The sequence below is a fragment of the Micromonospora sp. NPDC005215 genome (assembly GCF_040607915.1).
GTDB lineage: Bacteria > Actinomycetota > Actinomycetes > Mycobacteriales > Micromonosporaceae > Micromonospora.
The window spans coordinates 55,517-109,901 of record NZ_JBEXHQ010000010.1 but is presented as its reverse complement, the minus strand read 5'-3'; the positions used below and the strand labels follow the sequence as shown (position 1 = coordinate 109,901).

General features: G+C 72.9%; 60 protein-coding genes (2 of these 60 cut by a window edge). 37 read left to right on the top strand and 23 right to left on the bottom strand.

Features of this window, described 5'->3' with window-relative positions:
• Positions 1 to 173 carry the 5' portion of a CDGSH iron-sulfur domain-containing protein gene (locus ABZU25_RS11000; protein WP_355029154.1) on the bottom strand. 58 nt of this gene lie to the left of the window's left edge, so 173 of the gene's 231 nt are visible here — the first part of the coding sequence; the start codon lies at positions 171 to 173; the stop codon falls past the left edge of the window.
• A gap of 145 nt (positions 174 to 318) precedes the next feature.
• Here ABZU25_RS11000 and ABZU25_RS10995 point away from each other — a divergent pair, with 145 nt between their 5' ends.
• Together ABZU25_RS10995 and ABZU25_RS10990 are read left to right on the top strand one after the other, a co-directional pair.
• Positions 319 to 1,761 carry a hypothetical protein gene (locus ABZU25_RS10995; RefSeq protein ID WP_355029153.1) on the top strand — a complete coding sequence of 481 codons (1,443 nt, stop codon included), beginning with the start codon at positions 319 to 321 and terminating at the stop codon, positions 1,759 to 1,761.
• A gap of 223 nt (positions 1,762 to 1,984) precedes the next feature.
• Positions 1,985 to 3,127 (top strand): SigB/SigF/SigG family RNA polymerase sigma factor, encoded by a 1,143-nt coding sequence (locus ABZU25_RS10990; protein WP_355029152.1) that lies wholly within the window; start codon positions 1,985 to 1,987, stop codon positions 3,125 to 3,127.
• 168 nt (positions 3,128 to 3,295) lie between these two features.
• On the opposite strand, the gene ctaD is transcribed toward ABZU25_RS10990, so the two are convergent.
• From ctaD to ABZU25_RS10965, 5 genes are all read right to left on the bottom strand, one after another.
• Positions 3,296 to 5,287 (bottom strand): cytochrome c oxidase subunit I, encoded by a 1,992-nt coding sequence (gene ctaD, locus ABZU25_RS10985; RefSeq protein WP_355029151.1) that lies wholly within the window; start codon positions 5,285 to 5,287, stop codon positions 3,296 to 3,298.
• 124 nt (positions 5,288 to 5,411) lie between these two features.
• Positions 5,412 to 6,140, bottom strand: coding sequence for an STAS domain-containing protein (locus ABZU25_RS10980; protein WP_355029150.1), 729 nt, complete (start codon positions 6,138 to 6,140; stop codon positions 5,412 to 5,414).
• Between the two features lie 109 nt (positions 6,141 to 6,249).
• Positions 6,250 to 6,696, bottom strand: coding sequence for a DUF4383 domain-containing protein (locus ABZU25_RS10975; RefSeq protein ID WP_355029193.1), 447 nt, complete (start codon positions 6,694 to 6,696; stop codon positions 6,250 to 6,252).
• A gap of 154 nt (positions 6,697 to 6,850) precedes the next feature.
• Positions 6,851 to 8,008: a glycosyltransferase gene (locus ABZU25_RS10970; RefSeq protein ID WP_355029149.1), complete on the bottom strand. Its 1,158-nt coding sequence runs from the start codon at positions 8,006 to 8,008 to the stop codon at positions 6,851 to 6,853.
• A gap of 79 nt (positions 8,009 to 8,087) precedes the next feature.
• Positions 8,088 to 9,104, bottom strand: a complete 1,017-nt coding sequence (locus ABZU25_RS10965; RefSeq protein ID WP_355029148.1) for a glucosyl-3-phosphoglycerate synthase — start codon at positions 9,102 to 9,104, stop codon at positions 8,088 to 8,090.
• Positions 9,105 to 9,297: 193 nt separating this feature from the next.
• On the opposite strand from ABZU25_RS10965, the gene ABZU25_RS10960 reads away from it, so the two are divergent.
• The 8 genes from ABZU25_RS10960 (at position 9,298) to ABZU25_RS10925 (ending at position 18,328) form a co-directional block, all read left to right on the top strand.
• The gene (locus tag ABZU25_RS10960; protein ID WP_355029147.1) at positions 9,298 to 10,308 is read left to right on the top strand and encodes a Gfo/Idh/MocA family oxidoreductase; all 1,011 of its coding nucleotides are present in this window, start codon (positions 9,298 to 9,300) and stop codon (positions 10,306 to 10,308) included.
• On the top strand, positions 10,301 to 11,389 hold the full coding sequence (locus ABZU25_RS10955) for a zinc-binding alcohol dehydrogenase (protein WP_355029146.1): 1,089 nt from the start codon (positions 10,301 to 10,303) through the stop codon (positions 11,387 to 11,389). The genes ABZU25_RS10960 and ABZU25_RS10955 overlap by 8 nt, the downstream gene beginning before the upstream one ends.
• A gap of 52 nt (positions 11,390 to 11,441) precedes the next feature.
• A complete protein-coding gene (locus ABZU25_RS10950) occupies positions 11,442 to 13,250 on the top strand; it encodes an ABC transporter ATP-binding protein (RefSeq protein WP_355029145.1) in 1,809 nt (602 codons plus the stop codon).
• 74 nt (positions 13,251 to 13,324) lie between these two features.
• Positions 13,325 to 15,616, top strand: coding sequence for an accessory Sec system translocase SecA2 (gene secA2, locus ABZU25_RS10945; protein ID WP_355029144.1), 2,292 nt, complete (start codon positions 13,325 to 13,327; stop codon positions 15,614 to 15,616).
• A gap of 180 nt (positions 15,617 to 15,796) precedes the next feature.
• Positions 15,797 to 16,537: a GAF and ANTAR domain-containing protein gene (locus tag ABZU25_RS10940; RefSeq protein ID WP_355029143.1), complete on the top strand. Its 741-nt coding sequence runs from the start codon at positions 15,797 to 15,799 to the stop codon at positions 16,535 to 16,537.
• 137 nt (positions 16,538 to 16,674) lie between these two features.
• The gene (locus tag ABZU25_RS10935; protein ID WP_355029142.1) at positions 16,675 to 17,166 is read left to right on the top strand and encodes a DUF2231 domain-containing protein; all 492 of its coding nucleotides are present in this window, start codon (positions 16,675 to 16,677) and stop codon (positions 17,164 to 17,166) included.
• Between the two features lie 89 nt (positions 17,167 to 17,255).
• Positions 17,256 to 17,450, top strand: a complete 195-nt coding sequence (locus ABZU25_RS10930; RefSeq protein ID WP_355029141.1) for a helix-hairpin-helix domain-containing protein — start codon at positions 17,256 to 17,258, stop codon at positions 17,448 to 17,450.
• Between the two features lie 116 nt (positions 17,451 to 17,566).
• Positions 17,567 to 18,328, top strand: a complete 762-nt coding sequence (locus ABZU25_RS10925; protein ID WP_355029140.1) for a class I SAM-dependent methyltransferase — start codon at positions 17,567 to 17,569, stop codon at positions 18,326 to 18,328.
• A gap of 20 nt (positions 18,329 to 18,348) precedes the next feature.
• Here the strand turns inward: ABZU25_RS10925 and ABZU25_RS10920 are convergent, their stop codons facing one another.
• Positions 18,349 to 19,299: a DUF3500 domain-containing protein gene (locus tag ABZU25_RS10920; protein WP_355029139.1), complete on the bottom strand. Its 951-nt coding sequence runs from the start codon at positions 19,297 to 19,299 to the stop codon at positions 18,349 to 18,351.
• A 32-nt stretch (positions 19,300 to 19,331) separates the two neighbouring features.
• Positions 19,332 to 19,724: an ankyrin repeat domain-containing protein gene (locus tag ABZU25_RS10915; RefSeq protein WP_355029138.1), complete on the bottom strand. Its 393-nt coding sequence runs from the start codon at positions 19,722 to 19,724 to the stop codon at positions 19,332 to 19,334.
• 63 nt (positions 19,725 to 19,787) lie between these two features.
• Here ABZU25_RS10915 and ABZU25_RS10910 point away from each other — a divergent pair, with 63 nt between their 5' ends.
• The 10 genes from ABZU25_RS10910 to ABZU25_RS10865 all read left to right on the top strand — a co-directional run bounded on the left by ABZU25_RS10910 (position 19,788) and on the right by ABZU25_RS10865 (position 25,635).
• Positions 19,788 to 20,165, top strand: a complete 378-nt coding sequence (locus ABZU25_RS10910) for a signal peptidase I (RefSeq protein WP_355029137.1) — start codon at positions 19,788 to 19,790, stop codon at positions 20,163 to 20,165.
• A 110-nt stretch (positions 20,166 to 20,275) separates the two neighbouring features.
• On the top strand, positions 20,276 to 20,731 hold the full coding sequence (locus ABZU25_RS10905) for a cysteine dioxygenase family protein (protein WP_355029136.1): 456 nt from the start codon (positions 20,276 to 20,278) through the stop codon (positions 20,729 to 20,731).
• Between the two features lie 43 nt (positions 20,732 to 20,774).
• Positions 20,775 to 21,266 carry a rhodanese-like domain-containing protein gene (locus ABZU25_RS10900; RefSeq protein WP_355029135.1) on the top strand — a complete coding sequence of 164 codons (492 nt, stop codon included), beginning with the start codon at positions 20,775 to 20,777 and terminating at the stop codon, positions 21,264 to 21,266.
• Between the two features lie 50 nt (positions 21,267 to 21,316).
• On the top strand, positions 21,317 to 21,853 hold the full coding sequence (locus tag ABZU25_RS10895; RefSeq protein ID WP_355029134.1) for a winged helix-turn-helix domain-containing protein: 537 nt from the start codon (positions 21,317 to 21,319) through the stop codon (positions 21,851 to 21,853).
• A 248-nt stretch (positions 21,854 to 22,101) separates the two neighbouring features.
• On the top strand, positions 22,102 to 22,707 hold the full coding sequence (locus tag ABZU25_RS10890) for a winged helix-turn-helix domain-containing protein (protein ID WP_355029133.1): 606 nt from the start codon (positions 22,102 to 22,104) through the stop codon (positions 22,705 to 22,707).
• 41 nt (positions 22,708 to 22,748) lie between these two features.
• Positions 22,749 to 23,411 carry a uridine kinase gene (locus ABZU25_RS10885; protein ID WP_355029132.1) on the top strand — a complete coding sequence of 221 codons (663 nt, stop codon included), beginning with the start codon at positions 22,749 to 22,751 and terminating at the stop codon, positions 23,409 to 23,411.
• A gap of 166 nt (positions 23,412 to 23,577) precedes the next feature.
• Positions 23,578 to 23,976: a TraR/DksA C4-type zinc finger protein gene (locus ABZU25_RS10880; protein ID WP_355029131.1), complete on the top strand. Its 399-nt coding sequence runs from the start codon at positions 23,578 to 23,580 to the stop codon at positions 23,974 to 23,976.
• 48 nt (positions 23,977 to 24,024) lie between these two features.
• Complete coding sequence (locus ABZU25_RS10875; RefSeq protein WP_355029130.1) at positions 24,025 to 24,897, top strand: DUF72 domain-containing protein; 873 nt, start codon at positions 24,025 to 24,027, stop codon at positions 24,895 to 24,897.
• Between the two features lie 131 nt (positions 24,898 to 25,028).
• Positions 25,029 to 25,214, top strand: coding sequence for a hypothetical protein (locus ABZU25_RS10870; protein WP_355029129.1), 186 nt, complete (start codon positions 25,029 to 25,031; stop codon positions 25,212 to 25,214).
• A complete protein-coding gene (locus ABZU25_RS10865; protein WP_355029128.1) occupies positions 25,207 to 25,635 on the top strand; it encodes a DUF2267 domain-containing protein in 429 nt (142 codons plus the stop codon). The genes ABZU25_RS10870 and ABZU25_RS10865 overlap by 8 nt, the downstream gene beginning before the upstream one ends.
• A 44-nt stretch (positions 25,636 to 25,679) precedes the next feature.
• On the opposite strand, the gene ABZU25_RS10860 is transcribed toward ABZU25_RS10865, so the two are convergent.
• Positions 25,680 to 26,459 (bottom strand): DUF72 domain-containing protein, encoded by a 780-nt coding sequence (locus ABZU25_RS10860; protein ID WP_355029127.1) that lies wholly within the window; start codon positions 26,457 to 26,459, stop codon positions 25,680 to 25,682.
• A gap of 157 nt (positions 26,460 to 26,616) precedes the next feature.
• Between ABZU25_RS10860 and ABZU25_RS10855 the strand changes: the two genes are divergently transcribed.
• Positions 26,617 to 26,922 (top strand): hypothetical protein, encoded by a 306-nt coding sequence (locus ABZU25_RS10855; RefSeq protein WP_355029126.1) that lies wholly within the window; start codon positions 26,617 to 26,619, stop codon positions 26,920 to 26,922.
• Positions 26,923 to 26,931: 9 nt separating this feature from the next.
• Positions 26,932 to 28,206, top strand: a complete 1,275-nt coding sequence (locus tag ABZU25_RS10850) for a cupin domain-containing protein (protein WP_355029125.1) — start codon at positions 26,932 to 26,934, stop codon at positions 28,204 to 28,206.
• Position 28,207: 1 nt separating this feature from the next.
• Here ABZU25_RS10850 and ABZU25_RS10845 read toward each other — a convergent pair whose 3' ends face one another.
• The 7 genes from ABZU25_RS10845 to ABZU25_RS10815 form a co-directional block, all read right to left on the bottom strand.
• Positions 28,208 to 28,723: a trypco2 family protein gene (locus ABZU25_RS10845; protein WP_355029124.1), complete on the bottom strand. Its 516-nt coding sequence runs from the start codon at positions 28,721 to 28,723 to the stop codon at positions 28,208 to 28,210.
• Between the two features lie 37 nt (positions 28,724 to 28,760).
• Positions 28,761 to 31,391 (bottom strand): CHAT domain-containing protein, encoded by a 2,631-nt coding sequence (locus tag ABZU25_RS10840; RefSeq protein WP_355029123.1) that lies wholly within the window; start codon positions 31,389 to 31,391, stop codon positions 28,761 to 28,763.
• 71 nt (positions 31,392 to 31,462) lie between these two features.
• On the bottom strand, positions 31,463 to 32,125 hold the full coding sequence (locus tag ABZU25_RS10835; RefSeq protein WP_355029122.1) for a hypothetical protein: 663 nt from the start codon (positions 32,123 to 32,125) through the stop codon (positions 31,463 to 31,465).
• Positions 32,122 to 34,797 carry an FtsK/SpoIIIE domain-containing protein gene (locus ABZU25_RS10830; protein ID WP_355029121.1) on the bottom strand — a complete coding sequence of 892 codons (2,676 nt, stop codon included), beginning with the start codon at positions 34,795 to 34,797 and terminating at the stop codon, positions 32,122 to 32,124. Before ABZU25_RS10830 ends, ABZU25_RS10835 begins: the two co-directional genes overlap by 4 nt.
• Positions 34,790 to 35,848, bottom strand: a complete 1,059-nt coding sequence (locus tag ABZU25_RS10825; RefSeq protein ID WP_355029120.1) for a hypothetical protein — start codon at positions 35,846 to 35,848, stop codon at positions 34,790 to 34,792. The genes ABZU25_RS10830 and ABZU25_RS10825 overlap by 8 nt, the downstream gene beginning before the upstream one ends.
• 6 nt (positions 35,849 to 35,854) lie before the next feature.
• Positions 35,855 to 36,115, bottom strand: a complete 261-nt coding sequence (locus ABZU25_RS10820) for a hypothetical protein (RefSeq protein ID WP_030504016.1) — start codon at positions 36,113 to 36,115, stop codon at positions 35,855 to 35,857.
• Positions 36,116 to 36,267: 152 nt separating this feature from the next.
• Positions 36,268 to 36,648 (bottom strand): hypothetical protein, encoded by a 381-nt coding sequence (locus ABZU25_RS10815; RefSeq protein ID WP_355029119.1) that lies wholly within the window; start codon positions 36,646 to 36,648, stop codon positions 36,268 to 36,270.
• 139 nt (positions 36,649 to 36,787) lie between these two features.
• On the opposite strand from ABZU25_RS10815, the gene ABZU25_RS10810 reads away from it, so the two are divergent.
• Genes ABZU25_RS10810 through ABZU25_RS10800 form a run of 3 tightly spaced genes read left to right on the top strand, consistent with a single transcriptional unit; the run spans position 36,788 to position 39,896 of the window.
• Positions 36,788 to 39,346, top strand: coding sequence for an ATP-dependent Clp protease ATP-binding subunit (locus ABZU25_RS10810; protein ID WP_355029118.1), 2,559 nt, complete (start codon positions 36,788 to 36,790; stop codon positions 39,344 to 39,346).
• On the top strand, positions 39,343 to 39,546 hold the full coding sequence (locus tag ABZU25_RS10805; protein WP_355029117.1) for a hypothetical protein: 204 nt from the start codon (positions 39,343 to 39,345) through the stop codon (positions 39,544 to 39,546). The genes ABZU25_RS10810 and ABZU25_RS10805 overlap by 4 nt, the downstream gene beginning before the upstream one ends.
• Positions 39,546 to 39,896: a DUF3140 domain-containing protein gene (locus ABZU25_RS10800; RefSeq protein WP_355029116.1), complete on the top strand. Its 351-nt coding sequence runs from the start codon at positions 39,546 to 39,548 to the stop codon at positions 39,894 to 39,896. Before ABZU25_RS10805 ends, ABZU25_RS10800 begins: the two co-directional genes overlap by 1 nt.
• Positions 39,897 to 39,952: 56 nt before the next feature.
• Here ABZU25_RS10800 and ABZU25_RS10795 read toward each other — a convergent pair whose 3' ends face one another.
• The 3 genes from ABZU25_RS10795 to ABZU25_RS10785 form a co-directional block, all read right to left on the bottom strand.
• Positions 39,953 to 40,198, bottom strand: coding sequence for a hypothetical protein (locus ABZU25_RS10795; protein WP_355029115.1), 246 nt, complete (start codon positions 40,196 to 40,198; stop codon positions 39,953 to 39,955).
• Positions 40,199 to 40,256: 58 nt separating this feature from the next.
• Positions 40,257 to 41,237 carry a LysR family transcriptional regulator gene (locus ABZU25_RS10790; protein WP_355029114.1) on the bottom strand — a complete coding sequence of 327 codons (981 nt, stop codon included), beginning with the start codon at positions 41,235 to 41,237 and terminating at the stop codon, positions 40,257 to 40,259.
• Positions 41,238 to 41,323: 86 nt separating this feature from the next.
• A complete protein-coding gene (locus ABZU25_RS10785; RefSeq protein ID WP_355029113.1) occupies positions 41,324 to 41,932 on the bottom strand; it encodes a hemerythrin domain-containing protein in 609 nt (202 codons plus the stop codon).
• Between the two features lie 183 nt (positions 41,933 to 42,115).
• Between ABZU25_RS10785 and ABZU25_RS10780 the strand changes: the two genes are divergently transcribed.
• The gene (locus ABZU25_RS10780; RefSeq protein ID WP_355029112.1) at positions 42,116 to 43,444 is read left to right on the top strand and encodes a M20/M25/M40 family metallo-hydrolase; all 1,329 of its coding nucleotides are present in this window, start codon (positions 42,116 to 42,118) and stop codon (positions 43,442 to 43,444) included.
• A gap of 57 nt (positions 43,445 to 43,501) precedes the next feature.
• Entirely contained in the window at positions 43,502 to 44,164 is a 663-nt protein-coding gene (locus ABZU25_RS10775; RefSeq protein ID WP_355029111.1) for a hypothetical protein, read from the top strand.
• A 337-nt stretch (positions 44,165 to 44,501) separates the two neighbouring features.
• On the opposite strand, the gene ABZU25_RS10770 is transcribed toward ABZU25_RS10775, so the two are convergent.
• Complete coding sequence (locus tag ABZU25_RS10770; protein ID WP_238685861.1) at positions 44,502 to 44,693, bottom strand: DUF5703 family protein; 192 nt, start codon at positions 44,691 to 44,693, stop codon at positions 44,502 to 44,504.
• Between the two features lie 202 nt (positions 44,694 to 44,895).
• Between ABZU25_RS10770 and ABZU25_RS10765 the strand changes: the two genes are divergently transcribed.
• Genes ABZU25_RS10765 through ABZU25_RS10755 form a run of 3 tightly spaced genes read left to right on the top strand, consistent with a single transcriptional unit; the run spans position 44,896 to position 46,482 of the window.
• A complete protein-coding gene (locus tag ABZU25_RS10765) occupies positions 44,896 to 45,135 on the top strand; it encodes a hypothetical protein (RefSeq protein WP_355029110.1) in 240 nt (79 codons plus the stop codon).
• Positions 45,128 to 45,748 (top strand): sigma-70 family RNA polymerase sigma factor, encoded by a 621-nt coding sequence (locus tag ABZU25_RS10760; RefSeq protein ID WP_355029109.1) that lies wholly within the window; start codon positions 45,128 to 45,130, stop codon positions 45,746 to 45,748. Before ABZU25_RS10765 ends, ABZU25_RS10760 begins: the two co-directional genes overlap by 8 nt.
• A 14-nt stretch (positions 45,749 to 45,762) precedes the next feature.
• Complete coding sequence (locus tag ABZU25_RS10755; RefSeq protein ID WP_355029108.1) at positions 45,763 to 46,482, top strand: hypothetical protein; 720 nt, start codon at positions 45,763 to 45,765, stop codon at positions 46,480 to 46,482.
• Here the strand turns inward: ABZU25_RS10755 and ABZU25_RS10750 are convergent.
• Together ABZU25_RS10750 and ABZU25_RS10745 are read right to left on the bottom strand one after the other, a co-directional pair.
• Positions 46,433 to 47,311, bottom strand: a complete 879-nt coding sequence (locus ABZU25_RS10750) for an SseB family protein (protein ID WP_355029107.1) — start codon at positions 47,309 to 47,311, stop codon at positions 46,433 to 46,435. The two genes, ABZU25_RS10755 and ABZU25_RS10750, sit on opposite strands and share 50 nt — an antisense overlap.
• Positions 47,308 to 47,721 (bottom strand): YbaB/EbfC family nucleoid-associated protein, encoded by a 414-nt coding sequence (locus ABZU25_RS10745; RefSeq protein WP_355029106.1) that lies wholly within the window; start codon positions 47,719 to 47,721, stop codon positions 47,308 to 47,310. The genes ABZU25_RS10750 and ABZU25_RS10745 overlap by 4 nt, the downstream gene beginning before the upstream one ends.
• Before the next feature lie 93 nt (positions 47,722 to 47,814).
• Here ABZU25_RS10745 and ABZU25_RS10740 point away from each other — a divergent pair, with 93 nt between their 5' ends.
• Genes ABZU25_RS10740 through ABZU25_RS10730 form a run of 3 tightly spaced genes read left to right on the top strand, consistent with a single transcriptional unit; the run spans position 47,815 to position 50,124 of the window.
• Positions 47,815 to 48,147: a hypothetical protein gene (locus tag ABZU25_RS10740; protein WP_355029105.1), complete on the top strand. Its 333-nt coding sequence runs from the start codon at positions 47,815 to 47,817 to the stop codon at positions 48,145 to 48,147.
• Positions 48,144 to 49,205: a hypothetical protein gene (locus tag ABZU25_RS10735; protein WP_355029104.1), complete on the top strand. Its 1,062-nt coding sequence runs from the start codon at positions 48,144 to 48,146 to the stop codon at positions 49,203 to 49,205. The genes ABZU25_RS10740 and ABZU25_RS10735 overlap by 4 nt, the downstream gene beginning before the upstream one ends.
• 13 nt (positions 49,206 to 49,218) lie before the next feature.
• Positions 49,219 to 50,124: a hypothetical protein gene (locus ABZU25_RS10730; protein ID WP_355029103.1), complete on the top strand. Its 906-nt coding sequence runs from the start codon at positions 49,219 to 49,221 to the stop codon at positions 50,122 to 50,124.
• An 8-nt stretch (positions 50,125 to 50,132) separates the two neighbouring features.
• Here ABZU25_RS10730 and ABZU25_RS10725 read toward each other — a convergent pair whose 3' ends face one another.
• Positions 50,133 to 51,104 carry an aldo/keto reductase gene (locus ABZU25_RS10725; protein ID WP_355029102.1) on the bottom strand — a complete coding sequence of 324 codons (972 nt, stop codon included), beginning with the start codon at positions 51,102 to 51,104 and terminating at the stop codon, positions 50,133 to 50,135.
• A 186-nt stretch (positions 51,105 to 51,290) separates the two neighbouring features.
• On the opposite strand from ABZU25_RS10725, the gene ABZU25_RS10720 reads away from it, so the two are divergent.
• The 4 genes from ABZU25_RS10720 to ABZU25_RS10705 all read left to right on the top strand — a co-directional run.
• Positions 51,291 to 52,343 (top strand): LLM class F420-dependent oxidoreductase, encoded by a 1,053-nt coding sequence (locus ABZU25_RS10720; protein ID WP_355029101.1) that lies wholly within the window; start codon positions 51,291 to 51,293, stop codon positions 52,341 to 52,343.
• Positions 52,340 to 53,176, top strand: coding sequence for an undecaprenyl-diphosphate phosphatase (locus tag ABZU25_RS10715; RefSeq protein WP_355029100.1), 837 nt, complete (start codon positions 52,340 to 52,342; stop codon positions 53,174 to 53,176). Before ABZU25_RS10720 ends, ABZU25_RS10715 begins: the two co-directional genes overlap by 4 nt.
• 228 nt (positions 53,177 to 53,404) lie before the next feature.
• Complete coding sequence (locus tag ABZU25_RS10710; RefSeq protein ID WP_355029099.1) at positions 53,405 to 54,109, top strand: MSMEG_4193 family putative phosphomutase; 705 nt, start codon at positions 53,405 to 53,407, stop codon at positions 54,107 to 54,109.
• A gap of 184 nt (positions 54,110 to 54,293) precedes the next feature.
• A protein-coding gene (locus tag ABZU25_RS10705) for a DUF3090 domain-containing protein (RefSeq protein ID WP_355029098.1) crosses the window boundary here: on the top strand, positions 54,294 to 54,385 show its 5' portion. Its footprint extends 493 nt past the window's final position; the window shows 92 of its 585 coding nt (coding positions 1-92); its start codon is at positions 54,294 to 54,296; the stop codon falls past the right edge of the window.

Here is a 54,385-nt window from a genome sequence, read left to right as displayed (position 1 = left end):
AACGGCTTGAGCGCCGACTTGCCGCACCGGCACAGTGCCACCGTGCCCCGGCGCGCGTCGATCAGCTCGCCGTCCGGCGTGACCAACGCGAAGTCACCGCGGACCAGCAGCGGTCCGTCCTCGTACGGGGTGATCGTGGCGGCGGCTGGCTCACTGGTGTCGTCGGTGCCCATGGACCCGGAAGTGCCCGCCCTGGCCCCACCGAAACCCGAGCGACCGAACGCTATTGATGACCGGCGCACCCCGCTGACCAGCGGAATGTGCTGCCGAGTGGGTGATGCCCCGTTTGAACCCCATCGGGACGGGAAGCCGGGCCGCGTGGTGAGCGAACGAGGCAAGGTGGGGCCGGTGCACAAGGTGCACAAGGGGCTCACGGCCGATGGCGCCGGTCTCGCCGGCGACCGGGTCGTGGCTGCGGGCAGCGCCGCCCGGGTGTTGGTCGCCGCCACCGCCCGGGCGCTGCGCGGGGAGGACTGCGCCGACCTCGGGCACACCGGGCCGACGTCGCGCTTTCCGGGCGCCCCGGAGCCGGTACGCCGCGCCGCTGTCACCCGCGCCGCCGGTCGCGTCGCGCTCACCGTGGCCCAGGTCGACGAGGTGGACGCCGCCCGGGTGGCCCGCTGGTTCGTCGACCAGTATCCCCGCCGGCGCTATCCCGGGGTGCTGATCGGCTCGCCGCACGGCGCGGCGGCACACCTCGCGGTGGCCCTCGGCGTGCCGTGGTTGCCGGCCGCCTTCGAGATGAGCGTGCACTGGTCCGACGGCGCGGTGGACCGCCCGGCGGACGCGCTGGAGCACGGCGCGGCACTCGCCGCCGGGCTGCTCGCCGGCAACGCCGACCTGCACCTGCGCCAGGTGCACTGCCCGGCCAGCCGGGGACCGCTGACCGGGGCCACGGTGTCGCTGGTCGCCGCGTGGAGGGCCCTGCCGGCCGCGTACGCGCAGTTTCTGACCGACCGGCTGCTCCCGGGCGCCCCGGTGCTGCTGGTCCGCGACGCGCGCACCTGGCCGGTGCTGGAGCGCGGTCCCGGCCACAGCTTCCAGGTCGGCTGCCCGGCCAGCGGGCTGGACCCGGTCGACTTCCACCCGGACAGCCACGCGCTGCGGCAGGTGCTGCGCTCCGTCGGCGGTGACGCGGCCCGCTGGGAGCCACCGGCGGTCTCCGTTCCGTCGGGCTACGCCGAGCACGACGTCGACCCGGGCTTCGAACCGGCCGTGCGGGACTGGTCAGCCCGGCGCCAGCACCCGCTGCACCGGGTGCTGGTGCCGCGGCCGGCGGCACTGAGCGCGGGCGTGGCCGACCTGTACCGGCGATGGTTGCGCGGCGCCGGCAAGACCGGTGACCGATTGGTGGTGGAGTGCGGCCGGCTGCTCGACCCGTGGCAGGTGGTGCGGGCGGGACTGGTGCCGTACTGGTGTGAGAACGCCACCCGGCGCAGCGTCGACGAGGCCGAGTGGTGGCTGGCCGGCAGCGAGACGTTCAGCTCGGTGGACGTGCTGCCCGAGCCGCCCGGGATGCGCTCACCGGCGCTGGCCGGGCTGCCGCAGTGGCTGGCGGTGGCCGGTTTCGGGCGGCGCCGTCGGGCGTTGGACCGGACCACCGCCCGGGGCTACCCGGTCACCTCGGTGCCCACCCGCCGGGCCACCGAGGTGCTGCGGGCCCAGCCGTACGACCTGCCCGTGCCGCCCCCGCTGGGGGCCGCCGAGGCCCTCGCCGTGCTCCGCGACAGCGGCGGCCACCAGGGGTTACTGGTCTCCTGAGGCGGAGCACGCCGAAACTTCCTCGCGAACCCGGGGTCCCGTGATTGAGTACCTACGGAGCGGGAACATCGCTGGCTGCGACGGCCTGATTGCGCCGCGTGGAGGCGGTGTCGCCCGCTGGCATCCCAGTCACTGACCCACTTTTCCGGCCCGGTGCGTGGCTCGACCACGCGCACGACCGGTTTCCCGATCCGGGCGGGGGACCTTCCTGAGGGAGGCGCGGATGTTCGGACAGACGAGCACGACCACGACCACACCACCACCCACCGACCGGGGTCTGGAGGACCTCGACGCGGCGGCACTGGCGTACGCGGCCCGGATCGCCGGGCTTCCGCCGGAGCGGCGCGGGGAGGCCCGCGAGGACCTGGTGCGCTTCGCGCTGCCGTTCGCCGGGCGGCTGGCCCGCCGGTACCGGGGGCGTGGGGAGCCACTGGAGGACCTGGAGCAGGTCGCCCGGCTGGGGCTGGTCAACGCCGTCGACCGGTATGACCCGGAACGGGGCTCGTTCACGGCGTACGCCGCGATCACCATCGTGGGGGAGATCAAACGGCATTTCCGGGACCGCACCTGGGGCGTCCACGTGCCCCGCCGGCTGCGTGACCTGATCCTTGAGGTCGGACAGGCCACCGCCGCGCTGACCAGCGAACTGTCCCGGGCCCCGTCGGTGGCCGAGCTGTCGGCCCGACTGGAGACGCCGGAGGAGGAGATTCTCGCCGCGCTGGAGTCGGCGGCGGGCTACAGCCCGGCCTCGCTCAACGCCCCGGTCGGTGGTGAGAGCTCCGCGGAGTTCGGCGACCTGGTCGGCGAGTCGGACAACGCCCTGGAGTCGGTCGACGACCGGGTCACGGTGAGCGGCCTGCTGCACCGATTGCCCTGGCGCGAGCGGCGAATCCTGGCGATGCGCTTCTACGGTAACCAGACCCAGGCCGAGATCGCCGCCCGGTTCGGCATCTCGCAGATGCACGTGTCCCGGCTGCTGTCCCGGGCGCTGACCTGGCTGCGTCAGGCGATGCTCGCCGACGCGCCGCCGCCGTGGCAGAACGGCGCCGCCGAACCCGACCCGGGCAAGACCCGGATCTCGGTGAAGCAGAACGGCGACCGCGTGGTGGTCGAGGTCGGCGGTGAGATCGACCGCGACGGCGCGGACCAGTTGCGCCGGGCCATGTTGGAGGCGGTCACCGGCCAGCCCAGCGAGGTGGTCGTCGACCTGGTCGGCGCCGGTGGGTTCGACGCCGGGGGGATCGCCGCGCTGATGGCGGGGCGGGACGCCGCGGAGCGGACCGGCGTGCCGCTGCGGCTGACCCGGGTGCAGCCTGCGGTACGTCGCTCGCTCACCGCCGCCGGTCTGGCTCCCGTCCGGGACTGAGCCAGCGCCGCCAGGTTCCCGTCCGGCACTGAGCCGGGCGGGCCAGGTGGGTGCGGTCGGGGCGACACGCACGCACCGACCGACGCGACGAGGGCCGACACCACCACGCACCAACCGATGCGACGAGGGCCGACACCACCAGGTGCCGGCCCTCTGCGCGTACGCCGCTCAGGGCTGCTCGGGGTTGTCGTCGCTGTGCGGGTGCCGCCAGCGTTCGTGCGGCTTCGGCGGGTCCTCGGCGTCCTTGGGCGCGTCGCTCTGCTCGAAGCTCGGCCGGCGGACGCCCTCGGGCTCCGGCACGTCCACCGGCCGGGCACCGGAGCGCGGCGCCGGCTGGAAGTCGGTCGCGTCGCGGGCGCCGTGCGCGCCCTCGGCGGCCGGCGACTCCGGCGTGTGGTGTTCCAACCGCAGCTCCTCGGCGAACTGCTGCGGCGGCTTCGTGGTGCGCTGCGGCAGGTCCCGCCCCAGGTCGGCGACGAGCGGGCCGTACTTCAGGTCGAACGCGGGGCGCTCGGAGCGGATCCGGGGCATCCGGTCGAAGTTGCGCAGTGGCGGTGGGCAGCTGGTGGCCCACTCCAACGAGTTGCCGAAGCCCCACGGGTCGTCCACCGTCACCACCGCCCCGTACCGCCAGGACTTCCAGGCGTTGTAGATGAAGAACAACGTGGACAGGCCGAGGATGAACGCGAAGATGCTGGAGATCGTGTTCAGGGTGGTGAAGCCGTCGCTGGGCAGGTAGTCGGCGTACCGGCGCGGCATGCCCTCGCTGCCCAGCCAGTGGTGCACCAGGAAGGTGCCGTGGAAGCCGATGAACATGGTCCAGAAGTGCGCCTTGCCGAGCCGCTCGTCGAGCAGTCGCCCGGTCATCTTGGGCCACCAGAAGTAGTAGCCGCCGAAGAGGGCGAAGACCACGGTGCCGAACACCACGTAGTGGAAGTGCGCCACCACGAAGTAGGTGTCGTGGGTGTGGAAGTCGACCGGCGGGCTGGCCAGCAGCACCCCGGTGAGGCCGCCGAGCAGGAAGGTGACCAGGAAGCCGATGGCGAACAGCATCGGCGTCTCGAAGGTGAGTTGCCCCTTCCACATGGTGCCGATCCAGTTGAAGAACTTCACGCCGGTGGGCACCGCGATCAGGTAACTCAGGATGCTGAAGAACGGCAGCAGCACCTGGCCGGTGGCGAACATGTGGTGCGCCCAGACCGTCATGGACAGCACGGTGATCGCGATGGTGGCGAGCACGATCCCGGTGTAGCCGAAGAGCGGCTTGCGGGAGAAGACCGGGATGATCTCGGTGATGATGCCGAAGAACGGCAACGCGATGATGTAGACCTCGGGATGGCCGAAGAACCAGAACAGGTGCTGCCAGAGCATCGGGCCGCCGGTGGCCGGGTCGTACACGTGCGCGTTGAGCAGCCGGTCGGCGGAGAGCGCCAGCAGCGCGGCGGCCAGCAGCGGGAAGACGAGGATCACCAGCACGCTGGTGAACAGCATGTTCCAGGTGAAGATCGGCATCCGGAACATGGTCATGCCGGGGGCGCGCAGGGTGAGGATCGTGGTGATCAGGTTGACCGCGCCGAGGATGGTGCCGAGCCCGGAGACGACCAGGCCGACCACCCACATGTTCGCGCCCACGCCGGGGGAGTGCTCGTAACTGCTGAGCGGGCTGTATGCCGTCCAGCCGAAGTCCGCCGAGCCGCCCGGCGCGAGAAACCCGCCGACCACCATGAGCCCGCCGAACAGGTACAACCAGTAGGCCAGCGCGTTGAGCCGGGGGAACGACACGTCCGGCGCGCCGATCTGGATCGGCACGATGAAGTTGCCGAACCCGAACGCCGCGGGCGTGGCGAACAGCAGCAGCATCACCGCGCCGTGCGAGGTGAAGAGCTGGTTGTACTGCTCGGAGGAGAGGAACTGCAACCCCGGGCGGGCCAGTTCGGCGCGCATCAGCATCGCCTGTAGCCCGGCCAGCAGGAAGAACCCGAAGGAGGTCAGCAGGTACAGCAGGCCGATCTGTTTGTGGTCGGTGGTCGCGAGAAATTTGATCAACGAGCTGCCGGGTACCGGTGCTCGTACCGCTCCTGGGAACCCCCCGAAGCGGGCCGGTGCCAGGATCGCCGGGCCCCGATCGCGACCGGGTTCCGTGGTTACCCGCTTGGGCATGGCTGCTCACCCCGTCGTGACGGCAGAAAGGACGGGCGTGCCTACCCCACCCTTGCACCATGTAACCAGCCCAGAGCGGGAATTTCGGTCAGATCGCCAGTACCGGCGCGAGCACCTCGAACGCTCAGGTCGCCGGCAGCATCGCCCAGACGGCCTTGCCCGGACCGGCCGGCACACTGCCCCACCGCTGGGTCAGCTCCCGCACCAGCAGCAGGCCCCGCCCACCCTCGGCGTGCAGATCCGTCCCGCCCGGCCGGGCCTGGGCGCTGCTGCCGTCCACGACGGCGAGGTGCAGGTACGGCCGGCGCAGGGTCACCGTCACCTGCATCGGCGTGCCGGCGTGCCGGACCACGTTGCCGACCAGTTCGCTGAGCACCAACGCGGCCGGGCCGGCCGCGTCGGGCAGGTTCCACCGCGCGCACGCGTCGGTGACCAGGTCCCGGGCCCGCCGGCAGGCCCCGGCCACCGGCTCCAGCCGGGCGCGCATCCGCAACGCGGACGTCGCGCCGGCCACCCGGGTCGCCTCGGCGCAGTCCGGCGACACCGGGACCACCCGGCAGGTGGTCGACTCGGCCAGCCACCGCGCGGCCACCGGCGACGGGGCGCAGAGCACGACCGGCACGGACGGCCACTCCTCGGCCCGGCGGGCGGTCGCGGCGAAGACCGACAGCGCCAGCCGGTCGCGAACGTCGACCTCGGCCATGTCGACCACCAGCGCCTCCGGCTGTTCGACGAGAGCGCCGCTGAGCGCCTGGTGCACCGACCGCATGGTGCCCAGGTCCAGTGCGCCGCTGAGCCGGACGACCGCCACCGGTGCCGCGGTGCGCACGTCGCAGGTGATCCGGCTGGACATCGGCGCCCTCCATTCGCTGCTGGGTCGGGATCTGCCAGTTACCCGAGGCCCCGCCGCGTCAAACTGGATCGGCGGCGAGGCGAGCCAGGTCACGCACCGCAACGGAAGGTCACGGCCGGCGCCGGCCGGTGCCGACACCCAGCGCGACCATGCCGACGCCGAGCCCCAGGTGCAGCCAGCCGTCGGCGTCGTTGACCGGCAGGACGTTCGCCCCGGTGTCGTGGTCCACCGCCAGCCCGTACAGCCACAACACCAGGTAGACGGCGCCGCCGCCGATCAGGAACGTCCGGGCGCCGCTGACCGTCCGGGCCAGCGCCAGACCGGCCACCCCGAACGCCAGGTGTACCAGGTTGTGCAGCACCGACACCTGGAAGACGCCGAACAGGTACGCGCCCGAGCCGTGGCCGGCGAAGCGCAGGGCGTCCATGCCGCTGGTGATCCCCGGTACGAAGCCGAGCGCGCCGACCAGCAGGAACAGCACCCCCACCGATGCCGCCGCGCGACGCACCAGCGGCCTGCCGTCGGCCGGGTTGGGGCGCGCCCGGGAGTGCGCCATCGGTCCGACCATCACCGGCTCCTCGCTGCGCGGCGGGCATGAGGCTGCGGGGCTACCCGCTGCCGCCACCGCCAAACCGCGCCGCCGGTCCGGCGGCACGTCGGTCCGGCCGTGTCGCCGGTCAGCCGTGTCGCCGGTCCGGCCGTGTCGTCGGTCAGGCCGGGAGCAGCCTCGGCGCGCTGGCCAGCTGGCGGACCCGCTCGTACAGCTCGACGTAGCGCTGCGCCATCACCGCGGGGGTGAACCGCTGCGCGGCGACCCGCCGGCACTCGTCGGGGTCGAGCAACTCGGCGGAGAGTACGAGATCGCCCAGCTCCTCCTCGTCGGTGGTGAGCAGCCCGGTGCGGCCGTGCTCGATCAGCTCCGGCAGGCAGCCCCGGGCGGTGGCCACCACCGGCGTGCCCAGGGCCAGTGACTCGACGACCGCCGTGCCGCCCGGCTCCTCCCAGCGCAGCGGAAACAACGACGCGCGGGCGCTGGCGAGCAGGTCGTCCCGCTCCTGACCGGCCACGGTGCCGATCCAGCGGACCAGGTCGCCGTCGACGTGGGGCGCCACCTCGTCGAGGAAGAACCGCACGTCCGGGTTCTGCCGGGCGTCGTCGCCGGCCGCGGCGAGATCGGCGGGCCGGTGGTACGGGCCGACCGGCCCCGCCAGGACCAGCGGGAAACCGACGCGATGCGCGAGCCGGGCGCCCACGTCCTGCCCCTTGCCCGGGTTGATCCGGCCCAGGATGAGCAGGTGCTCGCCCTTCTCCGGTCGGGGCCGCCGGTCGGCGTCGACGGCGAGCGGGGTGGACAGGTGCACGTGTCCCACCGAGTGCTCCCGCAACGCCAGCGGTGCGCGGGCCAGCTGCGACGCGGAGACGCCGTTGACCCGGACCCGGTCGCCGCCGTCCAGACCGCCGTAGAGCGCCGGATGCTTGGCCAGGTCCCAGTGCAGGGTGTGCAGGGTCGGCGGGCCGGCCGGTCCCATCGCGGTCAGAGTGGCCAGCCCGACCGCCTCCACGTGGTCGTGCACCAGGTCGATGTCGTCGCGGGAGTGCAGCTCCCGCACCACCCCGGCCAGGTGCGCCTGGGCGATCCCGCAGACCTGGTTGTACGGCCGCTGCAACGCGGCGAACTGCCCGTCCGGGAAGATCGACACCTGTTCGTCCACCGGCAGGGTGCTGCTGCCCACCGAGGCGAGCACCACTCGTACGCCGAGTCGCCGCAGCTCCGGCACCAGCGTGGCGATCACGTTCTCGATGCCGCCGTAACCCGGCGGCGGCACGGACAGCCACGGGCCGGCGTTCATCAGCACGGTCAGGCTCATCGTGCCCGTCCCTCTCTGCCGCTCACGGGGCATTCGGTTCGCGACTGCGGGGCTCGCAGGAGCGGCTCACTCCTCGCGCTCACGCGGCGGCCACCCGGCGACGGGGCACCCGGTGGCGCAGCTCGGCCAGGGGTGGGCGCTCCTCGATGGACACGTCGCTGACCACGATCTCCCGGTCGAGGTTGGGCAGCGTGTCGGAGCCACCGCGACGGAACTGGGTAAGCAACGCCTCCGGCGTCAACCCGGGGGTCGCCCAGCCGCGCCGCTGCAACCGGGACCAGGCGGTCAACATGATCTGCGCGGACATCCGGCCGAGGGCCGCCGTGTCCTGGTGCCGGTGCTTGCGCTCACCGAGGTCGACCTGCGCCATCGCGTCCAGGCCGACCAGGTCGAGCAGGTCGATCATCATGGCCGTCTCCACCCCGTACCCGGAGACGAACGGCACCCGGGCCAGCACGTCGCGGCGGCCCGCGTACTCGCCGGCGAGGGGCTGCACGAAGCCGGCCAGCTCGGGCCAGAAGAGGTTGAGCAGCGGTCGGGCCATCAGCTCGGTCACCCGGCCCCCGCCGTCCTGCTCCACGCTGGCGGCGCCCACCAGTGGGCGGTGATAGAAGCCCTTCACGAAATCGACCGACGGGTCGGTCAGCAGCGGACCGAGCAGCCCGCTGACGAAGTGCGGGCGAAACTCCCGCAGGTCGGCGTCGATGAACGCCACCACGTCACCCTCGGCGGCGGCCAACCCGGCCCAGAGCGCGTCGCCCTTGCCGGCCAGCCGGGGCAGCCCCCGGGTCATCGCGTCCTGGCTGACCACCTCCGCGCCGGCGGCGCGGGCCACCTGCGCGGTCCGGTCGGTCGACCGGGAATCCACCACGATCAGCTCGTCGACCAGGGCGACCCGATCCATCAGGTGCTCCCGGATGGTCGACACGATCGCGCCGACGGTGGCCTCCTCGTTGCGGGCCGGCAGCACCACGCTGACCCGGGTCGATCCCTTGGCACGCAGCAGCCGACGTGCCGGCCAGTCCGCCGCCGACGTCGACCGGTACGTGGCCCACGCCTCGACCACCGGCGACACGCTCGTTGTCGAATCCCGCACGGGCACCCCTCCGTTCGTGCGTGGAAAAACCGAAATTGGTTGTTCCCATTCGCCATCACGCTCTAACCGCTTTCCTGGCAACAGCTTGATCACAACGGTGACATGACCGCGTTCCCGGGGGATGAACGTTTGATTGCACACACCCCAGGGGACTGCTCCCATCGCACATGAAAGGTCTTCGAAGGGGTGTCGAATGCGTGTATGCCGGGTGGGTCTGGTCGGAGCCGGTGGAGTGGCACAACGTCACGCGCGGGTGTTGGCCGGGTTCGACGACGTCGAGCTGGTCGCGGTAACCGACGTCACACCGGAGGCGGCGTCCGCGCTGGTGGGAGAGCACGGCGGGCGAGCCTGCGCCGACGTGGGCGAGCTGCTGGCCACCGGCCCGGACGCGGTCTACATCTGCGTGCCGCCGTTCGCGCACGGTCCGGCCGAGGAAGCCGTGATCGACGCCGGCGTGCCGATGTTCGTGGAGAAACCCGTATCGGCCGATTTGAGCACCGCCGAGCGGATCGCCGACCTGGTTGCCCGCACCGGGCTGCGCACCGCCGTCGGCCACCACTGGCGGTACCTGACAGTGCTCGACGAGGCCCGCGAACTGCTCGCCGACCGTCCGGTGCGGATGGTCAGCGGCGCCTGGCTGGACAAGGTGCCCCCGGTGGCGTGGTGGTCGCGGCGGGACCGCTCCGGTGGCCCGGTGGTCGAGCAGGCCGCCCACGTGCTCGACCTGATCCGCGTGCTGGCCGGCGAGGTCACCGAGGTCACCGCGTACGGCAACGGCACACCGCCACCGGTCGACGGCGCCGACATCGACTCGGTGACCACCGCCGCCCTGCGCTTCGCCGACGGCGCGGTCGGCACGCTCAGCGCCGCCTGCGTGCTGGGCTGGAAGCACCGCGCCGGGTTGGAGATCCTCGCCGACGGGCTGGCCCTCGCGCTGAGCGAGGACGGTCTGTCGATCCGGGACGCCGACGGGGAACGACACGTCCCCGCCGACCCGGACGCCGCCCGGGTGGCGGTGGACCGCGCCTTCGTCGACGCCGTGCGGGGCATCGGCGACGACGTCCGCGTCCCGTACGCCGAGGCGCTGGCCACCCAACGGCTGGCCCTCGCGGTCGCCGACTCGGCCCGCACCGGCGCGACAGTGCGGCTCACCACCCCGGGCCGGCCGGCGGTTCTCGGCACGGGGGTGACAGTCGATGCGTGACAAGGTCGTGGTGGTCACCGGTCCGGGCCGCGTGGAGCTGGTGGAGCAGGACGCCGCACCGCTGCGCCCCGGCACGTTCCGGGTCGAGACGCTGTTCAGCGGTGTCTCGGCCGGCACCGAGCTGAGCTACGTCAAGGGCACCAACCCCTACCTCAACGTCACCTGGAACGCCGACCTGGGGCTGTTCCAACCGGGGGCGGCGAGCACCCCGTACCCGGTGACCCGGCTGGGTTACATGCAGGTCGGCCGGGTGGTGGAGAGCGACACGCCCGCCGTCGCGGTGGGCACGGTCGGCGCGATGACGTACGGGCACCGCACCGGCTGGCTGGCCGACCCGGTCGCCGAGCGGTTCGTGGCGCTGCCCGACGACCTGGACCCGCTGCTCGGGGTCTACGTCGCGCACATGGGTCCGATCTGCGCCAACGGTCTGCTGCACGCCGCCGCCGACCTGCACGGCGTCGACGTCCGCGCGCTCGGCGACGGGGTACGCGGCCGGCGGGTCGCCGTGGTGGGCGCGGGCGTGGTGGCGCTGCTGACGGCGCTGTTCGCCCGACGCAACGGCGCTGCCTCGGTGGTGGTGCTCGACCCCACCCCGCAACGCCGTCAGGTGGCCGAGGCGCTCGGTCTGGAAACCCTCGACCCGGACGCGGACGATCCGGCGGTCGTGCTCAAGACCCGCTGGGCGCACACCGCCGGCGACCGGGGCGCCGACGTGGTGTTCCAGTGCCGGGGGCAGGCGTGGGCGCTGCAGCTCGCCCTGCGGCTGCTGCGGCCCCAGGGCACCGTCATCGACCTCGCCTTCTACCAGGGCGGGGCGGACGCGGTCCGGCTCGGTGAGGAGTTCCACCACAACGGCCTGTCGCTGCGCTGCGCGCAGATCGGCCGGGTGCCGCGCGGGCTCGCCCCCACCTGGGACCGGGAGCGGCTCTCCGCCGAAACCGTCGACCTGCTCCGGGCGTACGGGGACGTGATCCGCAAGCACCTCGTCTCCGCGGTGGTGCCGTTCGACGAGGCACCGAGCCTGCTCACCGACCTGGCCGACCGTCGCCGCCAGGAACTTCAGGTGGTGCTGTCCGCCTGACCCGACGTCGGAGCGCCCTCGCAGGGTGACAGCGCGGGCTACCGTTCCCGACATGAGCACCCCGAGCGACCGGTCGGTCGGCAGCACCCCGAGCGACCGGTCGGTCGGCAGCACCCCGAAGGAGCGGCCGGTCGGTCTGGCCGCGCTGCTGCCGTACCTGCGGGAGCACGTCGGCACCCTGGTCGTGGTGGGCGTGCTGTCGCTGGTCGGCGCGGCGGCGTCGCTGGCGCAACCGCTGCTCACCCGGTCGGTGCTCGACCGGATCGGCGCGAACCAGAGCGTCACCCGGCTGGTGGTGGTGCTGGTGGTCCTCGTGGTGCTCGGCGCGGCGATCGGCGGCCTCCGCGACTACCTGCTGCAACGCACCGCCGAAGGGCTGGTGCTGGGCACCCGGAGGCGGCTGGCCGGGCACCTGCTGCGGCTGCCCATCGCCGAGTACGACCGCCGGCGCACCGGTGACCTGCTCTCCCGGGTCGGCTCGGACACCACGCTGCTGCGGGCGGTCGTCACCGCCGGGCTCTTCGAGACGGTCACCGGGGCGGTGACGGTGGTCGGCGCCGGCACCGCCATGGTGCTGCTCGACCCGCTGCTGTTCGGCATCACCCTGCTCGGGGTGGCGCTGGGGCTGGGCTTCGCGGCCACCTTCGCCCGGCGGGTCCGGGCGTTGGCCCGGACCGCCCAGGAGCGGATCGGCGAGATGACCTCGGCGGTGGAGCGGGCCATCTCGGCGGCCCGGACCATCCGGGCCAGCCGCGCCGAGACCCGGGAGGCCGACGCCGTCGTCGACAGCGCCCGGGGCGCGTACACGGCGGGGCTGCGGGTCGCCCGGGTGCAGGCGGTCGTCGGCCCGATCGGGTCGATCACCGTGCAGGGCGCGTTCCTGCTGGTCCTCGGCATCGGCGGGGCGCGGGTGGCCGCCGGGGCGATCTCCGTCGGCGACCTTGTCGCGTTCGTCATGTACCTGTTCCTGCTGGCGGTGCCGCTGGCCCAGGTGCTGCGGGCGTACACCCAGTTGCAGTCCGGTCTGGGCGCCCTGCAGCGGATCGAGGAGATCCTGGCCGTGCCGGCGGAGGGCGCGGCGGACCGGCCGACGCCAGCCGGTGCGACGGCGACCCCGCGCGGCCCCACGCCGCCGATGATCGAGTTCGATCGGGTGGGGTTCGGCTACCCGGGCGGCGAGCCGGTGCTGCGCGAGGTCAGCTTCGCGGTGCCCGCCGGCACCCGTACCGCGCTGGTCGGGCCCTCGGGCGCCGGCAAGTCGACGCTGCTCGCCCTTGTCGAACGCTTCTACGAGGTGAGCGCCGGGGCGGTCCGGATCGACGGCAGCGACGTGCGGGACCTGCCCCGCGACGCGCTGCGGGCCCGGCTCGGCTACGTGGAGCAGGAGGCTCCCGTGCTGGCCGGCACGCTGCGGGAGAACCTCCTGATCACCACCCCCGACGCCACCGACGACCGGCTGCGCGCTGTTCTCCACGAGGTCAACCTGAGTCACCTGGTCGACCGCACCCCCCAGGGCCTGGACGTCCAGGTGGGCGAGGGCGGGGTGCTGCTCTCCGGGGGTGAGCGGCAGCGGCTGGCCATCGCCCGCGCTCTGCTCGCCAGCCCGCCGGTGCTGCTGCTCGACGAGCCGACCAGCAACCTCGACTCGCGCAACGAGGTCGCGCTGCGCCGCGCCATCGACGCGGTGGCCGTCCGCCGGACCCTGTTGATCGTGGCGCACCGGCTCGCCACCGTCGTCGACGCCGACCAGATCGTCGTCCTCGACGGCGGCCGGGTGGTGGCCGTCGGCACCCACGCCGAGCTGACCGCCACCGACCCGCTCTACCGGGAACTCGCCGCCCATCAGCTGCTGGTCGGCTGACACCGTCGGATCGGTGTCAACTTGCCGGCGGCCGGGCCGCGCAAGCCGGCTCGAATCGCGTACCGTTGCCGCTCATGGGTGTGTCGCAACGGTTCAAGAGCAAGTTCCGGCGGTTCCTCCAGCGCCCCGGCTCGACCGTGGATCTCGCTCCGCTGGAGAAGCTGCTGCCGGCGATCGAGGCGCGTGCGGATGAGCTGGCCGCGCTGGACGACGCCGAGTTGACCGAGGCCGCGGGTGCCGCCGTCGGCTACGAGGAGATCTGCGCCGTCGGCCGTGAGGCCGCCCGCCGTGGCCTCGACCAGCGGCCGTACGACGTGCAGCTGCTCGGCGCGATGTCGCTGCTGTCCGGCAAGGTCGCCGAGATGGCCACCGGTGAGGGCAAGACGCTCACCGCCACGGTCGCCGCGTACGGGCATGTCCGGCTCGGCAACGGGCCGGTGCACGTGCTCACCATCAACGACTACCTGGCCCGCCGCGACGCCCAGTGGATGGAACCGGTCTACACCCTGCTCGGCCTCACCGTGGGCTGGGTCAACGAGGCATCCACCCCGCAGGAGCGGCGCGACGCGTACGCCTGCGACGTCACCTACGTCTCGGTCAGCGAGGCGGGCTTCGACTATCTGCGCGACCAGCTGGCCACCGACGTGGACGACCGGGTGCAGCCGCCGTTGAGCACCGCGATCGTCGACGAGGCCGACTCGATCATGATCGACGAGGCTCGGGTGCCGATGGTCCTCGCCGGCGCGGTGCCGGGCGAGCAGGACCCGGTGCACGCCGCCGCCGCGCTGGTCCGCGGGCTGCGCAAGGGCAAGCACTACACGGTCGCCGAGGACGGGCGCAGCGTGGCGTTCACCGCCGCCGGCCTGGCCGCCGTCGAGGCCAAGCTCGGCATCGACCTGTACGACGAGGAGCACGTCGCCCAGCTCTCCGCGGTCCACGTGGCGCTGCACGCGCACGCCCTGCTCAACCGTGACGTGGATTACATCGTCCGGGACGGTTCGGTCGAGCTGGTCGACGAGATGCGCGGTCGGGTGGCTCAGCGCCGCCGCTGGCCGGACGGGCTCCAGGCCGCGGTCGAGGCCAAGGAGGGCCTGGACGCCACCGCCGAGGGCGAGGTGCTCGGCACGATCGCCATGCAGGCGTACATTGCGCTCTACCCGAAGGTCTGCGGGATGACCGCCACGGCGGTGCTTGTCGGCGACCAGTTGCGGGAGTTCTTCGACCTCGAGGTCGCGGTGATCCCGCCGAACACCCCGTGCATCCGCGAGGACGAGCCGGACCGCATCTACGCCACCCGGGCGGAGCGGGACGAGGCGCTGATCGACGAGATCCAGCGCTGGCACGCCAAGGGACGGCCGATGCTGATCGGCACGCTCGACGTCAAGGAGTCCGAGGGGCTGGCCGCCGGGCTCAACGCGGCCGGGGTGCCCTGCGTGGTGCTGAACGCCAAGAACGACGACGAGGAAGCGGCGATCATCGCCGAGGCCGGCGCGTACGGCGCGGTGACGGTCTCCACCCAGATGGCCGGTCGGGGCGTCGACATCCGGCTCGGCGGCAGCGACCAGAGCGACCAGGAGCGGGTCGCCGAGCTGGGCGGGCTCTACGTGATCGGCAGCGGCAGACACGACAGCCGCCGGGTGGACGACCAGCTGCGTGGTCGGGCGGGCCGGCAGGGCGACCCGGGCGGTTCCGTCTTCCTCGTCAGCCTGGAGGACGACCTGGTCGTCCGGCACGCCGCCGACTCGGTGCCGGCGTCGCCACGGATGAACGCCGACGGCCTGGTCACCGACGAGCAGGTGGACTACGCGGTGGAGCACGCCCAGCGGGTCGCCGAGGGCGTCAACCACGAGATCCACCGCAACACCTGGCGCTACAGCGTGGTGATCGAGCAGCAGCGCAAGGCCCTCGCCGCGCGCCGGGAGCGGCTGCTGACCAGCGACGTGGCAGCGGTGATGCTGCTGGAGAAGGCGCCGGAGAAGGCCGGGGAGATGGACGAGGACCTGCTCGCCCGGGTGGCCCGGTCGATCGCGCTCTTCCACCTGGACCGGCTCTGGGCGGAGCACCTGGCCGAGTTGTCGGAGGTCCGTGAGGGCGTGCACCTGCGCGCGCTGGGCCGGCTCGACCCGCTTGACGAGTTCCACCGGGCCGCCGTGCCGGCGTTCAACGACCTCATCCCGGAGATCGAGGCCCGCACCATCGCCACCTTCAACGAGACCGAATTCGATGAGGACTGGCAGCCCGACGACGGCACCCTGGTCCGGCCCACCGCCACCTGGACGTACCTGGTGCACGACAACCCGTTCGGTTCGGAACTCGACCGGCTGATCGCCTCGATCGGTCGACGACTCAGCGGCGCCTCGCGCTGACGTACGCAGTCGGGCCCCTGTCACCGCGCGTCCGGGTGGCAGGGGCCTCGATTTGCGCCGTTTCGACCCGGGTTTCGCCGGGTAGTAGGGCTGGTCGGTCAAGTCGGGAGAGAAACAGGCGATGACACAGGTGACGATGCCCACTGGGCAGGCGCGAGGGTGTACGGAGGCTGCGGACCGGTGAACCTCGACACGCGGGAACCGGTGGTGCAGAGTCTCGGCGTCCTGGAAACCGCAGCACTGTTGCGGGAACTGACCGCCGCTCTGATCACGCAGACCGATTTCGATGAGGCGTTGCTGACGCTGGTCCGGGTCACCAGGGACGCGGTGGCCGGCGCGCGCTGGTGCGGGTTCACCGCCCTGCGCGCCGGCGAACCCGCCGGCGTGGCCGCCTCCGACGAGCGGCTGGCCGGCCTGGACGACCTGCGGCACGGGCCGGACTCGCCGGCGATGAGCGCGATCCGCCGCCGCGAGATGATCCTCGCCGCCGACCTGGCCGGTGAGCCGCGCTGGCCGGCCTGGACGCCGCGCGCCCGCGACCTCGGCGTACACGGGGTGATCTCGGCGCCGGTCGACATCGACGACCAGGTGATCGGGGCGATCAACCTCTACGCCGGTTCGCCCGACGTACTGACTCCACAACACCAGTTGACCGCGATGCTGCTCGCCGAGCACGCCGGCCTGCTGCTGGCCGCCGTCCGGGACCGCGGCCGACAGACCGCTCTCGCCGGGGAACGGGACGCCTCGCTGCTCCAGGACGGGGTGGTGGGCCAGGCCGTCGGCGTGATCATGACGCAGCGGGGGTGCCCACCGGTCGAGGCCCTGGAGGTGCTGCGGGCCGCCGCGTCGTCGTTGGACATCCCGCTCCGCGAGGTGGCCGAGCGACTGGTCCGGACGGTCTCCCGCCAGCGCGACACCTGACCGCCCGCCGCCCCGCCGAGGGGGCCACGGGTGCCCGTTCTCCCTGCCAGCGGCGAGTCGGGCGGCATCGCTACCCGGTGACCGGGCTCGGGTAGCACTCTGGGGCAGGTGAGGTGCGCCGACCCGGGGGAGGACCGATGCAGAGCCGACTGCGGGTGCGGGGCCACCCGATCCAACCGATGCTTGTGACGTTCCCGCTCGGGCTCTTCGTGAGCGCCGCCGTCTTCGACCTCACCGACGTCGCCGGCGGGCCAGCGTTCCTGGGTGAGGTCGGCTACTGGACGGCCGTCGCCGCCCTCGTCGCCGCCGCGCTGACCGCGGTGGCCGGCATGGTCGACCTGTGGGACGTGCCGGGTGACCGCACCCGACGCACAGCTGTCGCCTTCAATCTGGTGAACACCGTGATGGCCGCCATGTTCCTGCTCACCTGCCTGGTCCGGTCGAACTCCCCGCAGCGTGGCGCGTCGGCCGCGATCCTGATCACCGAGCTGGTCGCGCTGGCTGTCGGTGGGGTCGGCGTACACCTGGGTGCCCGGCTGATGCGCCAGTTCGACACCGGCCGGGCCGAGGCCGGTGGCCTGGAGACGCTCGCCGGCTCGACTGTCGAGATGTCCCGCCCCCGGCCCTGATCCGACAGCGCCTGAGGCGCCAACCGGGCCCGTCGCCGATCCGGCCGCCAGGCCGGCACCGGGACGGCCGGGCCGCTTATCATCCGCGCATGACCTCGGATCTGGACACCCTGCCGAAGATCGGTGCACCCGCGACGCGCGCCCTGCACGGCGCCGGCTACACCAGCCTGCGCCAACTCGCCGGCGTCCCCCGGTCGGATCTGGCCACGCTGCACGGCATGGGGCCGAAGGCGCTCGGAATCCTCCAGGCCGCCCTCGAAGAGCACAACCTGGGGCTCGGCTGAGATCTGCCAGCTGCCCCTGTTGGCAAACGACCGGCCACCTGAGGCGGAAGGCGCGGCCTGCCGGTCCGCGGCAAACGGGTTGCCGGCCGCGCGGCCGGCCGGCGAGGCTGAGCGCCGTGAACGCCAAGGATGACGCCGAGGAGCTGATCGCGCAGGGTGCTGCCGCGCCGGTCGACGGTTGGGGTTTCGGCTGGCTTGCCGGCCGGGCCACCGAGGAGCGCCCACCCTGGGGGTACGCGCGGCTGGTCGCGGACCGGATGGCGCGCGCCGACGCGGCGCTGGACGTGGACACCGGTGGTGGGGAGGTGCTCGCCGAGGTGCCGCGTCCACCGAGGCTGTTGGCGGCCACCGAGGGCTGGCCGCCGAACGTCGCTGTCGCCCGGCGGACCCTGCGGCGGGTGGGCGCGACGGTGGTGGCGGTCGCTCAGCACGGGCCGTTGCCGTTCCGCGACGCCTCCTTCGATCTGGTGGTCAGTCGGCATCCGGTGCGTACCGACTGGGCGCAGACGGCGCGGGTGCTGCGGTCGGGCGGCACGTTCCTGTCGCAGCAGATCGGGGCGGGCACCATGCGGGAGTTGAGTGCGGCGATCCTCGGTCCGCTGCCGCCGCCGAACGAGCGGTACCCCGAGCACGCGGTGGCCGCCGCCGAGGCCGCTGGTCTGCGGGTGGTCGACCTGCGACGGGCCACCCTGCGCGCGACCTTCGCCGACGTCGGGGCGGTGGTCTGGTTTCTGCGCAAGGTGATCTGGACGGTGCCCGGGTTCACCGTCGACCGCTACCGCGAACAACTGCGCGCCCTGCACCACCGGATCGTCAGCGAGGGTCCGTTCGTGGCCCATGCCCAGCGTTTCCTCGTGGAGGCCACCCGCCCCCGTTGACGAGAAGACCCGTCACCGCGTCAGTGTCGGTGGGTCTGGTGGTGGGTGGCCAGGATGTCGGCGCCGAAATCGCTGGCGGGGCGGCGCAGCACGGTGTGCGCGTGGTTGCCGTCCGCCGTGGTGTTGTCGTACTCGATCAGCAGGTCGTCGCCCTGCACGCGGTAGTAGTGCCGCTGCCCGGGTTGGGTGGGGCCGGCCCAGGCGAAGTGCAGCTGGCCGGCGTCCAGTCGGGCCGCCTCGCGGATGGCCAGTTCGGGTGGCAGCCGGTCCAGGTAGACCGCGACGACCTGGTCGAGCAACGCGCGGCCGGTGGGCCCCAGCCGGTCCGCCGACACGCCGAGCGGTTCCAGCGGCCCGTCGACCCGCCCGCGGGTGGCGCTGATGATGTCCGCCGGGGCCTCGTCGGCGATGATCGCGGCGCCGCGCTCGGCCGGCCCCAGGGCGTCGAGCAGTGCCCGGGCCAGGTCCTCCTCGACGCCCAGCGGGCGGGAGACCGGGCGGCCGGCGTACCGGACCGCGGCCGGGTTGGCGCCGAAGAAGATCGGCGCGGGGGAGACCTGGTCGTCCACCACTGTCATGTTGACCGACAGGTGGTGTCCTTCGAGTCGCCACGCCCAGCGGTCGTCGCGCGCCGGATCGCCGAAGACGGCCACCCAGTAGTCACCGCTGTGCCGCCCACGCTGCCAGTCCTCGGCCCGGTCCAGCACCTCCTCCAGCGAGATGATCGCCATCGCCTGCGCGTACGCCGAGGGGCTGAGCGCGGTGGCCAGCAGCCGGTGCGCGGCCTTGCGGCCGGCGACGTCGAGCTCGGCGAGGCAGACGCCGGGTCGGGGTCGGGGCCGGTATTCCAGCCAGCGTCGGGCCGACTCGTCGTCGAAGGGGTGCACGGCGCTGTCGCGGGCCGCGGGGTCGAGCGCGGCCAGCAGCGCGGTGCTGGCGGTGCGCATCTGCTCGGGCAGAGGATCTTCCACCGACCCTGTATACCGGCCGGTCGGCGTCGGTGTCAGCCGGCGCGCAGCAGCTGCGTCATCTCCGGCAGGTCGAAGAACGCCGCGGTGTCCAGGGCCGACGGGTTACCGTGGGCCGGGTCGGCGCCGGCGGCGAGGAGCGCGCGGACCGCCTCGGCGCTGCTGCGGAAGACCGCGGCGGCCAGCGCGGTCTGACCGCGGTCGTTGGCCCGGGAGTGGTCGGCGCCGCGACTGAGCAGGGCGGCCACCGTGTCGGGGTGGGCGTGGTACGCGGCCAGGATCAGCAGCGTGTCGCCCTTGTCGTTTGTGAGGTTGACGGGCAGGCCGGCATCGAGCTGCGCGGCCAGCTCCTCGGTGGAGCCGGCCCGGGCCAGGTCGAACATCCGGTGCGCGAACGCCAGCGTCTCGGCGTCGAGGTGGTCGGTCACCGGTCCAGGTTAGTCGCCGCGGTCCTGATAGGTTGCTCGGCCGGCGCGCTCAGGGAGGGTCCGATGGCCGAGACGGTGTACGTGGGCAACGCGGGTGTCGACGGTGCCGCCGATGCCGGTTGGCTGCTGGGGCACTTCGTGCCGCCCGGGGAGATCCGGCACAGCACCGAGGTCGAGGTGAAGTGGGGCGTGCATCCGCCCGGGCAGGCCCGGTCGCGGTGGGCCACCGGAGAGCGGCGTACCACACTGCTCGTCCTCGTCGAGGGGTGTTTCCGGGTGGAGCTGCCGGACCGGACGGTACGGCTGGCGGCGCCGGGCGACTACGTGGTGTGGGGCCGGGGGGTGGACCACTCCTGGTTGGCCGAGCGCGCGTCGGTGGTGCTGACCGTGCGGTGGCCCTCGCTGCCGGGCTACCGGGTGGACCCGCCGGTGCTGCGCTGATCGTCGGGGGCAGGGCCGGCGTCCCACCAGACGGTATTACCTACTAAACCTATAGGCTTTGCCGTCTAGAGTACGAGGGCACCCCGCCGAACGACCCGCGAGGAACCACAATGACGCACCACCGCCCGGAGCCCGACCTGCGCACCGTCGCCGCCCGGTGGGCCGACCCGGCCGGCTGGCCGGTCGCGCTGCGCTTCGATCCTGCCGAGCGCTGGTACGCGCGCCTCGACGCCGGCGACGACCACGAGGTGTGGGCCCTGAGTTGGCTGCCCGGGCAGGGCACCGACCTGCACGACCACGGCGGCTCCGCCGGAGCGTTCCGGGTCGTCGACGGCACGCTCACCGAGGAGACGGTCAGCGCCGGTCGGCTGCGCCCACGGCTGCTGCCCGCCGGCACCGGTCGTCGCTTCGGCCCCCGGCACGTGCACCAGGTGACCAACAAGGGGTCGGTGCCGGCGGTCAGCGTGCACGTCTACCGTCCGGCGCTGCTGCGGATGACCCGCTACCACCTCGTCGACGGAAGGCTGCGGGTCGCCGAGGTCGCCGAGGCCGGCCGGTCCTGGTGAGCGCCGGCCAACCACGATCCATACCCGTCAGCGGAAGGAACCCATGATGCAGCTAACCGCCGAGCACCGCCCGGCCCCCGTGCCACCGCCGGGCTCTCGGGGCATCGACGAGATCCTGGGCGCCGCGCGCGCCCGCCTCGACCGGCTGGACCCGGAGCGGGCGCACCTGGCGTACCGGGCCGGAGCGCTGCTTGTCGACATCCGGCCGGCCGCGCAGCGGGCCGCGCACGGCATGGTGCCGGGCTCGCTCGTTGTCGAGCGCAACGTGCTGGAGTGGCGCTTCGACCCGCGCTGTCCGGCCCGCCTGCCGCAGGCTGTCGACTACGACGTGCCGGTGGTGATCCTCTGCCAGGAGGGCTACACCTCGTCGCTGGCCGCCGCCGCCCTGCAGGACATCGGCCTGCACCGGGCCACCGACGTGGCGGGTGGGTTCGCCGCCTGGCGGATCGCCGGTCTGCCGGCCCTCGGCCCGACCCCGCTGCACCGCAGCACCCCTCTCGCGCCCCCGGTCGACACCGGGCGGGCGCGCCACTGACCGTCACGCCGTACCCGGCGTGGCGGGCGTACCGCCACTCAGGAGGCACCATGTCCGTCGTCGCCATCCCCACCCGCCGTCACCCCGGGGTGCGCCCCGCGCGGCCGCGCACCGGACCGACACTGACCATCACCCTCGACCTCGCTCCCGGGCCGCTGAGCCCACGGCTGGCCCGGCTTGTGCAGTTGCTCGGCGAACTGGCCGAGTCGGGGGAGGGTCAGCTGCGTACCGTCGAGAATGTCGCCTCGGCCCCGAGCCCCGCCGTCGCCGGGTCGTCCGCCGCCGCGGACCACGTCCACATCCTGGCCGGCTCGCGGCTGGTCCGCCGCGGCGACCGGGTCGTCCCGCTGACCCGCATCGAGTACGAGCTGCTGCTGTTCCTGGCCGAGCGGCCACGCCGGGTCTTCACCCGCCTGCAGTTGTTGTCCAGGGTCTGGGGCTACGAGCACGCGGTGGCCCGGACCGTGGACGTGCACGTCCGCCGGCTGCGCGCCAAGCTGCCCGGATCCGAGCTGATCACCACCGTCTACGGGGTCGGCTACCGGCTGGGCGACGAGGCGCGGATCAGCGTGGACCACAGCCGCTGAGCCCCGCTTCGGCGGCCCGGCGGACGCCCGGGTGAACAGGACGGGGACCCCCGTATCGGGGCATCCCGTGGGCTCTGCTGTAATCATCTGACTTCACACGCAGAGCGAGCACCTGGCTCCGATGTGTAAGTCAATTGTCACAGTCATGCAACGCGGTCGCCTCTTGACCCTCGCCCAAGCGCCGGGAAACATCGATGAAGCGGCGTCCCGGGCCGTGGGGAGATACCCGGATCAGCCCAAGGAGGACCATGTCGGTCAGCCCTGCCTCGTCGCGCGCCGGATGGCATACGTCCCAACCTCCGGTGCCCGGTCGACCTCCCGGCGGCCAGCGTCGCCCCGCGAACACCGCCGCGCCCGTGCTCACCGTGACACTGTCCATCCCGCTGGCCTGTGAGGAGTCGCTGACCCCGGCGGCACGTCGGCTGCTCGAAGCCGCCCGCGAGATGCTGGAGCGGGGCGAAGGCGTGATCATCGGAGCCGTCCCGGCGGAGCGCCGCCCCGACCAGGTCTCCACCAGCCGGTCGTCGACCCGGGCGCTCAGCCCGACCATCCCGGCCCTGCACATCCTCGCGTCGTCCCGCTCGGTGCTGCGTGACGACGAGCCGCTGCCGCTGACCCGGCTGGAGTTCGACCTGCTGCTGCACCTGGTCGCCCACCCCCGCCGGGTGTTCACCCGGCTGCAACTGCTCAACGCCGTCTGGGGTTACGAGCACGCCGGCGTACGCACCGTCGACGTGCACGTGCGTCGACTGCGCGGCAAGGTCGGCGTGGACGTACCCCTGGTCACCACCGTCTACGGCGTGGGCTACCGGTTGGCCGACGACGCCCGGGTCACCATCGACCGCAGCGGCTGACCGGCGGCACCGACCCGCCCGGCGCGGGGCAGGATGGTCCGGTGCGCATCCGCCCCATCTCGCCCGACCTGCTCGTCGACGAGCTGACTAGCCGGCTGGCCGACGCCGCGACACGCGCCGCGACCGACGCCGCCGGGCCCGCGCGGCTGCGGGTGGCGGTGGACGGCGCTCCCGCCGCGGGCGTCGACGACCTGGCCGCCGCGCTCGTCGACCCGCTGCGCGCCCGGGGTCGCCCGGTGCTGCACGTCCGTGCCACCGACTTCCTCCGCCCCGCGTCGTTGCGCTTCGAGTTGGGCCGCACCAACCCGGACTCCTTCTACGAGAACTGGGTCGACGACGCCGGGCTCCGTCGTGAGGTGCTCGACCCGGCCGGTCCGGGCGGCACCGGACGGCTGCTCCCGTCGCTCTGGGACGCCGACGCCGACCGGGCCAGCCGCGCCCGTTACGTCCACCTGCCGCCCGGGGGTGTCGTCCTGGTCAGCGGCCCGCTGCTGCTCGGCGGTGGCCTGCCCTTCGACGTCACCGTCCACCTGCAGGTGTCCTCGGCGGCGCTGCGCCGACGCACCGAAGCCGCACAGGTTTGGGCGCTGCCGGCCTTCGACCGGTACGCCGAGGAGGTCGTCCCGGCGAGCTTCGCCGACGTGGTGGTGCGGGCCGACGACCCCCGCCACCCGGCGCTCGTGGAGCCCGACGGAGACGCCTGAAAACCGTCGAGAAATCGTCGGTTTGCCCGGCTCGTCCGGCGGGTACTCGCCCGGCTCACAGAGCGCGGGTGATGGCCCGCGTACCGAATGCGACAGTGAGACCGGGGCTCGACGCCGCCGGCACCCGGTTCACCGTGAGCCACAGGCCCAGGAAAGGCAGGCAGCGATGCTCGTCCACGACACGGTCGGCGCGACCCGTCCCCAGACGGAGATCGACCAGATCCGACTCTCCCTCCAGGCGCGCTACGACGAGCTGACCGCCGAGTACGACCAGGCCGTGCTCCAGAGCCAGGTGCTGCGGCTGGTGGAGGTCGGCGACACCGCCGGCGACGACCAGGCCGACAGCGGCACCAAGACGGCCGAGCGGGACACCGCGCAGTCGCTGTTGCGCACCATCCTCGACCGCCGCGGCCAGTACGAGCACGCCCTCGGCCGGCTTGAGGAGGGCACCTACGGCTGGTGCGAGGGGTGCTCGGCGGCTATCCCGGTGGAGCGGCTGGAGATCTTCCCGGCCGCCACCACCTGCGTGTCCTGCAAGCAGACCCGTGAACGGCGGGCGGCCTGAGCGACGCCAGCGGTTGCCGGTCGGTCCACCACGCGATGGACTTCACCCATGGGTGACATCCTGGTGGGCACCGCATCCTGGACCGACCGCACCTTGCTGGACTCGGGCTGGTATCCGCAGACCGCTGACACCCCGGAGAAGCGGCTGGCCTACTACGCCCGGAAGTTTCCGCTCGTCGAGGTGGACGCCACCTACTACGCCCCGCCCGCGGAGGCGACCGCGCGGCTGTGGGCCGAGCGCACCCCGGAGGGCTTCACCTTCAACATCAAGGCGTTCAGCCTGCTGACCGGACATCCCACCCGGGTCAGCGCGCTCTACAAGGACCTGCGGCCGGAGACCGACAAGAAGAACGTCTACCCCGACGACCTGCCCGCGCAGGCGTACGAGGACGTCTGGACGCGGTTCCTGTCCGCGCTGGACCCGCTGGTCGAGGCGGGCAAGCTGGGCGCGCTGCTGTTCCAGTTCCCGCCCTGGTTCACCATCAAGCGGGCCAACAAGCAGTACCTGCTGGAGGTGGCGAAGCGCTGCGCGCCGCTGCGCCCGGTCTACGAGTTCCGGCACGCCTCCTGGTTCGACGGCGACAACGCCGACGAGACCCTGTCCTTCCTGCGCGAGCACAAACTGCCGTACGTCTGCGTGGACATGCCGCAGGGCCACCGCTCGTCGCTGCCCCCCGTCCTGGCCGCCACCGCGGACCTCGCGGTCGTGCGTTTCCACGGCCACAGCGACAAGTGGACAAGCAAGGACATCCACGAGAAGTTCGGCTACCACTACTCCAAGCGGGAGTTGGCCGACTGGGCGCCGAAGCTGCGCGAGCTGGCCGACCAGACCGGCCAGACCCACGTGCTCATGAACAACTGTTACCGCGACTACGCGCAGACCAACGCGACGACCCTGGCCGGGCTGCTCGGCGCCGACTGACCGTTGCGCGGCGTCACAACTCATCCGATCGGGGTGAGGCCGGGTCACCCGCGCCGCCGGCAGGGTGGACACGGTGGGTGCGGCCACCTGGAGGGTGGCTGACGCCGGAGACGACACGGAGGTGACGGGGGATGACGGTTCGAGTGGTGACGGATCGACGGCGTGGAGCCGTCCTGCACGTGGTCGGCACGCCCGACAACGCCCGGCGCGCCCCACAGGGCAGCCCGGTGCGGGCACGACGCGGCCCGGTGGGGCCGCCACGTCGCGCCGACTACCGGCGGTGGGACAACACGGAACGGGGGTCCACCGATGGCTGACGCGATGATCTCAGCGTTCGAATCCTCGCTGGACAAGACGAACCTGATTCTGAAGGACATCGAGAACGCCTACGGCTGGCCGAAGGATCGGCGTAACCAGTCGTACGCGGCGCTGCGCACGGTGTTGCACCTGTTGCGTGACCGGCTGCCGGTGGACGAGAGCGTGGAGTTCGCCCAGCAGTTGCCGGTGCTCGTGCGGGGCATCTACTTCGACGGGTGGGTCCCGTCGGACGTGCCGATCAAGCTCAACCGGGACGACTTCCTCTACGAGGTCCGCCAGGGCTTCCCGTATGACGCGGAGGGCGGCCCGGAGCGGGTGACGCAGGTGGTGCTCGACACCCTGCGCCGACACGTCACCCAGGGCGAGTGGCAGGACGTGAAGGACACCATGCCGGCCGACCTGGCCACGATGATGCCGTGACGACCTGACGCGCCGGAGCCCGCCCGACGACCCGTCGGGCGGGCTCAGCCGCCCGAGGGGTCCGCCTCGGCGGCGGTTGGCACCCGGGACACCGGATGCCCGGCCCGCCGGGCCAACGCCGCGAACGCGACAGCGTCCACGATCGCGGCGCCGCCCGGGTCGTTGTTGAAGTACACGTACGCCGGCTCGTCGGCGCCGAACGTGTCGGTCAGCCGGTGCGCCCAGGACCGCAGCGCCGCGCGACCGTACCGGGGCCAGGGTCGGGCCCGGCCCTCGTGCAGCCGCAGGTAGCCGAAGTCGGTGGTCCGCCAGAGCGGGGCGACCGGTCGTCCGAGCCGGTCCGCCCAGACCAGGGCCGCCCGACGCCGTTCCAGGACCGCCCGGGTGGCGTCGGTCCACCAGGAGGGGTGCCGGGGCTCCACCGCGACCCGCACGTCCGCGGGAAACAGCCGCAGGGTGGCGTCGAGCGCCGCCACGTCCACCCGCAGGTTCGGCGGCAGTTGCAGCAGCACCGGGCCGAGCCGATCACCGAGCGCGGTGGCGCGACCGAGGAACCGGGCCACCGGCTCGGCCGGTTCACGCAGCCGCTTGATGTGGGTGAGATAGCGGCTCATCTTCACCGCCACGCAGAAGTCCGCCGGGGTGCGTGCCCGCCAGGCGGCGAAGGTGTCCCGCTCCGGCAGCCGGTAGAAGGCGTTGTTGACCTCCACGGTGGCGAAGCCGTCGGCGAAGTGCTCCAGCCAGAGCCGCTGCGGCAACTGCTGCGGATAGAAGCGGCCCCGCCAGTCCCGATACTGCCAGCCGGACGTGCCCACCAGGATCACCGTCCCATCCTGACACTCTTCGCCGCCGCTCGTGAACCGCCCGTGTCGCCCCGCTTCGACGTCTACGGTGAGGGTTAGAGAAGATCGCGCGTGGGGTACCACCCGCAGCACGACGGACCCCGGCGTACGGCGGGGCGGCACACCCGAGGGAGTACCGATGGCACTCAACGACGACGACATGCAGACCACTGGCGGCGGCGGCCTGGAGGGCCCGGCCGACGGTGGCGCGAACCCCGGTCACCAGGACGGTGGCGCGGACGGTGGCGCGGAGGGCCCGGCCGACGGTGGCGCGACTCCCGGTCAGCACGACGGTGGCGCCGACGGCAGCGCGGAAGGTCCCGCCGACGGTGGCGCGACTCCCGGTCAGCACGACGGTGGCGCCGACGGCAGCGCGGAGGGTCCCGCCGACGGCGGTGCGACGCCGGGTCAGCAGGACGGTGGCGCCGACGGCAGCGCGCGGTAGCGGCACATCATGACGCACCTCGACCCGCCGGGCGGCCACGGCCGCCCGGCGGTCTCGTCCGCATCCGCCACCGCGGCGCTGGCCCGTTGCGTCTCGGTCGAACCGGCCAAGTTCGCCGCCGCGCACTGGGGCCACACCCCGCTGCTGTCCCGCGCCGCCGAGCTGCCCGACCCGGCCGGTTTCACCGACCTGCTCAGCCCCGCCGACGCCGACGAGCTGCTGAGCCGGCGCGGTCTGCGTACCCCGTTCCTGCGGGTCGCCAGGGACGGTCAGTTGGTGCCCGCGGCCCGCTGGACCGGCGGCGGCGGTGCCGGCGCCGAGATCGGCGACCAGGTGCTCGACGAGCGGGTCCTGGAGCAGTACGCCGCCGGGGCCACCCTGGTGTTGCAGGGTCTGCACCGGATCTGGCCGCCACTTGTCGACTTCGCCCGCGATCTGGGCCTGGCGCTCCAGCAGCCGCTACAGATCAATGCCTACCTCACCCCGGCCGGCAGCCAGGGATTCGCCACCCACTACGACACGCACGACGTGTTCGTCCTCCAGGTCGACGGCCGCAAGCACTGGCGGATCCACCCGCCGGTGCTGCCCGACCCGCTGGAGCGGCAGCCGTGGGGTGGCCGGGCCGACGAGGTCGGCGCGACCGCGCAGGGCCCCGCGGCGCTGGACGTGGTGCTCGCCCCCGGCGACGCCCTCTACCTGCCCCGGGGTTGGCTGCACAGTGCGCAGGCGCAGGACGCCAGCTCGATGCACCTGACAGTGGGCATCCGTGCGCTCACCCGGTACGCCCTGGTCGAGGAGCTGCTCGCGCTGGCCGCGGAGGACCAGCGGCTGCGGGCGAGCCTGCCGTTCGGCACCGACGTCACCGACCCGGACGACATCGAGCCGGAGCTGACCGAGACGGTGGAGGCGCTGCGCGACTGGCTGCTGCGTGCCGACCCGGACGCGGTCGCCGCCCGACTGCGCCAGCGTGCCTGGCCGGCGGCCCGACCGGCACCCATCCGGCCGCTCGCCCAGGCGGACGCGGTGGCCGCGCTGGACGCCGACGCCCGGGTCACAGTGCGGGCGGGCCTGCGCTGGCAGTTGGTGCCGCACGGGTCGGACACTGTGGCACTGCGGCTGTTCGACCGCACCATCACCCTGCCCGCCGAGTGCGAGCCGGCGGCCCGGGTCCTGCTCAGCGGCGCGGTCGCCCGGGTTGGTGACCTGCCCGGATTGCCCGACGACGCCGACCGGATCACCCTGACCCGCCGGCTGCTGCGCGAGGCTGTCCTGGTCCCGGCCTGACCTATTCGGCGGTGGCCGCCACCAGCTCGATCCGGAGCGTGTTCGTGACCTCGTCGGTCAGTTCGCCCTCCGCGCCGACCGAGATCGTGCCCTGCTCGGTGACGCCGAAGACGAGTTCCACAGTGCCGGCCTTCAGCACCAGCGGGTCGTCACCGCCGCTGCCGGCGGCGACCACCGCGCGGATCGTGGTGATCGCGTCCACCAGGGTCGCCGCGACCGCGCTGTGCCGCAGCTCGTGCCGATCCTGGAGATCCTCGGCGACGAGCGTGATGTCGATCGTGTGGGTCTTCTGGTGGGAGCGGCTGCCGCCGACCTTGACCTTCCAACCGATCACCGGGACCCGGAAGTCCACGCCACCGCCGGCCTTCGTGGTGACGACCGCGCTCAGGATCAGCTGGACGGAGGCGACCCTCAGGTCGCGGCCCTCGTCGGTGGTGGAGATGCCGGCCTGCTCCACCGCGTACCTCACCGCCGACACCAGTTCCTCGACGGGCACGCTGTAGTCGTCCACGTCCATGTCGCACCACCCTTGCGCTAGTTGAATTGCCGACCGTTCACAAGGCGGCGGTGGCGAACGGGTCGCCGTACACGGTGTAGGCCAACCAGGTCGGGTCGAGCGGGTCGTCCTGCTGCTCGACCCGCGCGGCGAGGGCCGCCGCGCCGAGCGTGGCCCCGTCGGCGAGGGAACGGTAGAACGCGGTAGCGAAGCGCGCCGAACTGTCCGAACGCACCGCCCAGAGGGTGCCGACGAAAGCGCCCGCACCGGACGACATGAACTGCTGCGCCCAGCCGAGCATCCTGGTGTACGTCGGGGCCACGCCCGCGCTGCGGCACGCGTTGATGAACACCAGCGGGCCGCTCTCGGCCAGCAGTCTCCGGATGCTGGCCTCGGCGAGCAGGGTCGGCCTGAACCGGCCGCCGTCCATGTCGATGAACGAGCCGTCCGCCGAGAAGGTGTTGTGGCAGGCGAAGTGGGTCGCACCCAGCGACCCCGAGTTGATCAGGGCGAGGAGGTCGTCGGCCCTGGTGATGGGTTCGCTGTCGGTCGCGCCGAGGATCGCGCGGATGCTGGCGATCTCCTCGTGCGCGCCGGTGGGCGCCTTCGGAGGCACCACGAAGCGCGGGTTGCGCAGGCCGATCGTCGCGTTCCGCCGTTGACCGTAGGTGCGGCGGACCACCGGGACCTGCTCGACGAGGAAACCGTTGTCGCGGTCGACGCTGAGCGGATGGAGCAGCTCCCACGGGACCACGTCGTGGTCGGTGGCGATCGTGAACGCGCTCATGTCACCGCGGACCTGCCAGAACTGGTCCCGCACATCGGCCGGCACCAACTCCGACCACAGTTGGATCCCCGCCGACCGGATGACCTCGCGGATCATCGCGGCGCTGTAGCGGGAACCACCGCCGGCCAGCTGCTGCAACTCCCGGATGGCGTTCTCCACAGCGGCGTTCGGCGTGTTCGTTACCGACTCGACGACCGGGGCGAACAGCGCCGCCTCCGACCGCAACTGGAAGGTGTACCGGTTGCCGTCGAACCGGACCTCCATCGTGACCTCGCCCGGCCGCGCCTGCGGCGCGCCGAGCGGCGTCGTCTTCGGCGGGCCGTCGCGGAACGGCCCACCGTCCGCGACGGAGACCTCCACCGACACCTCGGTGAGGAACGTGCCGCCGGCCCAGGCGGTCACGTCGATGCGATGCAGACCTGGGGTACGCGCCCCGAAACCGAACCGGATCGGATCCGGATCGTCGTCCGGCACGACGAGCACGGTCTGCTGGAGCGGGCCCTCGGCGTGCAGGCCGGCGGGCGCGTGGACGGTCACTGTCACCGGCGTGCCGGCATCGGCGACGAGGAAACTGGGCATCCGTGCCGCCACGGCGTCCGGATGAACCGGTCGTCCCTCGGTGACGAGCCGGACCTCGACGCTCAGGTCCCGCCCCACCGGGACCTGGGTGGGCGCGCGCGCCACCAACAGCCGCTCCGCCGCCCGGCTGACGTCCGGGGGTGACGAGGTCGCTGGTGCGGTGAACGGGGGTGTCGCCCTGGCACGCCAGGCGCTGTCGTCACCAGGGGGAGGAGAACTGCTGGGGCCCTGCTCAGCGAGCATGTCGGCGTAGAGCTCGGGGGATGCCCTGGGGACGGGAGGGCCCCACTCCGCTTGCTCCAGCCGCTCTGCCCGCTGCGGCAGGTCGCCCTGCGCGTGCTCCCGCAGATGGTGACCGACCCACCCGTCGTGGGACAGCTCCGCGTCTCTCGGAAGAATGGTGACGCCGTCCACAATGGAGATATGGGCGCCCAGCAACCAGTTGACGGCCTCCTCGGCTTCGATCATCTCGTCGATGTCGTACGCCGATGTGATTCGCTGGAGACTGTCCAGCAGAAATCGGCGGATCAGGACCATGGCGTCCGTGATCCCGCGTCGGACGACCTGCGCCGGGTCGGTCACCTGGAAGTCGACGGTGACGGACGCGGTGAAGTGGTCCGTGCCGCCCCTGGCGGGCAGCCGAAGGTCGACCACGACCGAGTGGTCGCTGACGTCCACTTCGTAGCGCGTCTCGTATCGGGCCGTGAGCCCGGGGTCCTGCCACACCGTCGTTCGGTCACCGGCGGCGACCTCCAGACCACCCTGGCTGGTCGAGTAGACGATCGCCACCGAGGACCTGCGGCTGCGCGGCGACACGGGCCACCGCATCGGCTCCACGCTGAGGATCAGGGGGACCGGGCGACCGGTTGTCGTGGTCTCCGGCCCGAGACTCGCAGCGAGGCCGTCCACCAGGTCCCGGAGGTCCGACCGGGCGCTGCTCGTCCGGACCCGCCGCGGGCGGTGCCCGGCAAGTGCGCGCAGCGCCTCGGGAAGGCGCGTCTCAGGTGGCAGTTCCGCGCCGTCCACCAGCACCACGACGACCGGGACCGGCGTGGTGAGGGCGGTTGCGATCATCCGGTGGTTGAGGCCCGGCAGGGACTCCAGCGAGCCTGCCGACTCGCCGGGCGCGGCCGGCTCGACCACGACGACGAGTGCCGCCGAGGTTGACAGCCGACGCCAGAGCTCGCCGACCGACATGAACGCGCTGTCGTCGTCACGCACGACGCTGTCGCTGCCGAACCGAGCGGTCAGCATGGTGTCGAGCAGCCGCGCGAGGGTGTTGTCGCCGCTGCCGGAGCGGTAACTCAGGAAGAAGCTGACCACTCGACGTACCGTAGCGAAGAAAGGGCTCGCGCCGGCGGTCGGCTTCTCGACAGCCTCAGTGGACTCATCGGTCAGCGGCCGACCGCCAGCAGCAGCGCGGTGGTCAGCAGGCCCGCGCCGAGCACCACGGTGATCGGCCGGGGCCCGAGCACCGCGTGCCGGCGGTCGGCCAGCACCCGCGCCGGCGCCAGCCCGACCAGCGGCCCGAACAGGGTCACCACAAGCGCCAGCACCGGCATCCCGACCGCCAGGTCGCCGCCGTACCCGACACCCAACGCCCGCGCCCCGGCCCCCAGCGCGTACGCGAGCACCGCGCCGGCCACCCCGCAGAGCGCCAGCAGGGGGTTGACCGAACCCGGCAGCTCACCCGGCTGACCGGCCCGGTCGAGCAGGTCCCGGGCCCGGGTGAGCAGCACCACCGCGTCGGTGGCCCCGCCGCTGTTCGCCGGAGCGGGCGGGCCGCCGAGACGACGGGCACCGAGGCGGGTACGCACCTGCTGCCACAGGTGCGCCACCTCGGCGTCGACCCGTTCCTGCTGTTCGCGCGCCTCGACGAGTTCCACCTCGGCGTGCTGGACCTGCTCGGCGGCGTCGGCGACGGCCCGCTCGGCAGCCGCGCACTGCCGCTCGTACCAGGTGTGCGCCTCGGCACGCTGCTCACCCACCCGCGCGGTCAGGTCGGCGAGTCGCCGCAACTGCGCCGCGTACGTCTCACTCGCCACTGGTTCGTTCATCGCGACGGTCCATACGGGATGATCACCTGTCCGGTGCGGTGGACCGCCCGGTCGAAGAAGAGCCCCCGCCAGGGGCGGGGATACCAGTCCGGGCCGCCGGTGCCCGGGTAGAGCGAGGAACCCAGCTCGCCGCCGTGCGCGTCCAGCGCCACCCAGGCTCCGATCTGGTCGGTGCGGGCGGCGGGCCCACCGAGGTCGGCGCGCATCCGGGCCACCCCCCGCCACCAGGCCAGCACGTGCGTCCGTCGTTCCGGCCCGTCGTGCAGGATCCGGCGTAGCTGCTCCAGGCCGGTGCGTCCACCCACGCGGGCGGCCAGCGCGCCGGCCGCCGCGTCGACAGCGAACAGCAGCAGGTAGTGCGGGCTGCCCGGCCCGGTCAGCCCGTCGGCCGTCTCGGCCATCAGCTCGCCCACTGTCTCCTCGTCGTACCAGGCGGCGTCGTCGGCCAGGTCGTCGTAGAGGGCACGGGCCATCGGGTCGGCGTCCGCGTCGAGGCAGGCGATGGAGAACCGGGCGGTGCCGGGCGGATGCTGGCGGGCGAGTGACCGGGCCGCCGCGTCCAGCACCGCGCACGCCTCGTCCACCCGGGTGCCCAGCACCGCGAGGTTACGCCCCGGGGCGCGCGGCAGGCGCAGCGCCGCCGAGCGGGACTGCACGTCGATGATCTCGCCGAGCAGGGCCACCGGGCTGCGCGGCACGCTCCCGTCCGGCGGCGCGGTGAGCGCCCGGAAGTCCGGGGCGTCCGCCAGCCGGGGGATCGCGTCGCCGTCGAAGAGGCGGGCCGGCGCCGCGTCGGCCGGGCGCATCCGCCACAGCCGGTGCTGCAACCCGCTCCACGTCTCCCAGTCGCTGGCCGACGGGATCCGGGCGACCTCGTTGCCCTCCACCATGCCCGACTCGGCGTTGACCACCGCGTGCCAGCGGGGCAGCGACTGCGCCGCGTCGTTGCGTTCGGCGAGGATCCGCAGTGCCTTGGGCAGCGCGATGCGCAGGGTGAACTGGGCGACCAGCGCGGGGCGGCCCCACAGCGCCTCGATGCCCCGTACGTCCTGCGAGGCGAGCACCAGGTGGATGCCCTGCGACCGGCCGCGCCGGGCCAGGTCCTCCAGCAGGTCGGCCGCCTCCCGGGCGACCGCGTCCCGACCGGCCAGCAGCATCTGGAACTCGTCGACCACCGCGACGATGCGTGGCCAGTGCCCGGTCGGGTCGACCGCCCGCAGCTCGGCCAGCTTGGTCACCTCGTGCTTCTTGGCCGCGTCGGCCCGCCGGCGCAACTCCTCGGCGAGGAACCGCAGCAGCGCCAGCCCGAACTCCCGGTCGGTGTTGACGTTGATGCCCACCAGGCGCATGTGCGGCAACCAGCTCGGGTCACGCCGGCCCTGCGCGAACCGCGCGAAGGACACCCCCTCCTTGAAGTCCAGCAGGTAGAACTCCAGCTCGGCGGGGGAGTAGCGGGCGGCGAGGGCGCCGATCCACGCGAAGATCAGGTTGGTCTTGCCGGTGCCGGACGGCCCGCCGATCAGCGCGTGCGGCGGGTAGTCGCCCAACGTCAGGCGTACCGGACGGCCCTGCGGCCCCGCACCGATCGGCGCGGTCAACCCGTCGGCGGAGTCCTCCCGCCACATCAGCTCGGGTGGGGGCAGCAGGTCCGCGAACGGCGTCGGCGGTGGGCCGGCGTTCACTTGGACGGCGATCTCCCGGCAGGTCTCGGTGACCAGCGTCGCCGGTGGCGGTGGGTCCAGCCGGACCGGCAGCCCGGCCGACCCGCCGATCCGCGCGCCGGAGGCCCCGGCCACCACCCGGGTCACCGTCGGGTCCTCCGGCACCGGCACACCGTGCACCACCAGGTGCACCCCGCAGGCCGCGCCGGCGCGGACCACCCGGTCCAGCTGGCCGCGCTCGTGCCGGTTCAGCTCGTCGCCACCGAGCAGCACCGCCACCCGCCACGGTTCGGGTCGCCGGCCGGTCGCCGCGGCCAGTTCGCGCAGCGAGGCGTACTCGCCGGCGAGCACCGTCTCGTTGATCCGGCGGATCTGCTCCACCAGGTCGTCCAGCAGTGGACCCAGCCCACCGGGGCCGACGAAGGTGAGCAGCCCCGCCGTGCCCAGCGGCGCGAACCCGGCCAGGCCGCCGCCGAGCTGCTCCGGGTCGTACCCGACCAGCCGTACCGCCCCGGGGTCGGCGCGGCCGGCGGCCCGCAGCAGCAACGCGGACACCACGGCGTCGCAGCCGGCCCGATCGTCTCCGGAGAGGTGGACGTGGCCGGCGTCGAGAAGCGGCACCAGCGCGGGCACCGGGTCGACGCCGTCGATCCGGACCGTGCCGACCCGCAGCGCGCCGGGCGGCTCCGCCCGCCGGGTCGGCGTCGGTGCCCACCCCGCCCAGTCGGCCCCGGCGCAACCGGGCGCCTCCTGACGGGCCGCCTCGGCGGCGCGCCGGGCCAGCTCGGCGATCCGGGCGGAGTAGCGGGCGTCGATCTCGGCGATGCGGCGGTCCCGCTGGGCGCCCACCCGTTCCGGTACGGCGGCCGCCGCCCGCTGGACCCGGGCCAGCCGTTCCCGCCCGGAGGTCAGCTCCGCCTGGGCGGCGGACAGCCGGGTACGGGTGGCGCCCAACGCCTCGGCCAGCGTGTCCCGGATTCGCCTGGCCAGCTGGCCACGCCGGTCAGCCATCGGAGCCCCGACGAGTCGGCGCGTCCCGCCACGGGCTGCCCGAGCGCGGCGGCAGCCCACCGGAGCGCTGTCCACCCGCATCCCCGGGCCGCCGGACCGCACCACCGGGGCGCGCACCCGCACCGCGTTGTTGGCCCGCGCCGCCTTGTTGGCCCACACCCGCTTGTTGGCCCGAGCCGGCTTGTTGGCCGGGGCCCGCTGGTCGGGCCCGGTCGCCGGAGGGCAGGTCCCGGCCGAGGCGGGCGAGCAGCAGCCCGGTCGCCACCCCGGCGGTCACCGCGGAGTCGGCGGCGTGCGGCGGCTCCCCGGAGGCGCGCGGCGGCGGCATCCGACACACCCGGGTCAGCAGCGTCTCCAGCACCGGCGGCGGCAGCCCGGGCAGCAGGTCACGGACCCGCCCGTCCAACTCCCCGCGCAGCCGGCCGAGGTCGGCGGCGCGCGGCGGGTGCCCCAGCAGCTCGCCGGCCAGCTCGCGCAGCAGCGGTGGCGCCAGCGCCGCCATCCCCAGCCCCACGTCCGCCGGTGCCCGGCGCAGTTCGGTACGCAGCCGGTCCCGGTCGCCGGCGCGTACGCCGCCCACGACGCGGCGGAGCAGTTCCTGGGAGTCGTCCAACCGCTCGTCCGGTTCGTCGGCGCCGCCGTCGCGTCCGCCGGTCAGCTCCGCGACCCGCACCGACCACCAGCGGCGCAGCCGCACCTGCTCGGCCGGCTCCGGCGCCACTGTGGTCGGCCCGGCGCCCGGCGGTGTGTCGTGCCGGGGTTCGCGTGGTTGCGGGCGGGGCGCCGGAGCGCCGTCCGCGCCCAGCCCGATCGCGGCCAGGTACCCCGAGAGCTGTTCCTGGGCCACCCGCAACGCGTATCCGGCGCTCTCGGCGTGCTCGGTCGCGGCGGACAACTCGGGCACGCCCATCGGGTTGGCCGACTCCTGGCGCACCCAGCGCAGTCGCTCCGTGGCCAGGCCGAACTTCTCCAGCGCCTGCCCGAGCAGGGCCAGCGGGAACTCCTCGCTGGCGGCGCGGACCTGCCCACCGACGTCCTCGATGATGGACATGGCGGCCTACAGGGTCGCGACGTAGAGCTGCGCCTGCTCGACCGCGACCAGTGTCGCGGCGAGACACTCTTCCAGCTCCTGGCTGGCCTGTGTCAGCGACGCCTGGGCCGCCTCCACCGTCTCGTGCCCGCTGCCCTCCAGCGCGCCCGCGAGGGTCTGCTGCGCCTCGGCCAGTTTCTCGCCGGCCGCCTGCACGGCTGTCTGCCCGTCACCGATCTGTTGGAGGGCGACATCGATGGCAGCCTTCAGCTCGGCGACGCTCGCCACGGCGGAACCTCCTGGGGGCGGGGAGATCTCCATTAGAGCCTATCGGCCGCCGCGAAAGAACATCCGCCCTGTCGGTGTTCCTGCCCGCCTGTCCGGTAGGCCCCCGGAAGTGCCGGGAGTCCGTTCTGTGGGACTCCCAGTGCGAGAACTTCTCAACTCTCGCGGAGCCAGCGGGGCCCGTACACCTCCGCGCCCAGGGCGGTGACCCGCTCGCGTAGCTCCCGGTCCGCGGTGACCACCAACCGACGCCGCTGCGGAGCGCCAGCGACCAGGTCGACCACGCTGTCGTCGCCGGAGCCGGGGGCCGAGACCACCCGGACGCCGTCGGTCCCGGGCACGTCCCGCGCGGCCCCCTCGACCACCAGCACCACCTCCACCGGGGCGGGCAGGCGCGCCGGCAGCCCGATGGTCGCCACCGGGGCGAGGGAGTCGCGCAGGCGGGCCGCCGCCCCGGCGCGGTCACGCCACCACCCGTTCGGGCGGGAGCCCACCACGTTGGCGCCATCCACGATCAGCAGCGGGGTCTCATCCATCCGGTCAGCCTGCCACCAACGGCCGAGGCCGTACCGACGCCACTCCCGGGTGCCGCTACGCCACCTCCCACGGCGTTTGTCGGGGCGCGCGCCGGGTAGCCCCTGCCGACCGTGCCGCGCCCGACTGCGGAGGACAGACATGATGGGACCCGGTGACACCGGCTCCGACCCGTGGGACGAATTCCTGGCCAGGTACTTCGGTCGGGGTGAGGGAGGGCGCCGACCGCCGCACCGGGTCGACATCACCCGACTGATGACGGCGGACGCCCGGGAGATGCTCGCCGACGCGGCCCGGCGGGCCGCGCAACGCCACAGCAACGACCTGGACACCGACCACCTGCTCTGGGCGGCGCTGCAACGCGAACCGCTACGTGACCTGGTACGCCGGGCCGGCGCCGACCCGGACACCCTGCTCAACGCGCTCGGCGGCAAGGGCGACGGCGCACCGCGCGGAGAGGTGCCGCCCAACCTGTCGCTGACCCCAGCCGCCAAACGGGCGCTGCTCGACGCCCACCAGCTGTCCCGGGCGATGGGCGCCAACTACATCGGCCCCGAGCACATCCTGATGGCGCTGCCGCTCAACCCCGAGTCGCCGGCCGGTCGGATGCTGGCCGCCGGCCGGATCCAACCCGAGTCGTTGCAGGCGGCCAACGCCGAGCGCGGGCCGATGACCGGGCCGAAGCCGGACCGCGGCACGCCCACCCTCGACCAGTACGGGCAGGACCTCACCGATCTGGCCCGCAACGATCAGATCGACCCGGTGATCGGCCGGGCCGACGAGATCGAGCAGGCCGTGGAGATCCTGTCCCGGCGCACCAAGAACAACCCGGTGCTGATCGGCGAGGCCGGCGTCGGCAAGACCGCCATCGTCGAGGGGTTGGCCGAACGAATCTGCGACGGGGACGTCCCGCAGACCCTGCTCGGCAAGCGGGTCGTGCAACTCGACCTGGCCGGCCTGGTCGCCGGCACCCGGTACCGGGGCGACTTCGAGGAACGGCTGAAGAAGGTGATCGACGAGATCCGGGCGCACCGGGACGAGCTGATCATCTTCATGGACGAGATCCACACTTTGGTCGGGGCGGGCGGCGCCGGCAGCGAGGGCGGGATGGACGCGTCCAACATGCTCAAACCCGCCCTCGCCCGCGGCGAGTTGCGGGTGATCGGCGCGACCACGCTGGACGAGTACCGCAAGAGCATCGAGAAGGACGCCGCGTTGGCCCGGCGCTTCCAGCCGGTGCTGGTGCCCGAGCCCAGCGTCGACGACACCATCGCGATCCTGCGCGGGCTGCGCGACCGGTACGAGGCCCACCACCAGGTGCGCTTCACCGACGAGGCGTTGGTCGCCGCCACCGAGCTGTCCGACCGGTACGTCACCGACCGGTTCCTGCCCGACAAGGCCATCGACCTGATCGACCAGGCCGGCGCGCGGGTGCGGTTGCGGACCCGTACCCCCGCCTCCGACGTGCGGGAGCTGGAGCAGGAGCTCGACGAGGTACGCCGGGACAAGGAACAGGCCGTCACCGACGAGCAGTACGAGCGCGCGTCCGCCCTGCGGGACCGGATCTCCGAGCTGGAGGAGGAGATCCGTCGAGCGAACGGCGACGACGGGTCGTCCTCCTCCCAGGTGCCCGAGGTGGGTCCGCAGGAGATCGCCGAGGTGGTCTCCCGGGCCACCGGTATTCCGGTCAGCCAGCTCACCGAGGAGGAACGGGACCGGCTGCTGCGCCTGGAGGGACACCTGCACCAGAAGGTGGTCGGTCAGGACGACGCGGTCACCGCGGTCGCCGAGGCCGTCCGCCGCTCCCGGGCCGGGCTGGCCGACCCGGAACGGCCGATGGGCAGCTTCCTGTTCCTCGGCCCGACCGGCGTCGGCAAGACCGAGCTGGCCCGCGCCCTGGCCGAGGCGCTGTTCGGTGAGGCGGACCGGATGGTCCGGGTGGACATGAGCGAGTTCCAGGAACGGCACACGGTCAGCCGGCTGGTCGGCGCGCCACCCGGATACGTCGGCTACGAGGAGGCCGGCCAGCTCACCGAGGCGGTGCGTCGCCGCCCGTACGCGGTGGTGCTGCTCGACGAGATCGAGAAGGCCCACCCGGACGTGTTCAACATCCTGCTCCAGGTGCTCGACGACGGGCGGCTGACCGACAGCCAGGGTCGCACCGTGAACTTCAAGAACACCGTACTGATCATGACCAGCAACCTCGGCTCGGAGCTGATCACCGGCGCCCAGCGCTCGGTCGGCTTCGGCACCGGGGACGTCGGCAGCGAGCAGGAGAGCAACGAACTGCGCGAGCGGCTGATGCGCCGCCTGCAGGAAAATTTCCGCCCGGAGTTCCTCAACCGCATCGACGAGGTCATCATCTTCCGCCGGCTGGAGGCCGAGCAGTTGCGCGACATCACCGCGCTGCTGTTGGAGGAGACCCGCCGTCGCATGCACGCCCAGGATCTCCAGGTGGAGTTCACCACCGCCGGCATCGACTGGCTCGCCGAGCACGGCTACCAGCCGGAGTTCGGCGCCCGCCCGCTGCGCCGGGTCATCCAGCGGGAGGTGGACAACCACCTGTCCCGGATGCTGCTGGAGTCGGCGATCTCGCCGGGGCAGAAGGTCACTGTGGACGTTCGTGACGGGGCGCTCACCTTCGACGTGTCAGCGGGCGAGCGGGGGTACACCGCCGCCACGACCACCCACCCGCGATGAGCGGGCCGGCGCGACGAGACGAGCACGAGGACCCGCACGAGCCGGCGAAACCCCGGGACGAGGACGACCATCCCGACCCGATCCTGGCGCCGCCCACCGCGAACCCCCGCCGGACGCGGGTGCCCGCGGAGGGCCTGCACCCCAAGACCGACAAGGACGACCCGGAGACGTCCGGGAAACCGCCCGGAGAGGAGACCTGATGGTACGCGAAGCGCGGCTCGACCCCGAGGTGGAAGTGCTCTGGGAGGACTTCCACGCCGAGGTCAACGTCCCGTCGGAGCAGCTGCGGACGTGGTTGCTGACCCGGGGTTCCGGGGAGGAGTCGTTCAGCCCGAACCCGAACCTCGACCTGCCCCAGCCGGGCCGGGAGATCCTCAAGGTGCTGAACAAGCGCAAGGTCGACCTCACCCCGGAGGACATCGAGGTGATGCGGGAGGCGGTCGAGCGGATCCGCGAGCTGATGGACGCCAAGCCGTCGCGCGGCAACGCCGACGACGACTGGCGGCACTCCCTGCTCGACCTGGGGCACGACCCGCTCGTCGAACTCTGAACGAGGCCACGCGCGACGGCGCCGTCCCGGGCGGGGACGGCGCCGTCGCGTCTCGGCTACTGGCCCTGGTCCGGTTCCAGGCTGGCGATGGTCAGCCCCGCCGCGTCGGCGGCGGCGTCGCGGTCGGCGCGGGTCTGGTCCTCCCGGGTGAGCAGGTTGGCGTACTCGGTGACGGCGGCCGGGTCGGGCACCTGCGGCAGGCGGCGCAGGAACGCCTCGACCGCACGGGTGGCGGCGGTGTGCGCGGCGGCCGCCTCGCGGAGCAGTTCCCGGTCGTCGGCGGGCGGGTAGAGGTCGGTCATGTCCGCCAGATACCCGGCCAACGGCGATTCGCACCGCCACCGGCCGGTTACCTCCCGCTCAGCCCGGTCGGACCCCGCTCGGCTGCCGGACGCCGAACGCCGGGTGGCGCAGCAGCCAGTCCAGGTACGCGGGATGCGGGGCCAACGAGTCGACGTACGCCGCCTTAGCCGTCTCCAACATCAGGTCGGCCTCCCGGGCGGCGGGGGAGTCCGGGTGCCAGCCGAGCAGGAGCCGCCAGCGCAGCGGGATGCCGGCGAGGCGGCGGGTGACCAACCCGGCCACCGGGCGGAACGTCGCCTGGCACAGCGCCACCGCCACGCCGGCGTCCACCAGGTCGACGCAGCCGCGGATGTCGGTCTCGTACACCTTGCGGGGGGTGAAGCCGGCGCGGGCGCAGGCGGCGGCGAAGCAGTCGCTGAAGCAGCCGTCGCCCGGGGCGGCCACCCACTGTTCGTGGCGCAGGTCCGCCAGGCGCACCTCGTCGTGCGCCGCGAGGGGGTGCGTCTCCGGCAGCAGCACCAGCACCGGGTCGATGGCCACCTCCTGCCAGCTCAACCCGAACCCGGCCGACGGGCTGGCGTCGCCGCACACCCCGGTGAGCGCGAAGTCCAGTCGGCCGCCCGCCACCAGCTGCGCCAACTCGTCCACCGACCAGGAGGCGAGCGTGGTGATCTGGGCGGGCGGCTGCTCGGCCGCCAGGCGGTGCACCATCCGGCCCAGGATCGGGCTGTTCACCCCACCGAACCGGTAGCACGGCGGCGCGTCGCCGGCCCCGGCCAGCCGGGCCGCCTCGTCCTGCAACCCCTTCATCGCCGGCAGCAGCACCCGGGCCCGAGCCAGCACCAGCTCGCCGAGCGCGGTGGGCCGGGCGCCGCGCCGGTCCCTGTCGAACAGCGGGCCGCCCAGGGTTCGCTCGATGCGCTGGAGCTGGGCGGTCAGCGCCGGCTGGGCCAGGCCGAGCGCCGACGCCGCCTTGGTCACGCTCCCCGTCTCCGCGATCGCGCAGACCACCCGCAGGTGACGCAGCTCCAGGTTCATACCGTGACGGTAGGACTACGCGTCAGCCGGCGGAATAGCCCGAGCGGATCGGTGATAATGAATGCACTTGGGATCGTCGCCGCGCCTCAGTCCCGCGGCGACTCCGGCAGGTCCGCCAGGTACGTCGGCCGGCGGGTCACCGCGTCCAGCATCTTGTCCACCACCCCGACCGCCGGCTCGACGATCCGGTTCCACGGTGGGGTGGCCGGAGTGCCCGGGTGCGGCCGGGTCGGGGCCGCCTCCTCGGCGATCTCCAGCCGGTTACCCAGCCGGATCAGCTCCTCCTCGGTCGCGACAGCGCGCAGCTCGGTGACGAGCGTGCCCACGCCCTCGACGTGCTGACGAACCCGCTCGGCGACCTCGGTCAACGCGTCGTCGGTCAACCCCTTCAGGGTGTTCAGCAGGCTGGCGTCGGCGTTGATCTCGGCGTCCACCCGCTCGGCGGCGCCCGGCAGCGCGGCGCGTACCGCCGGCAGCAGGTACTGCTCCTCGGCGGACAGGTGCCGCGACAGCGCGGCGGTGAGCACCGGCAGCCCTTCCTGCGGCGTGGCGCCCGGGCCGGTGAGCTGGTCCAGCAGCGCCAACAGTTGACGGTGCTCCCGGTCGACGATGTCGGCGATGTTGCGGCCACCGGGTCGGTAGCCCCCCTCGGGTGTGGGCGCGGGCGGCAGCGGCGGCAGGGGAACGGCGGACATGGTGCCCTCCTCGACTGGCGGGCGGAAGCTCCGGCAGGGATGTGCGGTCGTGGGCGGCGGTACCCGAACCCGGTCCCGGCGAAACCGGACCCGTCGATGCACCGGTCCCGGGACACCGGTGCGCCGGCCCGTCCGCACCGGTGCGCCGGCCGGCCGGACTCCGCCGACTGGTATGAAGAGGCGATGACGAGCGATGCGGCCTCCGCCCGACCCGACCCCACCGCAGAGGTCGTGGACCTCTGCCGCGACCTGCTGCGCATCGACACCACAAACACGGGGGACAACGACACAAGCGTCGGTGAGCGCCGCGCCGCCGAGTACGTGGCGGAGAAGCTCGCCGAGGTGGGCGTGGAGTCCGTCCTGCACGAGTCCGTGCCGGGCCGGGCGAACGTGGTGGCCCGCATCCCCGGCACCGACCCGAGCCGGGGCGCGCTGCTGGTGCACGGCCACCTGGACGTGGTGCCCGCCGACGCCGACGAGTGGTCGGTGCACCCGTTCTCCGGCGAGCTGCGCGACGGTTACCTCTGGGGCCGGGGCGCGATCGACATGAAGGACTTCGACGCGATGGTGCTCGCCGTGGTGCGGCACTGGCAGCGCACCGGCGTCCGGCCACCGCGCGACATCGTGCTCGCGTACACCGCCGACGAGGAGGCGGGCAGCGACTACGGCGCGCGTTTCCTGGTGGAGAACCACAGCGGCCTCTTCGACGGCTGCACGGAGGCGATCGGTGAGGTCGGCGGCTTCTCCTACTCGGTGAACGACAGCCAACGGCTCTACCTCATCGAAACCGCCGAGAAGGGCATCGACTGGCTGCGGCTGCACGCCAAGGGTCGCCCCGGGCACGGCTCGATGGTGCACGACGACAACGCGGTCACCGCGCTCGCCGAGGCGGTCGCCCGGATCGGCCGGCACCGCTTCCCGGTGGTGGTCACCGACACCGTGCGGGCCTTCCTGGAGGAGGTGTCCGACCTGCTCGGCGTCGAGCTGGACCCGGACGACCCGGAGACGGCCATCGCCAAACTCGGCCCGATCGCCAACATCATCGGCGCGACCATCCGCAACACCGCCAACCCGACCCGCCTCGGCGCCGGCTACAAGGACAACGTCATCCCCGGCCGGGCCACCGCCACCATCGACTGCCGCAGCCTGCCCGGCCAGTCCGAGCTGCTGGAACGGCAGCTGCGTGAGCTGGTCGGCCCGGACATCGCGATCGAGTACGTCCAGCGGCAGCCGGCGCTGGAGACCACCTTCGACGGCGACCTGGTCGAGGCCATGTCGGCGGCGCTGCGCGCCGAGGACCCGGGGGCGCGACCGGTTCCGTACATGCTCTCCGGAGGCACCGACGCCAAGGCGTTCTCCCAGCTCGGCATCCGCTGCTTCGGTTTCGCGCCGCTGCGGCTGCCCGCCGACCTGAACTTCTCGGCGTTGTTCCACGGCATCGACGAGCGGGTTCCGGTCGACGGACTACAGTTCGGCGTGCGGGTTCTCGACCGGTTCCTCCGCACCTGCTAGCCGCGCCCGGCGCTGCATCCGGCGCGCGACCTCCCCAACGTGAAGGGACTGCCCCACATGACCGACCAGCACGGTGAGCTGGACGCCGCTCTCGAGCGGGTGATCGAAGCGGCCCGCCACCACCTGGCCGCCGTACGCGCCGCGCAGGGCCGCGTCGACGACGACGACGTCTGGCAGGCGTACGTGGCGTTGAACAACGCCTCTTTCGCGTACGACGAGCGGTTGCTCGACGCCTTCGGCGAGGTGACGCCGTGGGATGTCGACTCGATCGACCCGGACGAGGCCGACGAGCGCTTCGGCGGCCCCGAGGGCTCCGAGGCCAGCGACCCGCACCCCCGGGTGATCTCGGTGCGGCAGCGTCGCGACTACCGGGTGCCGAGCGTCTCCGCGCTGCTGCGGGTGGCCGAGGCGGCCCGCCGCGAGGGCACCCCGGAGGACGACGAGCCGGCGCCGGTGGAGGGCGTCGGCGAGGCGGTGCTGGAGCTGCTGCAGAGCGGCGACGGCTCGCTCGGCGCGCTGGACGTCCCCGAGCTGGAGCCCCTCGACGGGGTGGTGATGGTCAGCGAGGTGGGCACCCCGGTCGACCTGGAGTCGTTCGACGACGACGACGCGGTCGGCCCGTTCCAGCCGGCGGTCGACGACCGGCTGGTCGGCCGGCTCGACGAGCACCCGTTCCTGGAGCTCGACGACGACCACGACCACGCCGGGCACCAGCACTAGACGAGTAATTCCTAACCCTGGCTCGGGCTGTGGCCGGCGGTCGGCGGTGACCGTCGGTCACCTCCGTCGGGGGCGGATGCGGTAGTGAGCGGTATACCTCTGAGTCATGTTTATACCTCTGGGGTATACCGCTCACCAGCAGATCGCGATGGCGGGCAGCCACAGCGGATGGCGAACGGCCCTTCCGGTGACAACAAGCGCTTACGGCAGCGTTACCGCTGCTGAAGCGGGCTATCCGGATGGTTGCAGCGGACACCAACCTGTGGCACGACGACGTGTGGGTCACCCGGACAACCCCTGAGCAGGTCCCTGATCGTGGGCCCCGGGCGTACGGCCGTCAGTACGACAGACCCGGCTGCGGCTGGTTGACCCGCCGCCGCCGGAGCACCACCTGCCGCGTGCCGTCCCGGTACAGCCGCACCCGGGCCAACTCCCATCCGGAGAACTCCGCCTGGATCGCCAACTGCGCCGTGGCGGTCAACCGGTCGACGTTCGGCGGTAGCCGCAGTGGCGCGTATTCGTAGTCCATGCCATCCATGCTGCCCAGCCCAGCGGCTGTTCGCCACCCCCTCGGGGGTGACCGACGCCGCTGCCGTGGGCGGTTCGTGTCCCTGTGTGCGAGCCACCGCAAAAAATCTTGGTCACCGCGGTTCACGTTCGGCCCCTCGTGACCCCTCTACCTTCCAGAGCCGCGCAACAGGCGCCGGCCGACGAGAGAATGAGGTCCAGGGTTGGAGATCATCGGCTGGGGGTGGGTAGTCGCCGCGGTCGCCGGCAACCTCACCGTGCTGGGGGCGTTGTGGATCCGCGCGCGGTGGCGCAACCAGCAGGAAAAGACCCGGGGTGACGCGCTCATCGCGATCGCCGAGGCGCTGCCCGGCGGCGGCCGGCTCCGCGACCAGCGCGCCGACGGCTCGTGCAGCACACTGACGGTGCCCGCCGCTGCCCGGTCGGTGGGCCGCCGTGGATGACCGCACCGCCGACAAGCCCGGATCAATATCCGAGGCGTTCCCCACCCTCGCCAACGAGATCGCCGAGCAGCTCAAGGTCATGCTTCCCGGCCCCGCCACGTCCGCCACGGCCTGGGCGATGGACCGGAAGCAGGTCGTCGAGGAGTTCAGCGCCTTCTACCGGGCCTTCGCCACCCGCCTTGCGGGCTGGCTGATCCTGCAGGGCGCCTCCGAGGCCGACGCCTACGACGTGATGCAGGAGACGATGTACAAGGCGTACCACTACTGGCACACCATCGAGCACCCGAAGGCGTGGGTCAGGGCAACGGCGTCCAGGGCGTACGCCGAGCGGCTGGCGCGGCTCGACCCGGTCCCCATCGAGGAGATCGCCGAGCGCCTGCCACCGCTGCCCAGCGGGTCGGCTCTCGCCGACCTGAAACAGGACATCCGGGCCGCCATGCAGCAGCTACCGCCCCGGCAGCGGCAGGTGCTCGCCTGGTCGTTCGAGGGCCACACACCGGCCGAGATCGGCGCGCAGCTGCGGATGACCTCGGAGGCGGTTCGCAGCAGCCGCTACAAGGCCAGGAAGGCGCTCACAGAGCTGCTCCGGGACAGGGAAGGGGATGCCCGGTGACCGAGGGGGGCACGATGAACACCACGCAGGCGCCGGACCCGCTCACCGCGGCCGCCCTGGCCGAGCTCGGCGCGATCCAGCGCCGGCTGGACCAGACCTGGGATCTCGCGGCGGGCCTGCGGGAGATCCTCCTGGAGGAGCCCTACCACCGGTACGTCGAGGAACAGGGCGCCGCGTTCGACGTCGAGGCGGGTCTTGCGGCGATCGTCGGCACTGACGGGGACGTGCCCGACGGCTGGCTCGCGCTGCGGTACGACGACGACAGGCTTTGCGACAGCCTGGGGACGACCGACGAGCGGTGCCGCACTCTGCTCGCCCGTCGCCAGCAGGACAACGTGACCACCTTCGAGCGGATTCGGAGGCTGGCGGGTGAGGTCCGCGAGGAGATCGACGCGGTCGTCGACGAGGGCACGCCCGACCACTGGAGAAGCATCTGGCTGGTCCACAGCCTCACCGGCGCGGAGATTGCCGCGTTGAGCCTGCACCACCTGGCCGACGATCTGGAATCCAGCGGGGTCGACCTGGAAGAAGCGCTTGCGGTGGTCGCCGACACGGCCAGGCGGATCGGCGACCTCAATGAGGCTCTCGAAACGGCCTGGAGGGAGCGCGAGGGCAGCGGCGACCATCCGCGCCGCCTGCGGCTGGCACAGCTCCGCGGCGAGGTGACCGACCTGCGAGGGTCGATCAAGCGACTGTTCGACCTGTCGGACGAGACGGTGGGCGCGCTGCTGTGACCGGCCGGGGCGGATAGCCCTCCGCCCCGGCCGGGAGGTGCCTGTCGACGTTCGCCGTGAGCAGGGTCTCCAGCGCCGGCGCGGCCAGGGCGAACGCCTGCGCCCCGCCCGGGTCGACCACCAGCCCCCACGACGGGTCCGGCCAGTCCTCCAGCAGGTCGGCGCAGGGCAGCGCGACGAACGGCACGCCGTCCCCGGCGAACGCGGCAAGGGCGCCGGGGGAGGTGAAGACCGGCAGCAGTGGCGCGCCGGTCGCGTCGCCGACCACCGTCCACGGAAAGTCGGCGTCCGCCGTCGGTGCCCCGGCCAGCGGGACGCACACTGTGGCGTCGGCCAGGGCCGCGAGGTAGCCGGGCAGGTCCCGCCGCTCGACAGCGGCGGCGAGGCGTCCGGCCACCGCCGCCTCGGCGGGCGCGGGCCGGGTGACGGTCGGCTCGACCAGCGGCGTCGCCGCAGCAGGTCGGATGGCCGGCGGCGTCGCCGCAGCGGGTCGGTCGGCCGGGGGTACGACGCGACAGGAGAGCGCACCGGGCCGGTCGGTCAGCACCTCGGCGGCGGTCCGGGCCACGAACACGCTCAGGCGTTCCACCTGCTGCGCGGTGCGCGGTGCCTCGTACCACCAGCTCTCGTCACCGGTCGGGCGGTGCCAGCCGAGTGCGGCCAGGCGTGCCTCGTCGTGGCCCGGGCAGAGCGCCCGCACCACCTCGCGGCGCACCAGCAGCCGGATCCCGCGCGGGCCGGCGGACAGCTCCAGGTCGGTGTCGCGGTCGCAGCGGGCGACCGTGTCCCGCAGCCGCGCGACGATCTCCGGCCAGGTCGGCGACGTCACGCCGGCGGCAGGCGATCGGTGAGGCGTCCGAGCCGGGCGACGGTCTCCTCCAGCCGACCCAGCGCGGAGAAGTCGCCGGGCTTGCCGAACAGGTCGGTGAGGTCCGCGCCGATGGCGACCTGCAACCCCTCGGCATGTTCCTCGACGTGCTCGGTGGCGACCGTCCGAGCCTTGCGGTACGCGTCGAGCACCAACTCCGCCAGCCGCTCGGTGCCGACGCGCAGAGCAGCGGGTGCGACGGTGAGGCCGGTCAGCGCGCCGGTGGCGTCGACGGTCGCCGAGACCAGCCCGCTCTCGTCGGCCGCGGTGCCGGACAGCTCGGCCAGGTCGTCGCCCAGGCCCGCGAACCGGCCTTCGATGTCGGCGATCCGCCCGGCGAGCGCGTCGAACGCGGACGTCGGGTCAGTCATGAGAATCCTCCCCCGTGGACAGTGCCACGGGGTGGTGCCCGGTGGCCGGGAGATCGTATCGTCGGTGCGCTCGACTCATGGGGGAGGAACGGCATGCCGCCGGATATCGATGTCGACGTGCAGGCGGTCCGTCGACTGGAGACAGCCGCCCGGCGCCTCGACAGCTCGCTCGCCGCGCTGGAGGGTCAGATCGTCTCGGCGGGCGACGTGCCGTCGGGCGCCTTCGGTCATCTGCCGTTCGCCAGCGACATGCTCCGCGCCACGTACGCCGAGCAGGTCACCGGCGGCACGGAGCTGTTCGGCGCGGCGAGTGCCGCCTTCGGGCGGGTCGCCACCGCACTGGGCGACACGGTCGAGGCGTACGAGCGCAACGAGCAGGACCTCGACGCCGGGTTCAAGACCATCCAGTCGGGGCTGCCCGGATGAGCGGGCCGGCCGGCAGCGCCGTCGAGCTGTGGAACGGCCTCGACAGCGCGCTCTCCGGCGTGCAGGACGCGGTCGACAGCGTCTGCCGGACCCTGGCCTGGCCGCTCATCCAACTCGTCGAACTGGTCGACGGGGAGCCCGAGGTCCTGCGCGCGAAGGCCGCCGAGTGGGATGCGTTGGCCGCGCAGGTGCGCGACCTGGCGCAGGGGCACCGGGGCGTCCGTGAGTCCGCCCAGCCCGGGTGGCGCTCGCCCGCCGGTACGGCGTACGGCCAGCGGCTGGCCGACGTCGAGCAGCAGCTCCTCGACGTGGCCGGGCAGTTCGCCGCGACCGCCGAATACCTGCGGGGTGTCGCCGACGGCCTGCAGATCGTGCACGACGTGCTCGTCGACATGTGCGTCGAGTTCGTCAACTTCCTCCTGGTGACGCTGGTGACGGCGTTGCTGATGGCACCGTTCACGGCCGGTGCGTCGTGGGCGGCCGGCCTGGGGGTCGCCGTGACCCGGGGCCTGATCGTCGTCACCCGGATGTTGAAGGTCATCCGGCCGCTGGCCACGCATCTGCAGAAGGTCATCCGCCTGCTGCAGCGGGTCATGGTGTACCTGCGCAAGCTGCGCACCCACCTCGACAAGTTGGTCGACCTGCAGAAGGGACTGCGTACCGGCCAGAAGTACGCCGACAAGCGGCACGCCGCCGGCAAGGCCGACAAGTGGTTCCACAAGGTCCTCGACCCCACCAAGGGCACCTACAAGCTGGGTAAGTCCGGTTCGCCGTTCGACATGGGCGCGCTGGAGCGGGCTGCCGCGCTGCGGGCGCACGGCGTCGCCGACGGCGCCCGGGTGATCGCCCGGGACTGGGCGACCCACCTGCCGTGGAACGTGCCGAACTCGGTCGTCCACGGCGTCACCTGGGGGACCGTCGCGTTGACAAGCGGTCTCTCCGTGCCCGGCGGCGAGCAGATCGGCGACCAGGTCGACAAGGCGGTGCAGGGCGGCGCGGACTGGATCGACCAGAATGTCTTCGGGCAACCGCCGGCAGGTCAGCCGGCGGGCCGCTAGGAGGAGACGCGTGATGGCAGGGGAGCGAGGCCGGCTCGGTCGGTTCACCGACGCGGTGCTCGGCGGCGCGCGGGCCGCCCGGGACAGGGCCCGTGAGCTGCGCGACGAGTTCCGCACCAGTGACGAGCCGGAGCGCGCCCTCGTGGCGCCCCTGCTGCCCGGGCAGGAGCTCCGCTACGTGGGGCTCGGCCCGGTCCGCGCCCCGGAGACCCACAAGGCCGGCCGGCAGCTCGCCGACGTCATGGGCAACGAGTTGGCCGACTCGCTCGACCCGAAGGTGCTGTTCGGCTTGCTCAACATCGTCAACCCGGTGGTCTGGGTGGACGCGGTGCTGACGCCGGTCCGGCTGGCGGCGGGCGTGCTGCTGCTGCCCGGCCGGGCGGCTGCCCTCGCCGCCGGTCAGCCCCAGGCGGCCGAGTCGGAGCCGGGCCCACCATCCCAGCCCGCCCAGCGGGAGCCGATCCCGCTCACCGAGGAGCAGGAGGCGTTCCGGGCGCTGTTCCGGCTCAGCCAGTACCGCCCGCTCGCCGATCAGCTCGCCGAGATCGCCTACCGTCGCCGCTACGTCTTCAGCGGTGACCTCGCCACCCTCGCCGGCAGTCTGCTGCTCTTCCTGGAGCGCTACAGCGGCACCCCGTTGGCGGTGACCGACACCCACCTGCACCTGCTGCGGATGGGTCCGCGCCCGGACGCCGACCGGCCTGACCGGCGTCAACCGCGGGTGCTGTGGAGTGTGCGCCGCGACCGGGTGTCCCGGGTCGACTCCGAGCGTGGCGCGAGCGGGCTCGTGCAGCTCGCCTCCACCATCGTCTTCGACGACGGCTCGTGGATCCGGCTCACCCAGCCCGCGCTGCGCGACGACCAGTCGCGCTTCCTGACCGCGATCCAGGACCTCCCCGGACAGCGCCCGACGCCGTGACCCGCGGGTCAGCCGTCGCGTTCGGGGTAGCCGAGCGGCACCGCCGAGACGTCGTCCAGCGCGGTGGTGATCTCCGCCGGCAGGGTGATCCGTTCCACTGCGAGCGCGCCGAGCAGCTGCCCGACCGTCCGCGCGCCGAGGATCGGCGCGGTCACCCCCGGCCGGTCGCGGATCCAGGCCAACGCCACCTCCAGCGGCGACACCCCCAGGCCGCCGGCCGCGGTGGCCACCGCCTCCACGATGCTGGAACAGCGCGGCTCCAGGTAGGTCGAGACGAACCGCTCGAAGTGCGGCGACGCGGCTCGGGAATCCGCTGGACGGCCATGCCGGTACTTGCCGGTGAGCACACCGCGACCCAGCGGTGACCAGGGCAGCAGGCCGAGGCCGAGCGCGTCGCAGGCGGGCAGCACCTCCCGCTCCACGCCCCGCTCCAGCAGCGAGTACTCGACCTGGGACGCGACCACCGGCGCCCGCCCCGGCCAGGCGGTCTGCCAGGCGGCGGCCCGTGCGGTCTGCCAGCCGGAGAAGTTCGACACCCCGACGTAGCGGACCTTGCCGCTGGCCACCGCGTGGTCCAACGCCGCGAGGGTCTCCTCCAGCGGGGTGTCCGGGTCGTACCCGTGCACCTGGAACAGGTCGACATGGTCGGTGCCGAGCCGGCGCAGCGACGCGTCAAGCGTCCGCAGCAGGTGCCCCCGGGAGCCGTCGCGGCGTCGGCCACTGCCCGGGCGCAACCCCGCCTTCGTGGCGATCAGCAGATCGTCGCGGGGCACGAGGGTGCCCAGCAGCGAGCCGATCACCGACTCGGCGTCGCCGTCGCCGTACACGTCGGCGGTGTCGATGAGGTTGCCCCCCGCGTCCAGGTAACTCTTCAGCTGGGCGGCCGCATCGTCGGCGTCGGTGTCCCGGCCCCAGGTCATGGTGCCGAGCGCGAGCCGGGAAACCGCCAGCCCGCTTCGGCCGAGCGGTCGCTGTTGCATGGGTGAACCTTATTTCGAACCTGCCGCCACGGATATCCTCGCTCCCGTATCTCTGCCGGTTCTGCCGGTTCCGCCGCCGTGGGCTGCCCCGACGGAGGGGGGAGCGAAGGTGTCGAGCCGGTGATCGAGTCCGTTTTCGGCATTGCGTAACCTGGTGCGACCTGTGCCACGGATGGGGGAGGACCAGTGCGACTTGGGCTCAGTCTCGGATACCAGACAGCATGGAGCACACCCGCCGACCACCTGGCCCTGGCCCAGGAGGCGGACCGGCTGGGCTATTCGGTGGTGTGGGCGGCGGAAGCCTACGGCTCCGACTCGCCCAGCATGCTCGCCTGGATGGCCGGCCAGACCGAACGGATCGACGTCGGCGCCGCGGTGATGCAGATCCCCGCCCGTACGCCGGCGGCCACCGCCATGACCGCCGCCACCATCGACGCGCTCTCCGGCGGTCGGTTCCGCCTCGGCCTGGGCGTCTCCGGCCCGCAGGTCTCCGAGGGCTGGCACGGTGTGCGTTTCGCCAAGCCGCTCGCCCGGACCCGCGAGTTCGTCGACATCGTCAAGTTGGCCATCGCCCGCAAGGAGGTGGCGTACGACGGGCAGCACTACACGCTGCCGCTGCCGGACGGCCCCGGCAAGGCCCTGCGGCTGGGCTTCCACCCACCACGCGAGCACATACCGATCTATCTGGCGGCGGTCGGCCCGAAGAACCTGGAGTTGGCCGGCGAGATCGCCGACGGCTGGTTGGCCGTGTTCTACGCCCCGGAGTTCGCCGAGGAGCAGCTCGCCTCGGTTCGGGCCGGGCGGGCCAAGGTCGGCAAGGAGCTGGCCGGGTTCGACGTGGTGCCCTCGGTGCCCGTGGTGATCGGCGACGACGTGGCCTCCTGCGCCGAGTTGGTCCGCTGGTACGCGGCGTTGTACGTGGGCGGCATGGGCAGCCGTGAGCAGAACTTCTACAACCAGCTCGCCACCCGGATGGGTTACGGCGACGCCGCCCGTGACGTGCAGGACCTGTACCTGGCCAAGCGGCAACGCGACGCCGCCGCCGCCGTACCCATGGAGTTCATCGACCGCACCTCGCTGCTCGGCCCGAAGGAGCGGATCGCCGAGCGGATGCGGGAGTACGCTGCCGCCGGCGTCACCACACTGTCGGTGAGTCTGTTCGTGGCCGACCGGGACAGTGGTGTGCAGACCCTGCGTACCGTCGCCGAGGCACTTGAGCTTTCGGGAGTCGGCGAGTGACCTGGGTTGAGGCGATCGTCCTGGGCATCGTCCAGGGACTGACCGAGTTTCTTCCGGTCAGCTCGTCGGGGCATCTGCGGATCACCTCGGCGATCTTCTTCGACCGGGACGCCGGCGCGTCGTTCACCGCGGTCACCCAGCTCGGCACCGAGGCGGCCGTGCTGATCTACTTCGCCAAGGACATCTGGCGGATCACCCGTACCTGGCTGGTCGGCATCCGGGACACCTCGGTCCGGTCGAGCCTGGACTACCGGATGGGCTGGTACGTGATCATCGGCTCGATTCCGATCGGGCTGTTCGGCTTCCTGTTCAAGGACCAGATCAAGACCGCCGGGCGCAACCTCTGGGTCGTGGCGACCACGCTCATCGTGTTCGCCTTCGTGCTGGCGTTCGCGGAGTACTGGGGGCGGCAGACCCGCACCCTGGAGAACTTCCGGATGAAGGACGGCATCGTCATGGGCTTCGCCCAGGCCATGGCGCTGGTCCCCGGGGTTTCCCGCTCCGGCGGCACGCTCACCGCCGGCCTGCTGCTCAACCTCACCCGGGAGGCGGCGGCCCGGTACTCGTTCCTGCTGGCCATCCCGGCGGTGGTGATGTCCGGCGTGTTCAGCCTCGGGGACGTCTTCGAGCCGTCCGCCCCGGGCACCTCCGTGCCGACAGTGGCCCAGACGATCGTGGCCACCCTCATCGCCTTCGGCATCGGGTACGCGGCCATCGCATGGTTGCTGCGCTACGTCGCCCACCACACCCTGTACGTCTTCGTGCTGTACCGGGTCGCGCTGGGCACCCTGGTCCTGGCGCTGCTGCTGACCGGCGCGATCGACGCCACCTGACCGACCGACAGTCGACGGCCCCCGGCTCCCGCCCACAGGCGCGGCCGGGGGCCGCCGTCGTGCGGGAACCTGCGGCCGCCTGCGACGGTCGCCCGCCACCGCCACCGCCGCCGCCACGAGATCTTGGACAGTTTCCGTTCGCGGAAGACGGAAAGTGTCCAAGATCTACGAGCCTGCTCGGGAACCCGCGCCGTCCCCGGCGACGGAGACGGGTCATAGGGTGGTCCCGTGGCGATCCTTCTGCTTCTGCGACACGGCCGGACCACGTCGAACGCCGACGGCGGCCTGGCTGGCCGGCAACCGGTCGAGCTGGACGACACCGGGCGCGCCCAGGCCGCCGCGGTGGGCGAGCGGTTGCGGGCGGTGCCGCTGGCCGCCGTGGTGACGAGCCCGCTGATCCGCTGCCGGCAGACCCTGGAGTTGGCGCTTCCGCAGGCCACCCCGGTCGTCGAGGACGGGCTGATCGAGTGCGACTACGGCAACTGGGAGGGCCAGCAGCTCAAGAAGCTCGCGAAGGAGCCGCTCTGGCCGGTGGTCCAGCAGCGCCCCAGCGCGGCGGTGTTCCCGGGCGGGGAGGCGATGGCGGACATGGCCGCGCGGGCGGTCGCGGCGGTTCGCTCGTGGGACGCCCGGGTGAGCGCCGAACACGGGCCCGAGGCGGTGTGGCTGGCGTGCAGCCACGGCGATGTGATCAAGGCCATCGTGGCGGACGCGCTCGGCGTACACCTCGATCTTTTTCAGCGGATCGTGGCCGACCCGGCGTCGGTGACAGCGATCCGGTTCACTCCGCTGCGACCGTTCCTGGTCCGGCTCAACGACACCGGCGGTGACCTCCGCGCCCTGGTGCCGCCGCCGCGTAAACGGCGTCGGCAGGCCCCCCGCGTGGCCGACTCCGACGCCGCGGTCGGCGGCGGCGCCGGTGCGGCCTCGTGAGGAGGCGGGCGAGCGGCCGGGACGCCGGCACACCCGCGCCTGCTGGTCGGCCCAGGCCGGCCGCGGCCGGCGGGTGGGCCGCCACGCCCGGCTATTGCCCCTGGTACGCCGGGCGCGCCGCCTCTGGGGCGATTCGGGTCGGTGGGGTGCGCGGTGCCATGGCGGGCCGGATAGGGTCGTGGGTATGACCCACCAGGTGCACGCCTTCGAACCGCCGGAGCGGTTCGTCGCCGGGACTGTCGGGGCGCCGGGGGAGCGCACGTTCTTCCTGCAGGC

Coding starts and splice junctions, on each gene's coding strand:
- ABZU25_RS10935 (WP_355029142.1), top strand. CDS start 16,675: ATGCAGAGCCGACTGCGGGTGCGGGGCCACCCGATCCAACCGATGCTT.
- ABZU25_RS10890 (WP_355029133.1), top strand. CDS start 22,102: ATGTCGGTCAGCCCTGCCTCGTCGCGCGCCGGATGGCATACGTCCCAA.
- ABZU25_RS10910 (WP_355029137.1), top strand. CDS start 19,788: ATGGCCGAGACGGTGTACGTGGGCAACGCGGGTGTCGACGGTGCCGCC.
- ABZU25_RS10930 (WP_355029141.1), top strand. CDS start 17,256: ATGACCTCGGATCTGGACACCCTGCCGAAGATCGGTGCACCCGCGACG.
- ABZU25_RS10725 (WP_355029102.1), bottom strand. CDS start 51,104: ATGCAACAGCGACCGCTCGGCCGAAGCGGGCTGGCGGTTTCCCGGCTC.
- ABZU25_RS10825 (WP_355029120.1), bottom strand. CDS start 35,848: ATGTCCATCATCGAGGACGTCGGTGGGCAGGTCCGCGCCGCCAGCGAG.
- ABZU25_RS10785 (WP_355029113.1), bottom strand. CDS start 41,932: ATGTCCGCCGTTCCCCTGCCGCCGCTGCCGCCCGCGCCCACACCCGAG.
- ABZU25_RS10880 (WP_355029131.1), top strand. CDS start 23,578: ATGCTCGTCCACGACACGGTCGGCGCGACCCGTCCCCAGACGGAGATC.
- ABZU25_RS10850 (WP_355029125.1), top strand. CDS start 26,932: ATGACGCACCTCGACCCGCCGGGCGGCCACGGCCGCCCGGCGGTCTCG.
- ABZU25_RS10865 (WP_355029128.1), top strand. CDS start 25,207: ATGGCTGACGCGATGATCTCAGCGTTCGAATCCTCGCTGGACAAGACG.
- ABZU25_RS10870 (WP_355029129.1), top strand. CDS start 25,029: ATGACGGTTCGAGTGGTGACGGATCGACGGCGTGGAGCCGTCCTGCAC.
- ABZU25_RS10800 (WP_355029116.1), top strand. CDS start 39,546: ATGGTACGCGAAGCGCGGCTCGACCCCGAGGTGGAAGTGCTCTGGGAG.
- ctaD (WP_355029151.1), bottom strand. CDS start 5,287: ATGCCCAAGCGGGTAACCACGGAACCCGGTCGCGATCGGGGCCCGGCG.
- ABZU25_RS10855 (WP_355029126.1), top strand. CDS start 26,617: ATGGCACTCAACGACGACGACATGCAGACCACTGGCGGCGGCGGCCTG.
- ABZU25_RS10830 (WP_355029121.1), bottom strand. CDS start 34,797: ATGGCTGACCGGCGTGGCCAGCTGGCCAGGCGAATCCGGGACACGCTG.
- ABZU25_RS10835 (WP_355029122.1), bottom strand. CDS start 32,125: ATGAACGAACCAGTGGCGAGTGAGACGTACGCGGCGCAGTTGCGGCGA.
- ABZU25_RS10815 (WP_355029119.1), bottom strand. CDS start 36,648: ATGGATGAGACCCCGCTGCTGATCGTGGATGGCGCCAACGTGGTGGGC.
- ABZU25_RS10810 (WP_355029118.1), top strand. CDS start 36,788: ATGATGGGACCCGGTGACACCGGCTCCGACCCGTGGGACGAATTCCTG.
- ABZU25_RS10990 (WP_355029152.1), top strand. CDS start 1,985: ATGTTCGGACAGACGAGCACGACCACGACCACACCACCACCCACCGAC.
- ABZU25_RS10900 (WP_355029135.1), top strand. CDS start 20,775: ATGATGCAGCTAACCGCCGAGCACCGCCCGGCCCCCGTGCCACCGCCG.
- ABZU25_RS10775 (WP_355029111.1), top strand. CDS start 43,502: ATGACCGACCAGCACGGTGAGCTGGACGCCGCTCTCGAGCGGGTGATC.
- ABZU25_RS10845 (WP_355029124.1), bottom strand. CDS start 28,723: ATGGACGTGGACGACTACAGCGTGCCCGTCGAGGAACTGGTGTCGGCG.
- ABZU25_RS10980 (WP_355029150.1), bottom strand. CDS start 6,140: ATGTCCAGCCGGATCACCTGCGACGTGCGCACCGCGGCACCGGTGGCG.
- ABZU25_RS10975 (WP_355029193.1), bottom strand. CDS start 6,696: ATGGCGCACTCCCGGGCGCGCCCCAACCCGGCCGACGGCAGGCCGCTG.
- ABZU25_RS10950 (WP_355029145.1), top strand. CDS start 11,442: ATGAGCACCCCGAGCGACCGGTCGGTCGGCAGCACCCCGAGCGACCGG.
- ABZU25_RS10895 (WP_355029134.1), top strand. CDS start 21,317: ATGTCCGTCGTCGCCATCCCCACCCGCCGTCACCCCGGGGTGCGCCCC.
- ABZU25_RS10805 (WP_355029117.1), top strand. CDS start 39,343: ATGAGCGGGCCGGCGCGACGAGACGAGCACGAGGACCCGCACGAGCCG.
- ABZU25_RS10970 (WP_355029149.1), bottom strand. CDS start 8,008: ATGAGCCTGACCGTGCTGATGAACGCCGGCCCGTGGCTGTCCGTGCCG.
- ABZU25_RS10790 (WP_355029114.1), bottom strand. CDS start 41,237: ATGAACCTGGAGCTGCGTCACCTGCGGGTGGTCTGCGCGATCGCGGAG.
- ABZU25_RS10745 (WP_355029106.1), bottom strand. CDS start 47,721: ATGACTGACCCGACGTCCGCGTTCGACGCGCTCGCCGGGCGGATCGCC.
- ABZU25_RS10755 (WP_355029108.1), top strand. CDS start 45,763: ATGAACACCACGCAGGCGCCGGACCCGCTCACCGCGGCCGCCCTGGCC.
- ABZU25_RS10770 (WP_238685861.1), bottom strand. CDS start 44,693: ATGGACTACGAATACGCGCCACTGCGGCTACCGCCGAACGTCGACCGG.
- ABZU25_RS10740 (WP_355029105.1), top strand. CDS start 47,815: ATGCCGCCGGATATCGATGTCGACGTGCAGGCGGTCCGTCGACTGGAG.
- ABZU25_RS10955 (WP_355029146.1), top strand. CDS start 10,301: ATGCGTGACAAGGTCGTGGTGGTCACCGGTCCGGGCCGCGTGGAGCTG.
- ABZU25_RS10735 (WP_355029104.1), top strand. CDS start 48,144: ATGAGCGGGCCGGCCGGCAGCGCCGTCGAGCTGTGGAACGGCCTCGAC.
- ABZU25_RS10905 (WP_355029136.1), top strand. CDS start 20,276: ATGACGCACCACCGCCCGGAGCCCGACCTGCGCACCGTCGCCGCCCGG.
- ABZU25_RS10960 (WP_355029147.1), top strand. CDS start 9,298: ATGCGTGTATGCCGGGTGGGTCTGGTCGGAGCCGGTGGAGTGGCACAA.
- ABZU25_RS10795 (WP_355029115.1), bottom strand. CDS start 40,198: ATGACCGACCTCTACCCGCCCGCCGACGACCGGGAACTGCTCCGCGAG.
- ABZU25_RS10875 (WP_355029130.1), top strand. CDS start 24,025: ATGGGTGACATCCTGGTGGGCACCGCATCCTGGACCGACCGCACCTTG.
- secA2 (WP_355029144.1), top strand. CDS start 13,325: ATGGGTGTGTCGCAACGGTTCAAGAGCAAGTTCCGGCGGTTCCTCCAG.
- ABZU25_RS10780 (WP_355029112.1), top strand. CDS start 42,116: ATGACGAGCGATGCGGCCTCCGCCCGACCCGACCCCACCGCAGAGGTC.
- ABZU25_RS10730 (WP_355029103.1), top strand. CDS start 49,219: ATGGCAGGGGAGCGAGGCCGGCTCGGTCGGTTCACCGACGCGGTGCTC.